The following is a 56,030-nucleotide window of genomic DNA, read 5'->3' on the forward strand; positions in this document are numbered from 1 at the left end:
GCGGCAACCCCTCACCCCAGCCCTCTCCCGAGGGAGAGGGAGCCGATTTGGGCGCTGTTCAAATCCTGAGTTCGGCTCGGTTGCAAAGGGTCGGCGTGTCCCGGTTATTTATTGTGGTTCGGCTTGAATGAAGTGCTGTGCTTGACGCGGCAGCCCCTCACCCCAGCCCTCTCCCGAGGGAGAGGGAGCCGATTTGGGTGCTGTTCAAATCCTGCGTTCGGCTCGGTTGCAAAGGGTCGGCGTGTCCCGGTTATTTATTGTGGTTCGGCTTGAAGGAAGTGCTGAGATTGACGCCCAAGCCCCTCACCCCAGCCCTCTCCCAAGGGAGAGGGAGCCGATTTGGGTGCTGTTCAAAGCCTGAGTTCGGCTCGGTATTTCAGGTCGGCGTACCGCTACTGAACACCTCGGTCAGTCCCCTCTCCCTCCGGGAGAGGGTTAGGGTGAGGGGCTTTTGGCCTTTGACTCGGTTCATGCCACCGTGAGCCCCGTCCATTGCTCCGAAACCGCCCAGAGTCGCTCCGCCAACCCGGCATCCGCCGCCCATTTCGCAACACCCTTGCGACCTGTTTCAGGGTCATTGATCGGCGCAACATTGCAGTCTTCGCAATACACACCACCCAAATCCGCAAGCACTGCACTGGTCGCACACCACAACCCGGTAGCGGCGCCCTGCTCGACAGTTTTCAAACCGTTGTGCGGATCCAGCCGTGGCCGACCCTGTTCATCCAGCGCATCGAAGGCGGCGAGTTCCGTCGTGCTCAAGTGCCGTGCCAGATCCGTGAGAATCTGCCCCGGATGCAATGAAAACGCGCGAACGCCATGGCTACGTCCACGCTGATCGAGGGCGATGGCAAACAAGGCATTGGCGGTTTTCGACTGGCCATAGGCGAGCCATTTGTCATAAGGCCGCCGCAAAAAATCGATGTCATCAAACTCCACCCCGGCAATCTGATGCCCGCGTGACGACACCGATAGCACCCGCGCCTGCCCAGACTTGACCAGCACCGGCCAGAGCCCGCAGGTCAGGCGGTAGTGGCCCAGATGATTGGTGGCAAACTGGCTCTCGTGGCCATCGGCATCGCGCAGCAACGGCGCGGCCATGACTCCGGCGCAGTTGATCAGCCACGACACTGGCTGACCCGCGCTGACCAGACTTCGGCTGAACCCCGCCACCGACTCGGCCTGCATCAGATCCATGGGCATTACCCTGACGCCGTCAATCCCGGTCAACGCCGCCTCGGCCCGCGCGGTATCTCTGGCCGGCACAATGACCTGCGCCCCGGCCGCAGCGAGGCTTTTCACTGTCAGCAGACCCAGGCCGGAATAACCGCCCGTGACCACGGCGAGGTGCCCGCGCAGGTCGATGCCAGCCATGACTTCGGCCGCTGTGCTGGCGGCGTTGAACGGTGACTGCACAGGTAGTTGAAGGGTGGCCATGGGCGTAATCCTGAGTGAGCTATCGAAGGCCTTCATTCTTGGCTAAGCTCTGCGGACGAACCAGTCTGATAAATCCAGGTTTCTGTCGTGATCATCCAAAATCCTGCTGGCGATCCACTCTCTGCCGTATTGGCGCTCTCTGAACTGCGCGCAGCCTGTTCGGTTCGTTTGCAGGCGGGAGGCATCTGGGCGCTGCGCTTTCAACCCATCGAACTGAAATTCAACGTCGTGCAACGAGGCGAATGCTGGCTGCGCATGCAGGGCATGCCGGCGCAGTTGCTGCAGGCCGGCGACTGTTTTGTGGTATCGCGCACGCCGTTCATTCTCGCCAGCGGCGTCGATGTCGAAGCGGTGAATGCAGCGGATGTTTTCGCCCATGACGGTGCCTCGGCGACGTTCGGCATCGGCGAGGGAGTCGAGTTGCTGGGAGGCAGCGTGTCGTTGTCGGGTCCAGGCGCGACGGAGCTGCTTGAGGTGCTGCCAACCTCGCTGATCATTCGCGCCGAGACCGCGGGTGCTTCGTCGTTCGGCTGGCTGCTCGATGAACTAGGCCGCGAATGGCCTTCGCAGCAGGCCGGCTCGCAGGCAATGTGCAACGATCTGCTGCGGCTGATCTTCATCCATGCGCTGCGTCATCACATCAACAGCGCCGATGCCGAACAACTGGCCTGGCTGGGCGGGCTGCGGGAGCCAGCGATTGCCGGCGTGTTGCGCGCCATTCACGCGGCTCCGGAACAACCCTGGCGACTGACTCAAATGGCCGAAATAGCCTGCATGTCGCGATCGGGTTTCGCTGCGCTGTTCAAGACACGCATGGGCCTGGCACCGGTCGAATACGCCACACGCTGGCGGATGCGCGTGGCCGCGTTTCGCTTGCGCAATGGTCGGGACAATGTGGCGACTGTCGCCGCTTCGCTGGGCTATCTGTCCGACGCAGCCTTTGGCGCGGCCTTCCGCCGGGTGCATGGAATATCGCCGGGGCAATACCGCCGCGATCCGTCGCTATAGAACAAGCGCCGGTTGATCGAGGTTATGATCGCGACAACCGCCGCCAAGGACATGCCTGCCATGAAAACCCGCCCTACCCCCGCACCATTGCTCAAGCCCGGCGAAACCGTGGTGCTGTTCGACGGCGTGTGCAAGCTCTGCAACGGCTGGGCGCGCTTTCTGATACGCCATGATCAACAGCGCCGCGTGCGTCTCGCGGCGGTGCAATCGCCCGGGGGCCAGGCCTTGCTCGCGTGGGCAGGTTTGCCGCTGGATGAGTTCGACACCATGGCGGTGATTCGCGACCGGCATTACTGGGAGCGTTCCGATGCGTTTCTCGAAGTGGTCGGGCAATTGCCGGGGCGCTGGCAGCCACTGAAACTGCTGCGGATACTCCCACGCGGGCTGCGCGACTGGGCTTATGATCGCATCGCCCTGAATCGCTATCGGCTGTTCGGCAAGTACGACACCTGCCTGCTACCAACAGCGGATCATGAAAGCCGTTTTCTAAAGGCCCACGGCTGATCCGATCAGTTGCAGCGGCGTCATCTTCGTCACCATCATCAGCACGATGACAAACATTCCGGCGAACCCGGCGATGCCCATCCAGAACCACCAGCGGTACGTGCTCGCGTAGCGATCATCCAGAAGCTGGCCACCCTCGCCCGCGCTCAACGCCATGCTCTGCAAACGCTTTTGCAAGACCAGCACCGGCAGCCACAACGCGCCCACACAGAAGAAAATGATCAGCGAAGTCAGCAGCCATTCAGTGCTCATCGACAGCCCCGAAAGGCGCATCAGCAGATACCCGGTGATGACCTGCACAACCCCTGCCGGCGTGGTGATCCACGTATCGAAACGCACCACCATCCGTGCGACATGGGCGATCACTTGCGGGTTGCCGCTGCGGCTGGCGGCGATCAGGTAGAGGTAGGAACCCATGCCGAAACCAAAGAGGAAAATCGCCGCGATTACATGCAGGTATTTCAGACAGAGATAGAGCATCTCAACGCTGCCCTTCGGCGAACTGCACCGACAGACTCAGATTGGCGGGATCGTTGATCGCCGCCAGATACTCCTCAACGCTGATTTCGCCCACACACGGCCGTGCGCCAGATTCCGGCACGTAACCCCGGGCCATTTTGCTGGCGAGGGCGACGGCGGCGCAGCTGGGGATTTCCGGGCCTTTGTCATTCAGCGCGGTGAGTTGCGCGGTCATGCTCAGCGGCTGGCCGTCGACACCAGTGCCGCGAACATCGATGTACATCGCGCTTTTGCCATCACCGAAACGCTCGAACCACGTGCCCAGTCGATGCAGGCGCGCCGCCCAGCGCCGATGATCGCGCACCAGACCGAAGCGCAAGGCCTGCGCCAGCCAGGCGTTGGCGACCCCGCCGAGTTTCAGGCCGGCGCCGGCCTTGAAGCGCAGCGTCTGTGCTCCATAGCGGCGGGCGAAAATATCCATGTCCGGCACATCGACATTGGCCAGCACCCGCGTGCCCAGTTGCGGCATGCTGCGCAGGGTCAGATCGAGCCAGCCCAATACTTCGTGAGTCTGGCCATTCTTCAACTGCCTGATCGGTTTGCCGGCATAAGCGAGCACGCCTTCGACCGTGGACAGCCCAGGCATCTTCGCCGAGGAAGAAATGCCATGCTCGATCGAATCGACCCGCGCAAAACGCGAGCGCTGCTGATCGATGATCGCCGAAGACAAGGTCGGCACCGAGCTGCAGCCGCTGAGCAGCGCCACCCCAGCCTCCTTGGCGCGGGCGTCAAGCACATCGATGCCGTTGACGAAGGTGCGGCAGTCAGCCAGATCGCAATAATTCACACCGGCGCTGATGCAGTTTTCAGCAACCGCGTAGGACTGCCCTTGAAACGGCCCGCCGGTGTGCACCACCAATTGAATATTCAGCTCGCGCAACGCCGATTGAAACCCCGCGCCCAGCGCATCGCCGCACCAGCCTTGGCTGGTACGGCCCGATTGCGCTTGCAGCTCTTCGACCTTGCGCTGCAACTTGCGCGCATCGCGGCCCGACAACACCAACTCAATCTCTGGCATCTGCGCCAGATGCCGACAAACGATACTGCCGAAATTGCCGTAACCACCGACGACCATCACCCTGAATCCCATTGCCCTGTCCCTGTTCCAGCCTAAACATGTGGCGCAGAGGATATAGGCCGCAGCGGCACTCAGAAATTTATTTTGAAACCCAGCATTGCGTCATAGCCATGGCTGTCGCCATCAAAGCCCTGCCGATAACCGGCGGACGCGGTCAATGTCGTGCGTTGGTTGGCCTGATAATCGACCCCGAGATTGACCTCGCCCCACGTGCCCTGAATGTCCGACTCGAACGGGATGTAACCCGACTCAGAGGAAAATTCAGTCTTCGGCTGGCCTTTGAATTCATGCCAGACGCTGGGCCGAATCCACGCGTTGGTGCGCCGTGCGGTTTTGTCGACGCCCTCGGTTTCCCAGTCCCTGGCGATGCGCACGCCGGCGCGGCCAACCAGCGAATCGACGTCCTTGAAACGCACCTTGGCGCCGGCGTCGTCGCTGCTGTCCAGGTCGACGTAGCTGTAGATCGCCTGCACTTGCGGCTCGATGTACCAGTTTTTATCGAATTCATAGGGATAGCCGTTTTCCAGCGAGGCGGTGTAGCCCCAGCCACGGGTTTTCAGTTTTTCCAGGTCATTGGGCTTGGCTTCGATACCGTCCATTGAAAACCTCCCTGTCTCACGCTTCACAACGGCTGAATGCCTGCCCAGCCTGTGGAATTGAGCAGGCTCACTCCCACAAACAGGTGCGCTGTCTGCGCTAACAACTCTAGTCGGTATTTTCAGGCGAGCGCCGCCGGGCAAAAACAATGAACCCAACGCCCCTCTCGTCGCCTAACGCACAGACCATCAGGAGTTAAGCCTATGCAAATCGAAACCGTGTGGATCGTGTTGGCGGTCATTCTCGTGCTGATCGAGCTTTGGGCCATCAACCGGGTGCGCAAAAGCCAGGGGAAATCCAGTAGTAAAGGCGTGTGGATCGTGCTGATCGTGTTCGTGCCGCTGTTCGGCCTGATCGCCTGGGCACTGGCGGGACCCAAGCGTGTCGGGCGGATTTCGCCTTCACAGGCCAACCGCTGAAGCACGAGCGCAGGCCTGTCTCAAGCATCATCCACAGCCCGGCATTTGCCGGGCTTGTTATATGCAATGTCCGCCGAGCGGATATCTTGCAGGCTGCATGAAGGCGTTCTGCCTGCTTCTGCGCCAGCCCTTGATTTACGCGGGTTGCGCTTGATCGCCGAGTTGGCATGAGTCCTGCGATAGCCTCTTCCTGAATACACAGCAGCGCAAAAAAAAGAACGCTGTGTTCAATCCGTGAAAAGCAGAGGCGACAAAAAATGAATGCCATCGACCTTCTCAAAGCCGACCATGAAAAAGTCAAAGCCATCCTCAGCCAACTGAGTGAATCCACCGACCGTGCGCTGAAAAAACGCGGCGAGTTGCTGGGCAAACTGGAAATGGAAATCACCATCCATACTCGCCTGGAAGAGGAAATCCTGTATCCCGCGTTCAAGGAAGCCGGCAGCAAGGAAGAAGACATCATGTACTACGAAGCCAAGGAAGAGCACCGCACCGTGGATTCGCTGGTGCTGCCTGATCTGAAAGAGACGGATCCAGGCACCCCGGAATTTGCCGGCCGGGTCAAAGTGGTCAAGGAACTGCTGGAACACCACATCAAAGAGGAAGAAGAAGAGATGTTCCCCAAAGCGCAGAAGCTGCTGGGCAAGGCCAAGCTCGAGGAACTGGGCGCACAAATGGAAGCCATGAAGGCGAGCCACAAAAAGCAAATGGCGGCCAACAACATCGCCGCGTAAAGCGCTGAAGTTACCGAGGCCCGGCAGCGATGCCGGGCTTTTTTTGTGCGCCGACACTGGATTTCCTATATAGGCGCAATCCCTGTAGGAGTGAGCCTGCTCGCGATAGCGTCAGGTCAGCCAGAGCATCTATGACTGACACTCCGCCTTCGCGAGCAGGCTCACTCCTACAGGGACGGGGGTGGCGCTGAAGGCTGGGGTGTTCAAACGGCCCAAGGTGGTGCCGGATCGAATTTCGCTTCGATCCATTCCTTGAACGCTACCACTGCCGCCGCTGGAAACCGCGATGAAGGTCTGACCAGATAGACCCCTCCCGCCGAATCCAGCTGCCAGTCGGGCAGAACCTGGATCAACCGCCCTGCCGCCAGATCGCGGCTCATCAGCCAGTCGCCGGCACCGAGTATGCCGGCGTCGGCGCGGGCGGCGGCGAGGAGGGATTCGCTGTCGCTGGCGGTCAGGTTGCCGCGTGGCGTGATGGTCTGCAGTTCATCGCCGCGATGCAGGCGCCACAACGGGAACGACGCCAGCCCGCTGAAGCGCAGGCAATTGTGCTGCAATAGATCCTGCGGTGTTTGCGGCATGCCGTGCGCCTCGATGTAGGCTGGCGATGCGCAGAGAATCCGGCGATGGTCACTGAGCTTTTTCGCGATCAGCCGATTGTCGTCCAGTTCGCCGATGCGGATGGCCGCGTCGAAGCCTTGCTCAATGATATCGACGAGGCCTTCGCTGTAATCGGCGACCACTGAGACGTGCGGATGGGCCTTGAGAAACTCCGGCAACATCGGCCCCAGCCACAGGCGCCCCATCGCCGCCGGCAAGGCCAGACGCAACGTGCCGCGCACTTCGATGGCGCCCTGCACCGCTTGTTGCTGCGCCTCGTTCATCAGCTCGACGGCTGCGCGCAGGCGCTGTTCGAGTTGCAGGCCGGCCTCGGTGATGCGCACGTGTCGCGTCGAGCGCTCGACCAGCCGCACACCCAAACGTTTTTCCATCGCAGCAAGGCGCTTGGAAACGATGGTCGGATGGCGCTGCAACAAACGCCCCGCCGCGACGAACGAGCCTTGTGCGGCGACGGCGAGAAAGGCAGCGATCTCATCGCTGTGCGGATTGCTCAGAACATCCAGATTCATGGTTTTAGAATGATCGCCCCTGATGACCGCCCCGACTCCAGATCGGCATGCGCTTGTGCCGCGTCGGCCAATGGATAACGCGCACGGATCTGCGGCGTGATGATACTGGCAGCAACAGCGGCCAACACATCTTGCGCACGTTCCTGGTATTCGGCTGTTGTAGCGGTATGCGCTGCCAGCGATGGACGGGTCAGGAACAGCGAGCCCTTGGCATTCAGGGTGGCGATTTCCACCGCTGCCGGCGCGCCGGTCTGCGCGCCAAACGAGACCATCAGCCCACGTGGACGCAAGCTGTCCAGCGACGCCTGAAAAGACACCCGGCCAATCGGGTCATACACCACGTCGACCTTGCGCCCCTCGGTGATACGCATCACATCGGCGGCGAGGGTCTCGGCATTGAACACCAGCACTTCGTCACAGCCCGACGCGCGAGCCTTGTCGACACTGGCCTGTTTCGACACCACACCGATCACCGTCGCGCCAAGGTGTTTGGCCCACGGCACCATGATTTCCCCCAGACCACCTGCGACACCATAAAGCAACATTGTCGTGCCCGGCCCGACCGGGTAAGTCGCTTTCAGCAGGTATTGCGCGGTGATGCCCTTGAACAGCACCGCTGCCGCGTCTTCGAACGACAGTTCATCGGGGATTTTCACCAGACGCTCTGCCGGAAACAGCCGCGCCGAGGCGTAACCGCCCAAAGGACCGGTAGCATAAGCGACCCGATCACCGACCCGCACATTGCTCACGCCGGCGCCGACAGCCGCGACCCGCCCCGCGCCCTCCAGACCCAGCCCCGACGGCAACGCCACCGGCACCGCGCCTTTGCGTTGGCTGACATCGAGGTAATTGACGCCCACCGCCTCCTGCTCCAGCCAGACTTCGCCAGGCCCGGGGGGTTGCTCGCTGACCGTTTGCAGTTGCAGGACGTCCGGAGCGCCGGTTTCGGTGAAGCGGATTGCGTTGACCATGTTCATCTCCGTGCAGTCATTAACCGTTGAGCTCACTGTGAAAGCTGAGGTTCAGATGAACAAGTCGGGTTGGATGCAGTTCATTGCTGCACATCATGCAGCTATTCGAACATAAAAAAGGAGCGGCACTGATGCCACTCCCCATGGAAACGCTAATCGAACGCGCCGTTGAGCACCTCGTAGATCAACCCGGTGGCCAGCGCAACGAGGATCAGGTCGGTGCCCACCTGTTGCCATTCGTAGCCGTCATAGTGAGGCAAATGGCCAAGCAGGCGCCCGTCCAGCTTCTTGGCAATACCCGGTGGCAGCGGCTTGCCACGCGCCAGATTCTTTTGAATGCCCGGCGGCAGCGGCGGCCCCGGATTCCAGTATTCGCCGCGATAGCCGCCGACGATGCCGAGAATATTGCCGCGATCAACGCTCGGCCCGCCGCCGCGATTGCCGGAGGATGGCTGGCCTTTGTTGCCATTGCCCTGAGCGCCCCCACCCGGTTTCCCGTGATCCTGCATGTTCTGCGGCTTACCCTTGCCATTGCCCTGGCCACCTTGACCACCCTGGCCCTTGCCATTGCCGGGGTCGGCCAGTGCAGTCGTGCTGCCCACCACCAGCGCGAGGCAGGACAATGCGGCGATCAATCTGCGAGCTTTTCTCATGGACGGTTCCTTCGGTTCGCGGGGCATCTGGTTCTGAAGCATTGTGCTCAGCTTAGTGGATTTCTCCTTGCTGACCACTCGGCCTTGCGTCAGGATTCCCGTCCTTTCCACCCGCGATCGAAAAATCATGAATCGTCAAAAGAAGCTGCAGCAGTTGTTCAAGGAAAAGGCCAAAAAGGCCAACGCCAAACTGGCGCCGAAAAAGCCCAAGTACATCTGCAAGGCTGATCGCCTGAAGCTGGAAGCCGAAGCCGAAGCCGCGCAGGCGCAGGTCGAGAACATCGAAAGCTGAGTCAGGCTTTCTGCCGCGACGTCAGCCACGTCATCAGCGCCGCCAGCACCAGCAATGCCGCGCTGGCGAAGAAGGTCAGCCGATAGCCGCTGCCGTCGAACAGCAGACCACCAACGGTCGATCCCGAAGCGATCGACAACTGCACCACCGCCACCATCAGCCCCCCGCCCGCTTCGGCATCGTCGGGCAGCGTGCGCGCCAGCCACGACCACCAGCCGACCGGCGCGGCGGTCGCGATCAATCCCCACAAGCCCAGCAACACGAAGGCCGCGACCAGCGAGCTGCCCAGCCCGATCAGCGCCACGGCGATCACCGCCATCAACAGTGGGATGGCGATCAGCACGCGATACAGGCCTTTGTTCAGCACCGAACCGATGACCACGGTGCCGACGAACCCGGCCACACCAATGACCAGCAAAATCATCGACAGCACTGAAACGTCGACCCGGGTCACGGTTTCGAGAAACGGCCGCAGGTAAGTGAACAGAACAAACTGGCCCATGAAGAACAGACCTGCGCCGAGCATGCCGAAGGCCACCCGGCGGCTTTTGAACAACGCGAAGACGTTGCCCGCGCTGGCTTTGCGTGGCGCGGCGGGGAGCGCAGGCAAGCTGATCCACTGCCAGAGCAGCGCAATGAGCGCCACCGGTATCAGGCAGAAAAACGCCCCGCGCCAGCCAATCACGCTACCGAGATAACTGCCCAACGGCGCCGCCACGACGGTCGCCAGGGCGTTGCCGCTGTTAAAAATCGCCAGTGCCTTGGGCACGCTGGCGGACGGCACCAGACGCATGGCCAGCGCCGCCGACATCGACCAGAAGCCGCCAATCACCACGCCGATCAATGCGCGACCGATCATGTACACCGTGTAGTTGGGCGCCAGTCCGACCACTAGCCCGGACGCGCACATCAGCGCCGTCAACAGCAGCAACAGATTTTTGCGATCCATTGAACCAGCCAGCCTGGCGATCGTCAGGCTGGTCAGCACCGCGAACGCGCCGGAGATGGCGATGCCGTAGCCGGCCAGGCCTTCGCTGATGTGCAGGTCCGTTGCCATCGGCGTGAGCAGACTGACCGGCATGAACTCGGAAGCGATCAGCGCGAAGACACACAACGTCATCGCGAAAACGCCGCTCCAGTAAGCCGGTTGCTCGCCAGCGGTGGAGGCGTCCATGGACTGGGCTGTCGGATTATCGATTACTTGGGCCGTCATGCAGAACCTGTTTTGGAAAAGACTTGATCGGAGCAATTTTTGCCCCGCTACTCAGGCTGCAAAGCTTGACGGATTGCGGTTAACTTGATTAGTAGCGGTAATCTTCATGTGCTTTTGAGATAAATTCAGCAATGAACAACGCCAAAATCAACGACCTGCAGGCCTTTCTGGCGGTGGCGCAGGAGCAGAGCTTCACCAAAGCCGCCGCCCGCCTCGGCGTCACGCCGTCTGCGTTGAGCCATACCGTCCGCGCGCTGGAGCAGCGCTTGGGTATTCGCCTGCTGGCCCGGACCACGCGCAATGTTTCGCCGACCGAAGCGGGTGAGCGCCTGATGCGATCGATTGCGCCGCTGTTCGAGCAGATCAGCGCCGAACTCGAGGCCTTGAGCGAATTGCGCGACAAGCCCAGCGGCACGCTGCGGATTTCCTGCACGGACGATCAGATTGAATTGTGCATTCGGCCGATGCTCGCCGGGTTCCTGAAGGACTACCCGGACATCACGTTGGAGTTCTACGTCGATTACGGATTCACCAATGTGGTCAAGGAGCGCTTCGACGCCGGCATTCGTCTCGGTGAATCGATCAGCAAAGACATGATCGCGGTGCGCATCGGCCCGGACTGGCGCCTGGCGGTGGTCGCCGCGCCCGATTACTTCGCCCGCCACCCGGCACCCGTCACGCCCCATCAGTTGATGGAGCACACCTGCATCAACATCCGCCATCAACCGGCCGGCGCGATTTACGCCTGGGAGTTTGCGCACAAGGGCCAGGATTTCAGCGTCAAGGTCGACGGGCAATTGGTGTTCAACAGCATCATGCATGTACTCAATGCCGCCGTGGATGGCATCGGCGTGGCGTACGTGCCCGAGCAATTGGTCGCGCCGTATCTGGCGGACGGCCGATTGGTGGAAGTCCTGGAAGAGTGGTGCCCGACGTTTCAGGGTTACCACCTGTATTACCCGAACCGGCGCCAGGGCTCGGCAGCGTTCGCAGCGTTTGTCGAAGCACTGAAGCTGAACACCGCTCCCCTGTAGGAGTGAGCCTGCTCGCGATTGCGTCCGGTCAGCCAACCCTGCATCGCCTGACACACCGCTATCGCGAGCAAGGATCGGGGCAGATCGACAATCTTTTTCGTCACTCACACCCCTGTAGGAGTGAGCCTGCTCGCGATTGCGTCCGGTCAGACAACCCTGCATCGCCTGACACGCTGCTATCGCGAGCAGGCTCGCTCCCACAAGGATCGGGGCAGATCGACCATCTTCTTCGCCACTCATCCCCCTGTAGGAGTGAGCCTGCTCGCGATTGCGTCTGGTCAGACAACCCTGCATCGCCTGACACGCTGCTATCGCGAGCAGGCTCACTCCCACAAGGATCGGGGCAGATCGACAATCTTCTTCGTCACTCATCCCCCTGTAGGAGTGAGCCTGCTCGCGATAGCGCCGTACCGAATTACCGCCGCCCAACAAAAAGGGAGGCCTTTTACAGGCCTCCCTTTGTCTTTCACCTTCAGGATGTACCCAGCCCCTGCGACAGATCCGAGGACGACGGCCGCGCCGGATCCGGTCTGGTTTCACCCTCGGTCTGCTCGGTGGTCCGGGTCACCGTGTCGCGCACCGCTTCATAACCTTCCTGCGCTTTCTGCTTGGCCTTGTCGACCATGCCGGCGCTGGTGCGGCCCATGTAGCGCTGCTCAGTGGAGGTGGTCGGCAACGCCGCGCCGAGCAACGCACCGAGCGCGACTCCAGCGGCAGCCACCATCAGCGGTTGCTCTTTGAGCAGGTGACTGAACTGTTGGCCGAGCACTTGCGAATTGCGCGACAAGCGGTCACTGGCGTCATGCATCGCATGGCTCAGATTTTCCTTGGCTGCACCGACATTTTCACCGAGGTGGCTGGCCTTGCCTTTCAGCGTCTGGTACCCGTCCTTCAGCGAGTCGGTGGTCGAGTGCAGATGCGCGCGCGCACTGTCGACGCCGTCGGCCAAACCATCGGCCCACTCGCCGGCCTTGTCCTGATCCGGTCCGCTGCGATAGGTCGGTTGCGGCACGGGCGGGCGATTCTGGCTGATCATCAGCCAGAGCAGGCCCACCGATGTCAGCACCGCCGGCACCGGGTTATTGCGCACGCTGGTGCCGAGGTTGGTGAAGAACGTCGAGCCATTGCTCTGCATCATCCCCCAGGCCTGATCAATCATCTGCCCGGGGGTGAATTTGCTCTCCAGTTGATCGACGATATTGCCGATGCTCGCGCGTTGCGCATCGATTTCGCGCTCGATCTGTTCCGGGCTTTTTTCCGCTTCGATATCCAGTTCGCTTTTCATGAGACTTTCCTCCGCAGCGCTTCCTGATCCTTGTTCAAGGCGTCGAGGGTGCGATCAGGTTTGAAGTGAGACGGCTCGAATTGCTTTTTCCCGGATTGCAGCATGGCGAAGCCGATGATCATTACCACCACGCCAACGATCAACGCGGCCAGCCACGGCGCCATGAACAGGCTCAAGCCATAGACCGCCGACATCAGCAGAATGATGAAGCCGGCGAGGAACACAATCGCACCGCCGGCCACCGCGCCGATGCCAGCCTTCAGCGTGCTGAGGCTGTTGTGCAATTCGGCTTTGGCCAGCGCCAATTCCTTGGTGAACAACGCCGGTACTTCGCGGGACAGCTGCCGCAACAAGCCGACCACCGAAGCATCATCCGTTTGGCCGAGGGGCCTTGCCCCGCTCAGATCAGATTCATCTCTGTTCATCACAGTTCTCCTTTGGCGTCGGGTGCATGCGGTACGGAAGCCCCTGCGAAATCAGAGGGGTGATCATGCTCATTAGGTGAGGTGGGAGTGATGCCAGTGGCCAGTCCCGGATTGGTTGGGGACGAGGACGGCACTGACGATTCATAGGGTCGCTGCGCACCGTAATCGCCTGATGGTGGCGTCGAAGTCGTGCCTGCCGCTGGATCGTGTTCGGCGCTGACAGTTGCCGCCGCAGCCGTGCCTGCCTTGAGAAACCGCGACAGGCCGAAACCGATGGCGATACTGCCGGCAATGAATAGCCCCGGATTGTTGCGCGCCAGATCCGCCGCATCGTGCAGCAACTGTTCGGCACTCTTGCCGCGCAGATTGCCCGCCAGCCCGGTCATGGATTCCGCCATGTCGTTGATGTAATCGGACATGCCTAACGTGTCTTTGTCCTGCAGTTCCGAAACGAAGCTTTTCGCGCCTTGCGCCAACGCTTCGATCTGCTCGGCCGCCGTGTCGCGATACTGACCGAATTGCGCATCGGTCTGTTCGCGCGCGCCGCCCAATGCTTCGCTGACGTTGTCTTTCAGATGATCGAAACCTTGCTCAGGCTTGCCGTTTGGATCACCTGATTCATACCCTGCCCTGCTGTCTGACGTATTCATGTCGCCCCTCGCCTTCTCACTGAAAACGCAAAAACGGGACTACACGGCAACAATGCCTCGAGCCCCCACATAGATGAGGACGGAGCGGCTTGCGCGAGAGTTCAAAGAGGTTGATGAGCGTGCAACGTATGGCCGGGATCACCGACGAAAGGTTGCGCCTTGAGAGATTGCGTTGAGCTTCTGCGCCTGTCTGCGGTCAAGACATGGCACGGGGGTTCATCCTGATCACGCCAGTGAAACCCGCAACGCCGCCGATAGATGGCAGAATCCCCCTACCCTGATCACTTCGGAGACCGCAATGCTTCGCCTGTTCGAACAAAGGCTCGACCCTTTCCCACCCGATGAGGCGCCGCCACCGCCAGTCGGCCTCATGCGATTCCTGTGGGCCTGCACCCGAGGCGCACGCGGTTACATCCTTGCCTTTGCGTTGCTCAGCGCCAGCGTGTCGATCTACGAGGCGTGGCTGTTTTCCTTCCTCGGGCAAGTGGTGGATCTGCTTTCGACCTGGCAATCCGGGGGCGCCGCCGGTGCCGAGGAAAGCCGCGTATTGTGGGGCATCGGCATTGTGCTGGTGGTCAGCATTGGCCTGGTGGCGCTGCGCACCATGGTCCAGCACCAGATCCTCGCGATCAATCTGCCGCTGCGCCTGCGCTGGGACTTCCATCGGCTGATGCTGCGGCAAAGCCTGTCGTTCTTCTCCGATGAATTCTCCGGCCGGGTCACCACCAAAGTCATGCAAACCGCGTTGTCGGTGCGTGAAGTGCTGTTCACCCTGATCGAAATCCTTCCCGGCATCGGCGTCTACTTCATCGCCATCATTGCGCTGGCCGGTGGCTTTGCGCTGAAGCTGATGCTGCCGTTTCTGGCGTGGATCGTTCTGTTCGGGCTGGCGATGGTGTATTTCGTCCCGCGTCTGGGCAAGGTCGGCCAGGAGCAGGCCGATGCACGCTCCTCGATGACCGGACGGATTGCCGATGCTTACACCAACATCACCACCGTCAAACTGTTCTCGCACTCCAAGCGTGAGGCGCATTTTGCTCGCGCGGCGATGGAAGATTTCAAGCTCACCGGCTTCCGCCAGATGCGTCTGGTCAGCCAGTTCGAAATCGTCAACCAGGCGCTGGTGGTCGCGCTGATTCTCGGTGCCGGTGGTTATGCGTTGTGGCTGTGGCATCAGGGCGAGGTCGGCACCGGCGCCGTCGCGGCGATCACCGCCATGGCGTTGCGCATCAATGGCATGTCGCACTGGATCATGTGGCAGATGACTTCGCTGTTCGAAAACATCGGTACTGTGCAGGACGGCATGGCCACCCTGACCAGCGGCCCGAAAGTCCAGGACGCGCCGGATGCCAAAGTGCTGGAGCCGGCCGGCGGCGAAGTGGTTTTCGACAATGTCAGCTTCAATTACAACGGCGAGCGCCAGGTGCTCGACGGCCTGACGCTGCACATTCGCCCCGGCGAAAAAATCGGCCTGGTTGGCCGCTCCGGTGCGGGCAAGTCGACGCTGATCAACCTGCTGCTGCGTTTCTATGACGTCGATCGCGGCGAGATTCGCATCGATGGGCAGAACATCGCCAAGGTCACGCAGGACAGCCTGCGCAGTGTGATCGGCATGGTCACTCAGGATACGTCGCTGCTGCACCGCTCGATTCGCGACAACATCGCCTACGGTCGACCGGACGCCACCGACGCGGACATCCACCGCGCCGCGGTGAACGCCCAGGCCGATGGTTTCATCAGCCAGTTGAGCGACAAGCAGGGCCACAGCGGCTACGACACGCTGGTCGGCGAACGCGGCATCAAACTCTCCGGCGGCCAGCGCCAACGCATCGCCATCGCCCGGGTGATGCTGAAGAACGCGCCGATCCTGCTGCTCGACGAAGCCACCAGCGCGCTGGATTCCGAAGTCGAAGTGGCGATCCAGGAAAGCCTCGACGAAATGATGCAGGGCAAAACCGTGATCGCCATCGCCCACCGCTTGTCGACCATCGCGGCAATGGACCGCCTGATCGTCATGGACGAAGGCCGCATCATCGAACAAGGCACCCACGCGCAATTGCTTGAGAAGAACGGCACCTACGCGCGGCTGTGGCAGCACCAGAGCGGCGGGTTCCTCGGTGAGGATCGCGGTTTGGTTGAGGTGATGGAGGAGTAATCAGGCTGGAGGGCCGGAGCCGGCCCTTCATCGATTTGCCTACAGGGTGAAGGGGCTTTCGGCATCCACCGGAAGCTTGACGCGAAATACGGTCCCGCCTGGCAGATCAGAGCTCACTTCAATCGAGCCGGCATGCGAGGCGACGATTTCCGAGGCGATAAACAGGCCGAGTCCAAGCCCAGCGACGGGCCCGTGATCCACCACGGAGCGCTGAGAGAAACGCCCCATTGGGTTGAAAATGAACGGCAGTACATCCTCCGGGATCGGCTCACCGCCGTTGTGTACCGTAAAGACCGCACCCTCCTCCAACGCCTGCAACTCGACCGTGACCGGAAACTGATTGTCGCCGTGGGTCACCGCATTGCTGATGATGTTGGAAAAGACCTGTTCCATCCTGGCGCCATCGAACGCACCCATCACCGGCTCCTTCGCGTCGAACACAACGTTGGCCTGCGGGTGAAAGGCGCGGATTTCCTCGATAACCCGCTCGCACAACGGGCTGAGATCGATCGGGGCTTTTTTCACTGGAATGCCCGGGCCCATCTGGCACCGCGTGAGATCGAGCAGGTCGCCAACGATCTGAGTGGCGCGCTGCACGCTGGCGTAGATCTGCCGGGCCACTTTGCCGGTATGCGGGTCGGTGGATTCCGTACGGCGCAACCTGTCGGCACCGAGCAGAATCGCCCCCAGCGGCGTGCGCAAGTCGTGGCCGAGAATTCCTAGAAAGACATTGCGCGAAGCCTCAACCGCGCGTGAATAGCTGGCAATCGACTCAGCCAGTGCCTGATCGATCGCTTCGTGGAAACGCGTCATGTCGTCGACATTCACCGATTTTCCATCCTTGACCTGACGCAGCCACTGGCTCAGTACACTGGTGCGCAGCGCGCGGTATTCCGAAACCATCTGGTCGATAGTGAAACCGGCCATCAGCCGCGTCACGGCGTGGGTTTCAGCAGCCGTTTCTTCATCATCGCGCGGCGCTTGGCCATGAGCCTTGGCCAGTTGCTCGCTAACCGTCTGCCGGGTGCGCAGATCGATAACGATGGCCCGCAACATCTGCTCGGCGTGATCACGCAGCGCAACGTTATCGAGCTCCGCACCGGGTGTCTCGATGGTGCGGGCGAAATCTTCCCAGGCCTGCAGGATCGGCTCTAGGTTTTCGAGAATGAAATCTGGCAGGCGCATGGCTGTAGTCCATAGAGGAAATCCATCTGCGCCGACAGGCGAGCCGGCGCAGACAGTGAAAGAACAAACTCAGGAGTACAGAAGGTACGGCTGACCTCTTGCAGCCTACCATCAATGCAGTGGTTCAACGCGGGAGGAAAATCGGCAACAGCCGCTTGTGACGAAAGCCATCAGAACACTTGACTACCTGTGCTTGCGCTGCTGCCCGGAACGCTCAAGTCGCCATCCGGAAAAGCACCACCCTCAATGTGGTAGACCTTCGGTTCTGCGGAAAAATAATCCTCCAGCCCCAGCATGAACCGCTGGTGGTCTTCACTCTCCTCAAACCCCGGAGAGTGATCCTCAAGCGAGCGCCAGCGCACGATCAAATTGAATTGCTCGGGCGTTTCGATACCTTGCGCCAGCAAGTGCCCGCCGTATCCCTTGGCACGGGTGAGCAACGGTTCGACTTCGGCAAATGCGCGTCGGAAGGCTTCAGTCTGTTGCGGGTGAACGGGCAGGACTGCGATTTCGTAAACCATGACGTTTCTCCAGAATGAGTTGAACGCGTTCAGACGATGAGCGAAGGCTCAACGGCGATGGCGATTTTTCCTATGAGTCCGTTGTTGGCACTCTCCAGTCTTGCGTGGGCGAGCGGGATGTCGGCAAGGGAATAGACCGCGCCAACATGCGGCCGCAACTGGCCGCGTTCGACCAGCGCGGTCAGTTCATCGAGCTTGCCGCGGTTCTGCCGGGTAAAGACGAAGTGATAGCTGGCGTTCTTGCCCCAGGCCTGGACGAGGTTTTGTGGCTGCGCGATGTCGACGATCGAGACAACGCGGCCAAGCTGGGCGAGCGCGTCGGCACTGCGAGACAGGGTATCGCCACCGATGGTGTCGAACACCACATCAACGCCATGCCCGGCGGTTTCGCGCATGATCGCTTCAACGTAATCCTCTTGGGTGTAATCGATCACCACATCGGCGCCCAGGCTGCGGGCGAACTCGGCGTTGTCTTCGCGCACGGTGGTGAACACCCTGGCGCCCATGGCTTTCGCCACCTGAATCGCCACATGGCCGACACCGCCCGCGCCGCCGTGGATCAGAATGCTTTCGCCGACTCGCAGCACAGCGCGCACGGTCAGCGCTTCCCACACCGTACCGCCGACCAGACTCAGACTCGCCGCCTCGAGGTGACTCAGCGAGGAAGGCTTTCGGGCGATGATGCTTTCGGCCGCCACGTGATACTCGGCATAACTGCCCTGCCCCTCGAATATCTGCGGGGTGTACCAGACTTCGTCGCCCGGCGCGAAGGCGCTGACGCCCGGCCCGACAGCTTCAACCACGCCCGATACGTCGTGACCGGTAATGGCTGGCAGCGGCACCAGATCGGGATAGTCACCGCGCCGAACCTGATAATCCAGCGGATTGATGGAAGTGGCGTGCACCCGGACCAGCACCTGGCCCGCTTGTGGAACAGGTTTGGCAACATCGCTCAGTTCGAACGAATCAGGACCGCCGAAAGATTTCAGAATCATCGCTTTCATGGAAACACCTCGTATCGATAAAGAGGGATATCGAGATTTCTCGATATCCTGCGGTAAAAAAATTTACAGCTCTTTCCCTATGATCTCTGCAAGCGCGCTGATAGCAGCCTCATTGCGTTTGTAGTAGGTCCATTGACCGATGCGTCGCACTTCAACCAGCCCCACCCGCTGCAAAGTGGCCAAATAACTCGACACCGTCGACTGCGACAAGCCGATACCTTCCTGGATGCTGCTGACGCAGACACCCTCGACGAGAACGTCACCCTCATCCTGCGGGGGGAAGTTCTTGACGGGATCCTTCAGGCCTTCAAGGATCTTGAGGCGCGTCGGGTTCGAGAGGGCTTTGAAGATTTCGATCAGTTCCATGCGCCGAGGATATCGAGATTCTTAGATATGTCAATGCGCGATATTGAGGCGATTCGCAGTCGGCGACGGGCGGCAGGACATCAGGATCTGCGACCCGTCCGTCCTACTCACCTCGTGCTTCCCGGACTCATTCGTCAGCCATGTTTCACGAGATTCAATGCCGGCAACGGTCCGCCCGGGAATTGCGCAAGCACGCCCTGCTGCACACCGCCCAGATCGATGCCGTAAAAACCCAATCGGTCTATCAGCTCTGCAACCCTGGCTTTGCTGGCCGCATCCTCACCGGAATAAAACAGCACACGCTTGCCGCCCTCGGTGGTGGGATCGGTCAGCAGAGCCGCGAGCAAATGATTGAAGGCCTTGACCACGTGCGCGCCGGGCAGCATCTGCGCCAACAATTGTGAAGACGGCTGGCCGCCCAGATCGACCGGTTTGAACAATGGCGCCTCAATCGGGTTGTTGGCGTCGATCACGATACGCCCCTCCCAAGGCCCGAGATCGCGCACGGCATCGGGAATTTTCGACCAGTTCACCGCCAGAAAGACGATGTCCGCCTGACTCGCCTGCTGAGCAGTTACGGCTTGCGCGAGTGGGCCCAATTCGCCGACCAGATCGGCAAGGCTCTGCGGCCCACGACCGTTGGCCAGGCTGACCGAAAGGCCAGCGTTGACGAGCAACCGAGCGATGGCGGTGCCGATGGAGCCTGTACCAATGATGCTGATGTTCATGTCTGTTTCCTCAAGTAGTTGATGAGGCCATGAGACGCTTTTTGATCTTCCACCAGTAGTGGAAGACCAATAGAATCACTTTCAATCATTCGTTGAAGGTGCGCAGATGGAGACGTTAGGCAATTTGCTGTCATTCGTGCGCAGCGCCGAGGCGGGCAGCTTCTCTGCCGCCGCGCGACGCCTGGGCCTTACGCCCGCGGCGGTCAGCCGCAATGTCGCGCAACTGGAGGCCAACCTCGGCGTGCGTTTGTTCCAGCGCAGCACACGCAAACTCACCCTCACCGAGGCTGGAGAGCGCTTTCTGGCCAACGTCGGTTCGGGACTGGAAACCGTTCAGGCGGCAATCGCCGATGTCGCGGGCAACGCTGGCGAGCCTTCAGGCGTTCTGCGTCTGAACGCAGCGCCAGGGTTCGCTAGGGATTTTCTGTTGCCGCTGATGCCCGAGTTTCTTAAGCGATACCCCGCCGTAATCCCCGAATGGCACCTCGATAATCGCCAGGTCGATCTCATCGCGGATGGATTTGATGCGGCCATCGGCGGCGGCATCGAGCTGGCGCAGGGCGTGGTCGCCAGAGCCATCGCACCGGCGCATCTGATTCTGGTGGCATCGAAGGAATATCTCTCGGGAAAGCGCATCCGGCGGATTGAAGAGCTGTCGACGCTGGATCACCTGGCCATGCGCTCGGTGCAGACCGGCAAGGTGCGCAGCTGGATGCTGCAAGGGCCCGATGGTCAACGAGCACCGTTGGAGTTGGCGCCGCGCCTGTTGGTCAACGATCCGCAAGCGTTGTGTCAGTGCGCACGGCTGGGATTGGGGGTTGCGCTGTTGGCAGTTCCGGATGTGCTGCCGTATCTGCAGGACGGCACGCTGGAGAGGGTATTGCCGGAGTGGTATGTCGATGCCGGGCAGATCTATTTGTATTTCTCCAGTCAGAGGCTGTTGCCGGCGAAAACCCGGGCTTTTGTGGATTTTCTGGTGGGTCAGGCTCGAGAGGATGGATGGGCGACTCGACTCGGCGCTCGGGCTTAGTAAACAAGTTATACGACCTCTTAAACTTAATCAGCATCATGCCTAAGCGCTTTTATCAAGCCTTTCAAGCTTGCCGCCCCTGCTCGATTACGGTACAAATCGGGAAGTTGTACGACAACATAATAAAAACCTGAGCCACCCTGAGTGGCTATCACTTTTGAGATCTGCCATGTCCCGCCCTGAATTTGCCCCAACCGTACCGCCGCCCTTCCCCCGCTATCTCGCCGTGATCATTCTGTTGTGCATGGGTTGTGCGTTCGCCGGCAACCACGTCGCGGCGCGGGTGGCTTTTGATGACGGCGCGGGTGTGCTGCTGGCGATCCTGATGCGTTCTGGCGGGACCTTGCTGGTGCTGGCCATTCTGGTGCTGTGGCAACGGCAGAGTTTGCGTCTGCCAGCAGGCGCCTGGCGCTGGCAATTGTTGTTGGGCCTGCTGATTACCGCGCAGAGCCTGTGTCTGTACTCCGCTGTCGCACGGGTGCCGGTCGCTTTGGCGCTGCTGGTAGCCAACGTATTTCCGATCCTGCTCGCGTTGCTGACCTGGGCGTTGGGCGGGCCACGGCCGAGCGCCCGAACCGCCATGTTGATGGGGTTGATCCTTGTCGGGCTGGTGTTCGTGCTGGACGTCCCCGGACGTCTGTCAGACAGCGCCAGCGTCGGCCCGGAATGGCTGCTGGGCGTCGCGCTCGCCTTCTGCGCCGCCAGCGTCTTCGCCTGCGCGCTGTGGATCACCGACCACAAACTGTCGCAAGTGCGCGGCTCGGTGCGCAGCCTGCTGACCATCTTCATCGTGTTCAGCAGCGTCAACCTGGCCGGAATGACCGGCGCCCTGCCCGGCGGACTCAACCTCCCCGCCACCTCAACCGGCTGGCTGGCCCTCGCCACGCTGGTCGTGCTGTACGGCACCGGTTTCATCGTCCTGTTCATCTCCGTGCCCCGACTGGACATGCCGCGCAACGCACCGGTGATGAATATTGAGCCGTTGGCGACATTGTTGATGGGCTGGATTGTGCTGGATCAGATGCTCAGCAGAGGGCAGATCCTAGGTGGCGTGATCGTGGTGAGCGGGATTGTTTTGCTGACGTATCGGAAAGCGGCGGTGAAGGTTGGGGTGAAGGCTGAGGTTTGAGGGTTGTGGTAGCGTGAGTTATAGGAGGACGCCCCGACTAGCGCTCCCCCTCGATGCCGGGCCAGCAGATCGAATTGGCTGCTTGAGTGGCAATTGCACTCCAAGGCACGCCACTTACCAACTACCGTACGGGATGCCGAACTTGTCGATATACCGTTTTGCCTTTTCACTCACCGGATAGGCATAGCGCCCGCCATGCATGCCCTGCTCCGGGCCGAGAGGTTCGAGTTCCCCTTGAGCATGGGAAACTTTTATCGGGCGGTGGCATGAGTCCCTGACCCACGCCTGGAGCACTCCCCCCGGCGCGAGACCCACGAGTAGCGTTGCCGAGTAACGTGCGGTTCTTTCGGGAGTTTTCGGGCACCGTTGGCGTGTGGACTGCACCATCAGTTGCCTCGCTTCTTCTGGAATCTCTATGAAGCCTTTATAGGTTTTCTGCTCCGATATCGACTGCCAACGGACAAAAATCATTCGTGGAAGCTCAGCACCAGTTACCAAGACTCCAGAACCACCGACGGTTCCCCAACCGCGGGCAGACTCCGTCCCATCTTCTGGTTCGCCTCCGGGAGCGGATTTTCCACCGACTCTGAAAAACATTCTGTTATTGATATCCAGCACCGAGCTGTCCTCAACCCAGATCTTCATGTAATTCGGCTCAACGAATCCTATTTGCCACCAAGGAGACCTGGGGTCATTTTCTCCACTTTCGAAACCTCCTTTCTGGCAGCCCATTAACAATAAAGCGCCAATCAGAGCGATTACAGACTTCATTACCAGAGCTTCCAATCAGCTACGTGAGGATGTTGTACACGGATCGCGTCTTCCGTCGGCGTTGATGTAAACCGCGTCGATACCGCTCCCGTCTCTTCTTCCAAGGGGATGATTCCAGTTTGCAGAGGTATGAATGTACTTCAGCCTGAGCAAAGCCTCTTCTTCTGCAGTTGTTCTGTGGTTTCCTGTGAGAAATCGATCAAAAAGAGATTGGAGTTCTGCCGGCACGGAGTATTCGTCATCTTGGGATATGTCGATGAATTGAATGCCCTTTTCTACCTTCGACATATATTGGACTTGAGACGTACTTAAGGAAGCCATCGCCTTCGGCTTTCTGAGTCTTTTTATATAGAGAATACAATTTCTTGATATTGGTAGGCCCGGCTCCATAACTACTGTCCGGATCACTCATGTAAGGCATACAGCTAGCTGGAATGTCCTCCGGCGCAATCGGATGCTGAGCACCACACAACAACCCCGCAGCAGAGTTATTGGCATTGTTGCCCGTGCCATCAAAGAACACCCCGATCCTCAACGCGATGCCAATCTTCTCTGGCTCGCGCGCAGGCTCCTTCCCATGCTTCTCATACTCGGCCCAGTGCTGGGCGTGTATGTCGACGGGTTTGGCTTGTTCGTAGCGGTAGTTTTTCGGCGGGTTTGGAACGTAGCCACTCAATCCTTGATTCCTTGTTCTGATCCTTGAAGAACGGCCCGAAGGGTGACAGTCGAGGCCGGGTGGTGCAAGCCGTGGCGGTGTGCCAGCCATGGCACGACCATGGGATGCGACGAGGCTTTGCTCTCGTCGCTTGGTTGGCGTCATTTGGCTATTTCGACTTTATCCAAAGCCTGGTTCACGGCGATTTCGCCGAGCATGACGACCTGGGCGATGCCCAGCAGGGTTTTGCGGCGCGGGTTGTCGAGCAGCGCGGCGAAGTCGTAGAGCATGGTGGTAGCCGAGCCGAGGGATTCACTGGCGTTGGCCAGCAGGGATTCGGTGTCGTATTTCGGATTGGCGAGAAACATCTGTTCCGGGATGTTGGTGCTGGCCAGTATGTCCGCCGGACCGAGGTAGTGATCGAGGGCGCGTTCGGCGGCTTCGTGGAGTTTTTTCGAGGCGCTGGATTCGTAGGGCGATGCGGGGTCGGTGGTTGGGGGATTGGGTGTGACTTTGAACATGGTGGAACTCCTAGTTAGGAAAAGGAGCCTTCACATTCGCTACCAAACGAAGGTGGCGGCCATACGCGGGTTGGTAGACCGGTAACTAGGAACCGGCACACCCGAAGGTGTCCTGCGCATGGCCACCATTGAGCAGAGACCTGAAGCAGGCCTGCGAACGGTGCGCGATGCGACTAGTTATGGCGGGCTACCAAACCCGATCGCTGTTTTTCAGCGACCGACAGACGATAGAACCCGCGACCTAGACGCACAAGCCGGCGGATTCTGGCGTAGTCGTAGGGAATGGCGCAAGGCGTTGTAGCCGTTTGCTTGTGTCTTGAATAACTGTTTAAACGGGCTGGGTGCTTTCTGTTTATGTGGTGGTGAATGGGCTGGGGTCATCGCGAGCAGGCTCACTCCTACAAGGATTGGGGGCTAGTCCAAGATCACTGGTGTTTGGGCCACCCAAGTCGCCTGGCAGCTCGCTGCCCTTGGGATATCAACCCTGCGTAACAAGCGTCAACCGCGGCCAAATCTCGAGCCATCTCTTCGACTGAACGCGTTCCACAAACACCGCGTATCTATCACTCTCAAATCGGGCGGTTGGTCGCACTTTCAGCGCAAACAAATCCTCCAGTCCCAATGGCGCCGAAACCTCTATAGCACCCTGCTGATCAAGCCTGACCCCAACCGCCGTAGCTGTCTCGGGCCAACGGGTCATGGCGTCGGCAGAAGATTGATAAGGTGCATCGGCGTTTCGCTTGTGCATGCGAGCCTGGTTCTTCACCGACCAGTTCAGGCCACTGCACCGTGTTGCAAGCTCGGCCTTTAAGGCGAAGTCCGTTTGCGCACTGTGACGTGTTTTGTCGAACCAGATGAGATCAATGTCCCCGGGCAATCGCGAGGGTTCGCGCTGGTGCAGATGATCCCAGACCAGGCTGCGCACAAAACCGGCGGCAACCCAGCTGTCCGGCAAGTTCAGATCCCTGACTGTGCGCAGGATGTGCATCCGGAGGGGATCTCGAGTAATAAGATCCCGCAGTTGCGCTTCAAGATTCAATTTGTTCAATCCATTGCCTTTGATTGCAAGAGCCTATCAGGCGTCTCGGTAAGAGCTCAGCGACGCCGGCGTTGCCCTGCTTCCTCACTCCGTCGCCCACAATTCGCTATCCGGACAAGTCCCTTGTGATGAATGACTCGCGCAGGCGAGCTTTGCAGGAAAGTGCCAACTGCCGCTCACTGCTCAAACCTTGAACTCTTCCTTGAGCAAATCGGCAAACTTGTCTTTTGCACGATGAGATTCAACGTGCTTGTTCCAGATAAAATAATTTTGCACGGGCGTTAGATCTTTGAAAAAGAATCCTTGAATACCGCCGATTTGCTGGAACTGTTCAAATATCCCTTTCGGCACCAACGATACCCCCGCGCCCGCACTGACGCACCCAAGGATGGTGCCATAACTGGCTATGCTTGTTATCGGGCTGGATAGGTTGTGCCGCTCCAGCCAGGCAACCAACGCCCTCCTGTAGGGGCATCCTTCAGGCCACATGAATAAATCCACGCCATGCAAATCTTCTGGATGGTTTAGCGGCCCTGCGGACGGCGAAGCAATCAGGACCAGATCCTCCTCATAGATCTCGATACTCTCAATATCCGGGTGTTCCGGCCTCACGGCAACGATTGCCCCATCCAGTTTATGACTGACTACCTCAGCGGATAATTGCGACCAGTCGCCAGTGCTGAATTGCATCTGCACTGCTGGGTAAAGTTGATGATACCTGGACAACAGCTTGGGTAATCTGCCCGTAGCAGACGATTCTATGGCACCAATCCTGAGATCTCCCGACGGCGCTGACGACGGATCAAGCGCTCGGTGCGACTCCTCGCACAAAGACAGGATTTTGTTGGTATAGCCGAGAAAAATCCGACCGGAGGGGCTGATGATCAATCCCCTGCCTTTCCTTATAAAAAGATCAACCCCGAGTTCTCGCTCCAATAGTCTGATTCGATTGGTGATATTGGACGGCACACAGTGCAGCTCTTCAGAAGCACGAATAATACTGCCTCGATCAGCGACCTTTTTGAACATGACGAGCTGCGACAATTCCATCCCAATACTCATTGAAAGTGAACAATCGAATCAATGTAAATCAGTTGTTGTATGCCCTCAATGAGGTTTATTTTCCTGACTGGTCGTCGCCTGCGCCCTATGAGCAACCATGCCTTCACCCCCAAAAAATCGAAGTTCTACGAGGATTCAATGCATGGATGTTGAACACGCTGTTCTTGCACTGGGTTTCTTCGCGTTTTGTGGTGGCCTGATAGACGCTGCGGTCGGGGGCGGAGGCCTGGTACAGGTGCCCGCACTTCTACATGCTCTACCCCAGTACAGCCTTGCCACCATTTTCGGCACCAATAAACTGGCTGTTCTGGCGGGCAATATTTCATCAATATCGGGTTACCTGAAGCGCATAAAAATCCGCTGGAATTTAATGCTTCCGACCATGCTCGCCGCTTTTTTATTTTCTTTTCTCGGAGCTCTCTCAGTATCCCTTGTCCCTAAAAGACTGATGGAGATCGTTGTCTTTTTCATATTGATAGTCATGGCTATCTACACGTTTATGGAAAAAAAACTTGGTTTGGCAGGCAAAGACCGCCACTTCGGAAAGAAAGACATTTGCCTAGGAGTTTTCTTTGGCAGCCTGATCGGTTTCTACGATGGTGTCTTCGGCCCGGGCAGTGGCAGCCTGCTGCTGTTTATCTTCGTCAAGGTCTTTGGCTTTGATTTCCTCAATGCATCAGCCTCTGCAAAACTGGTCAATCTGGGGACGTTCAGCGCTGCGCTCATATTTTTTATCCCCTCCGGTAATGTCTTGTGGGCGATTGGCGGCATAGTTGCTTTATGCAATATGGCCGGCGCACTGACCGGTGTCTTCTTTGCATTACGTTATGGAAGCAGTTTCATCAGAGTTTTTTTCCTGATACTGCTCGTATTCCTGATAGGCAGGATGGGGCTCAATATTTTTTCGTAGACACTGGTCACGTCATACCATCCGCCGCGAATCCCGCCGTACCGCCTGCGGCGGCACGCCAAAGCCGCGCATGAACACCTCGCGCATGTGCCGACGGTCACGAAACCCGGTTTCTCTGGCAACAATATCCAGACTGTGACTGCTCTGCTCGATCAGCAAACGCGCCGCTTCCAGGCGCAGGCTCTCTATCGCCTTGGCTGGTGACTGACCGGTTTCGGCGGTGAAAACCCGGGTGAATTGCCGCGGACTCAGATGCACCACTTCGGCCAGTTCTTCGACGCTCAGCGGGCGATTGAGGTGCTTGCGCGCGTAATCCAGCGCACTCTGAATGCGATCGGATTTGGGTGAAAGCGACAGCAGTTCCGAATGCTGCGACTGGCCTCCAGACCTACGCTGATGCATCACCAGTCGATGGGCGACCGAGCGGGCGATTTCGCTGCCCAGATCCTTCTCGACCATACCCAGCGCCATGTCGACACCAGCGGTCATGCCCGCCGATGTCCACACCGGGCCGTCGATGATGAAGATGCGGTCGTCCTCGACATTCACCGACGGATGCATCCTGCGCAGCGCCGGGGCGAACGCCCAGTGCGTGGTCACGTGGCGGTTATCCAGCACTCCGGCCTGCGCCAGTACGAACGAGCCGGTGCAGATGCCGGCCACGCGGCGTGCGCCGTCGGCGAGCCCGCGCACGCTGTGCAGCACGTCGGCATCCGGCGGCGTCAGCGGTGTCAGCGTGCCAGCCACCAGCCAACTGTCGGCCAGCCCCGCCTGCGTCAGTGGCAACGTATCGACGTGCAAGCCCAGCGACGAGCTGACAATCCCGCCGGTCTGGGAAAAGTTCTGCACCTTGTACACGGCTTTGCCGGTGACGATGTTCGCGAACTCGAACACCGACTGGGTCGCCAGCGCCATGACCTGAAAACCGTCCGTGAGCAGATAGCCGACTCGATGCATGGTCGCGCTCCGTTTGTTGAATGTCCTGAAACACTACCACATACGTCATTCAGGTCGGAGCAGGTTTTCTCCATCATGGTTCCCATACCAATCAATCCACTCGCGGGACGCAGCTCATGAAACTTGAAGCCAACACGATCTTCATCACCGGCGGCACTTCCGGCATCGGCCGCGCATTGGCCGAGGCCCTGCATCAGCGCGGCAACAAGGTCATCATCGCTGGTCGTCGCCAGGCCCTGCTGGCAGAGATTGCCCAAGCGAATCGGGGCATCGACACCGTGCAGCTGGACATCAACGATGCGCAGCAGATCAAGGAAGTCGCCGCCGAAGTCATCCGCCGCCATCCGTCGTTGAACGTGATCATCAACAACGCCGGGATCATGCCCTTCGACAACGCGGGTTCCGGCGACTACGACGATGCGCAGGCCGTCGGTCTGTTGCAGACCAACCTGCTCGGCCCAGTGCGCATCAGCGCGGCGTTCGTCGAACACCTCAAGCGTCAGCCCGAGGCCTACATCATCAACAACAGCTCGGTGCTGGCCTACCTGCCGCTGGCGACCACGGCGCTGTATTCGGCGACCAAAGCGGCTATCCATTCCTACTCGCTGTCGCAGCGTTTCATGCTGCGCGACACCAGCGTCAAGGTCCTGGAAATCGCGCCACCTTGGGTTGATACCGACCTGATTCACAAGAGCGGCGACGAGCGCGCCATGCCGCTGGGCGAGTTTATCGAGGAAACCCTGATCAAGCTGGAAACCGCCACCACCGAAGTGCTGGTTGACCGAGTCTTGCCGCTGCGAGCCAACCAGGGCGCGAACGAGCACGGGCTGATCGAGCAGTTCAACCTGTCGCTGTTGGAAAATCCTATTCCGGTGGCCTGAACTCACCGACAGAAACACCCGGGCTCAATGCCCGGGTAGCCTGGCTGTTGATCATGTTCATTCACAACGCGGCAAGCCAAACACCACCCGCGCCCCGCTCGGCTCATTGCGCTCGGCCCACAATTTGCCGCCGTGTCCTTCAATGATCGTGCGGCAAATCGACAGGCCCATGCCCAGCCCGGTGGATTTGGTCGTGTAGAACGCTGTGAACACTTGCTCCGCCCGCTCGCAGGCAAAGCCTGGCCCCGAATCGCTGACGCTGATGTGCACGTTATCGCCCAGCGCTTCACTGCGAATCAGCAGACGTCGCTGCCCCTCTGCCATGATCGTCATGGCTTCGAGGCTGTTGATGATCAGATTGAGCAACACCTGCTGCAGTTCGACCCTGTCCGCCACTACTAAAGGCAAATCTGCCGCCAGCTCAACGCTGACCTCGGCGCCGTGCTTGAGCGCTTCGCCACGGCTGAAACCGACCATTTCTTCGATCAGCAGATTGAGGCTGACAGGCTGGCGCTGCGGTGGGGTTTTGTGAATCAGCGCGCGGATGCGTCCGAGAACGTCTGCCGCCCGATTGCCATCGACAATGATATGCCGCAGGCCCTGCTCCACCTCATCGAGGTTCGGCGGCTGCGCACCGAGCCAGCGTAGCGCGGCGTTGGCATTGGTGACCGTGGCGGCGATCGGTTGATTGACTTCGTGAGCGATCGACGCCGCCAACTGGCCCATGGTTGCCACGCGATTGGCGTGGGCCAGTTCCGTTTGCACCTGGCGATAACGGCGCTCGCCTTCGCGCACTTGCTCTTCGGCGAGCTTGCGTTCGCTGATATCCAGCACGAAGGCCAGGCCCTGCTGCTGACTGGCTTCGAATGCGGCCAGACCGACAATCACCGGCAGCCGACTGCCGTCCTTGCGGATGTATTCCTTTTCGAATGGCTGCGCGCGGCCGGTGCGGATGGCGGTTGCCAGTGCGGCGTCGCTGTTGGCGCGCATCGACGACGGGGTCATGTCGCGCCAGTGTACGAGGCCCGATAGCAGCTCATCACGGGCGTAACCGACCATGCGCAGGAACGCGTCGTTGGCCTCGATGATTTTCCCCTCCGCGCTCCACACGATGATGCCGATGATGTTCGCATCGACCAGCCGACGGATCTTCGCTTCGCGCTCGGCGAGGTCGCGGTACAGGCGCGCGTTGTCCAGCGAGATCGCTGCCTGCGACGCCACCAGCCGCAGCACGGCCAGACGCGCGGGGCTGAACACCCCGGCGGACAGGTTGTTTTCCAGATACAACGCCCCGACCACCCGCGCCTGGTTCATCAGCGCCAGGCACAGGATCGAGCGCGCGCCACGCTGCTGGATGTACGGATCAGCGACGAACAGCGGATCGGCCGCGGCGTCGTCCAAACACAGGTGGACGCCGGTGCGCAGCGTCTGATACAGCACCGACTCGGCCAGCGCCACCGCGTGCAACGGCTCGTTGCACAGCTGCGTGGCATCGTCGCCAATGCGGGTTTGCGCGGCGATATACGGTGTGTCGGCATTGAGCAGGATGAGCAGGCCCTGTTCGGCTCCGGCCTGTTCGATCGCGGTGCGCATGACCGTTTCAATCAAGCGGTCGAGGACGATTTCGCCGGAGACTGCTTGAGAGACCTTGAGCACCGTCGTCAGATCCAGGTGTTCAACCGCCGTAACGAGGGTGGCGGTCGGCTCTGGCTGCGCGACTTCGGAGCGCAGAAAACGATGTTTGCGATCCAGCTCCCGCACCTTGCCATCGGCGCCCCAACGCACATAGGCATAACGCGCGTCACGCAGATAAACACGGGCGATCTTGGCAAGACCGCGAGCACGATAGAACTGCGCGGCCAGTTCGTTGGCCAGCGCCTCTATATGGACCAAATCGTTGTCCTGGGCCAATTGAATGGCCTGTTCGTACAGCGATTCGGCCTCAAGTAACTGGCCAGTGACGCGCGCCATTTCCGCCGTGACCAGCGCCACCTGACTGGCGAAGGTTTCCGCACACAAGCGCGCCCACGTCTGCAATTGCGCGTGGTGTTGGCCCAGGCGCTGCAACGCATCGACATCGGTTTCGCCGTGAGCGGCCAAGGTCAACGCCGCATAAAAATGGTATTCGGCCTCCTCGAAAAATGCCGAAATCACCCACAACAATCCCTGAACTTGGGTCGCGCATTCAGCGGCGCCCGCGTAATCCCCCGCCAGATAGCGCGCCTGCAACTTGCGCACCCAATACTTGCCGCGTGCCAGCGCCAGGTCCGGCGAGCTGGTCAAATGCGCCTCGACAGCTGTCTCGTCGAATCCGTCGTCGTTGAGACAGCCAAACTGCGGCGTCTGTCCACGCAGCATGCGGATCAGCGCCAACTGGCAGCGCATGAAATCGGCCACCAGACCGAAACCGACCTTCTCTGCATAGCCCAGGCCTGATTCGGTTTGCGCCTGCACCTCTGCCAACGGCTCGCCGATAAATAGCAGATCGGAAATCAGGCTGTTACCGGCAAACGCCGCATACGGCAGATCCCCGGTGCGATGGGCCGCGTTGAGCGCCCGACGCAGCAGTTCGCGGCACTCGCGTACGGGCCGCATCCAGCGCACCACGAAGATCGAAAAGCACAGATAGGTGCTCGCCTCGTAACGCGTGAGGCCGCGTCGATCAACCAGATCGCAGCCCAGGCGGCCAAACCGATAACCGGCGGCATAGTCGCCAAAACGTGGGCCCGACACGCGTCCGAAGTTGGCGTAGAGCAAGCAGGAAGCGTCGCAGTTGCCATATTGCAGGCTCAGGCTGATCGCTTTGCAGATGGTCAGGCTGGCGAGGTTCAAGTTCGATTGCACAGCCGGCGCGAAGAGTTTGCCCAGCGCATCGAGGGTCACCCGTGCGGCGGGGTCTTCCATTGGCGGCAAGTCGATCATCTGCTCAATGGTGCGCCCGCGCAGGTTGGTCCAGACCTGCTGATATTCGTCGCGCACCTGGGCATCGTTCGGATGCGCTGGCCAATCGATGCCGACCCGACGCAGATAGGCCAGACATACTGCCACCGCACGGTCACTGCGATCGAGCAGCAGATAGACATCCATTTGCAGGCACGCCACCGCCGCGCGCTCGACGGTGGTCACGGCGCGCTCGGCCAATGCGGCCAGGCGCGTGTCGGCCTGCGCCAGTTGGCCAGTGAGAAACTCGCATTCGGCGCGGTTCAGCTCCAGCGCAAAACCCAGTTCATGCCGACTGTCATAGCCCTGCTCGCCCAACAACTCCGCCCCGGCCCCCAGGTAGGTCAGCGCCGAGGTGTAGGCGGTCGAGGCCTTGGCGCGCTGACCAGCGAGCAGGTTGAATTCGGCAAGTTGCTCACGTTCGGCGCGCAAGCTGATCAGGTGCGCGCCGCGATTGAGCTGGCCGACAATTTCGAAGATCGCTTCCTCGCGCCGCTCACCCTGGGTTTGCAGCGCGAGCAGCCGGCCGATGCGCAGATGCATTTGCGCCCGTTCGGTCTCAGCGATCAGCGAATACGCCGCTTCATGGATGCGGTCATGCACAAACCGGTAGGCACCGTCCTGACGCTCGACCAGTTCCAACCGCACTGCCGGCCATACCGCCGCGTGGACGTGAGGCACCGGCACACCGAGGACAGTCGCCAGCGTGTCGAAACGTGCAACGTTACCCAAACAGGCGAGTTGTTGCAGCGCCTGGCGCGTTTGCAGTGGCAGCCGCGCCAGTTTGCCAACCATCAAATCGACGACATTGTCGGTATAGCCCTTGCCGTTGATCAGGTGCACATCCCAACGCCAGCGATTGCGCTCAGGCTCGTAGATCAGCAGCTTTTCCTCGGCGAGAGCGTAGAGAAACTGAATGACGAAAAATGGATTGCCGGCAGTCTTGTCCAGCACTAGCCGCGCCAGCGCGACGATGCTCGCCGGGGGGCAGCGCAGCGACTCGCTGATCAGTTGTTCGATGTGCGCGCCGGCCAGGGGTGCGAGGCGAATCTCGTCAATCTGCACGCCAGCTTGACGCAGCGCGGTGAGGGTGCGGCTGAGTGGATGATCGCGATCCACCTCGTTGTCGCGATAGGCGCCGACCAGCAGCAGATGAGGAATCTCGGCACGGCTGAGCAAATCTTCAAGCAGATCCAGGGTGGCCGCGTCGAGCCACTGCAGGTCGTCGAGGAATAATGCCAGCGGGTGCTCGGCCTGGGCGAACACACCGATGAACCGCTGCAAGACCAACAGGAAGCGCTGCTGCGCCTGCTGCGGTTCCAGTTCTGGCACGGCTGGCGGCTCGCCGATGATCAGCTTCAGTTCGGGGATCAGGTCGGTGATCAGCCGCGCATTCGGTTCCAGCGCCCGCAATAGCGCTTCGCGCCATTGCGCCAGCACTTCGGCACGCTTGCCCAAAAGCGTGCGCACCAGCCCCTGAAAGGCCTGGACCAGCGTCGAATAAGGCACGTCGCGCTGGTACTGGTCGAACTTGCCGGCGGCGAACAAGCCACGGGTCGGCACCAGCACTTTGTGCAATTCACTGACCACCGACGATTTGCCGATGCCGGAGTACCCTGAAACCAGCACCAGCGCCGGAGCGCCTGTTTGCACCACGCCGGTGAAGGCATCGATCAACGTTTGCACTTCGTGTTCGCGGCCGTAGAGTTTTTCCGGGATCAGCAAGCGCTCGAAGGCGCCCTGCTCGTTCAGCGTAAACGACTCGATCAGCCCTGCCCGGCGCCAGTCGTCGAGGCACCGGCGCAAGTCATGCTCGACGCCGGCCGCCGTCTGATAGCGTTCCTCGGCGGTCTTGGCCAGCAACTTCATGACCACTCGCGACAGCATCGGCGGCACCGTCGCCACCCGTTCACACGCCGGCATCGGCAGCCGTGCGATGTGGCAATGCACCCACTCCATCGGTTCATTGGCGCTGAACGGCAGCGAGCCGGTGAGCATCTGGTAAAGGGTCACGCCAAAGGCATACAGGTCGCTGCGCGAATCGATCGAACGGTTCATCCGCCCGGTCTGCTCCGGGGCCATGTAGGCCAGCGTGCCGGCGATGGTCTCCGGCGGCGTGGGTGCCTGCCGTTCTCGGGGCAAGCGCGAAGCCAGGCCGAAGCCGGTCAAGCGCGCCGCGCCATCTCGGCAATGGACGAAGATGTGCTGCGGTTTCAGGTCTTTGTGCACCAGACCACGCTGATGCAGATGGCCCAGCGCTTCGGCAATGTTCGTGGCCATTTCCAGACAGGTTTCGATATCCAGTGGTGCGACCAGCAGTCGCGACATCGGCTCGCCGCCCGGATCGTCGAACAGCAGACGGACCCGCCTGCCCGCGCGCTCGAGAGCTGTCGGCTGCAAGGCCCAGGCAGGATCGAGGTCTTCCATGAGGCTATATTCGTGCGCCAGTCGGTCGAGGGTCGCCGGTAATGGCTGACCCAGCGCCGGACGCATCGCCAATACGCTCCCCTTTCCCGACCCGCGCTCACGGGAAAGTACCCGCTCGCCGTCGTCCCACAAAATCTGTTTTTTGCTGGTCATCTGCGTCGACACTGCTCATGGTTTTTTTCTGCCGCAGTGGCAAGACCTGCGGTTACTCAACGATGCCTGTGACGCTCAGGGGCTGCGCTGCACAGGCTCGATGCCCAGCGCTTCAGCGGTACGCACCAGATCGGCCACCGAACGCGCAGCCAGTTTGCGCATGACCTGGCCGCGATGGACCTTGACCGTGACCTCGCTGAGGTTGAGTTGCCCGGCAATCTGCTTGTTCATCAGCCCGGCAATGACGAAGCCGAGCACTTCGCGCTCACGGGTGGTCAGGGTTTCGTAAGCGCGACGCAGGACGGCGCCGGAGTGTTCGGCGGCCAGCCGCGCGCGGTCGCGGGCCAACGCACTGGCCACCGCATCGAGCATGTCCTGATCGCGAAACGGCTTGGCCAGAAAATCCACCGCACCGGCCTTCATCGCCTTGACGCTCATGGCGATGTCACCGTGGCCGGTCATGAACACCACGGGGATGCGCAAACCGTTTTTTTCCATCTGCTCCTGAAAGGTCAGGCCGCTTTCGCCGCGCAGGCGCACGTCGAGCACCAGACAACCGGGTACCTCACGTTGCGCTTGCGCGAGGAAATCCGCGGCACTGTCGAAGGTCTGCACTCGCAGGCCGATCGAACGCAGCAAGCTGTCGAGGGCCTGGCGCATCGAGGCATCGTCATCGACCACATACACCACCGGTTCGCTGGGCACACCGGAACTTTGCGCAGGACTGGAATGCGACCACAGGGTCATGGTGTCTCCTCGGCGAGATCGCAGCACGCATTGGGCTGGTCAATAAATCTAGTTCAGGATGGCGACCGCAGCCAGACACCGGCCGGACGGTCAGCGATCAGGCTAACAGTCGTCGCCATTGCCGGCCGGCCAGAAACCCCTGAAAATCGGCCAGGCTGAGGCAGTCCTGCCGTCGGCGCAGCAAACAGGCAGGCCTGCGATGTCCACACGACCTTCTTTTACATCGGCGCCGCGCGACGTGGTGTTCATTGCCTATCCGCGCCTGAGCCTGCTCGATCTCAGCGGTGCGCAGACCGTATTCTGGGCGGCGAGCAAGGCTTTGGCCGAGCGCGGGCAGCCCGGTTATCAACTGCACACCTCTAGCCTCACCGGCGGCTTGACCCAAACTGTCGAAGGCCTGCCCATCGATACCCGGGCGTTGAGCACACTGAACACCGCCGCACTGGACACGCTGGTCGTGCCTGGCGCGCCGGACATCTGCCAGAGCCTCGACGAGCACCGCGAACTGAGCGACTGGCTACGGGATCATGCCCACCTCGCCCGCCGCGTGGTTTCGGTGTGCAGCGGTGCGTTTCTGCTGGCCCAAGCCGGTTTGCTCGATGGCCGTCGCGCCGCCACCCACTGGGCGATGTGCGATGCCTTGCGTGATCGATTCCCAGCGATCGAGGTGGATGCCGATGCGATTTTCATTCAGCAAGGCCAGGTCTGGACCTCCGCCGGAGTCACCGCCGGGATCGATCTCGCCCTGGCGCTGGTCGAGGCCGATTGTGGCCGCGAAGTGACCTTGCAAGTAGCGCGCGAGTTAGTGGTTTACATCAAACGCCCCGGCGGTCAGGCGCAATACAGCACGCTGCTGCAATCGCAGGCGCAGGACGGTTCGCTGTTCGATGATCTGCATCTGTGGCTGATGGACCGCCTCGGCGATCCCAACCTGACCGTGCAACGTCTGGCCGAGCAAGCCGCGATGAGCCTGCGCAACTTCACGCGGGTCTACAAAGCACGCACCGGGCGCACACCGTCGAAAGCGCTTGAACTGTTCCGCCTCGAAGCCGCCAAACGCCTGCTGGAAAACTCCCCGCACAAAATCGATCGAATCGCCCGCCTCTGCGGCTTCAGCGACGAAGAACGTCTGCGCGCCTGCTTCCAGCGCCATCTGTCGATTTCCCCCCGCGACTACCGCAGCCGATTCAGCCGCGAAGGCTGAACCGCTATACCTAGGTATAGTTTTGCCCGCTGGCCATTGGCGTATGGTGCAAGAACGACAGGAGTCACCCAGCTCGGCCGCCCGGCCCGGGAGCGTTATGCACAAGACGTATGTCATCGCGGTGGTGGACGACGACGAGGCCATGCGCACGTCGCTGAGCAGTTTGCTGCGAGCGTCGGGTTATCGAGTGCTCGGCTATGCGGCGCCGGCGGATTACCTTGAATCGGATGGGCCGGAGCAGACTGATTGTTTGATTTCCGATATTCAGATGCCGGGCATGACGGGTTTGCAGATGCATGCTGCGCTGCAGGCTCGAGGCTGGGGGATGCCGGTGATTTTTGTGTCGGCGCATCAGAGCGATTTGCTTTGCGCCAAGGCTCGAGAAGCCAATGTCGTTGTCTGCCTGCGTAAACCCTTTGCGGCGGACGAGTTACTTGCCTGGGTTGAGGTTGCACTGCGTAAATCTGAAAACACTTGATAAGGCCGTCAGCGCATTGAATTGCCTGTCGCCTGGATTTATCGACCCATAATCGACTTGGTCGATCATGTCGATGTATGACAGAAGACAACACGGTCGGCTCCCTCTCGTTGGGGAGAGGGGAAGCTCAGAGATGACCGAAGTAGTTGAGCTAACCCGTTTCCCTCCAGCGCTGACTTGATCACACGGAAATGAGAGGCACCTCAAAATCTAGAATCAAAGCGCCACTAATTGCCACTGCAAACTCCGCCTGTCACCCTTCTCCCCGTTCAAAAGGACCAGAACAAGGAACCAAGGATTGAGCGGCTACGTCCCCAACCCACCCAAGGGTTACCGCAACACCGGCGTCGAACCCGTTGACCTGAACGCCCAGCACTGGGCGCAATACAAAGAACTCCCGCCAGCGCCAGACGCGAAACCCGACCTCAAGGGCTGCGTCTTCGCCAAAAGCTGCAACCTGCCCGACGGCGAAATCAACCACAGCAACCCGACCGGGTTCGTCCCAGTTGAAAAACTCGCCGATTACGGGCTATGGGCCGTTTTGGCCACTGGCGCAGCGATTACCGCCGAAGGCATGTCCCTCCAGTTTGTCGGCGGCTCCGCAACTGGCAGTGCCGTTGCCCAACGGCTGGGCGGCTCACTCGCGCTAGGCCTACTCGACGGTGCAGGCGCCGTGGCAGCAGGCGCTGCCGTGGGCACCGTCGCGCTATTGATGCCCAACACCAGTATCGCCCCGGACAGTGCCTTCTATAAGGACGAGCAATACGCCACGCTTGAAACCGGCCGAACGCGTGTTCGTGTCAACGTAAAAACGTTGCCGGACGGCTCCGTGAACGCCTACGGCTTTTACACCGGCGGCAAGAAGGACTGGGAAAATGTACCGGTCATCAAAGCGCAGAAAGACGGCGAAAAATTCATCGCCGACATCGGCAACGGCATCGGTCTGACCTGAACACCGGGTGCGAGTCCCGACGGAGTGCTGGGGATCCCAGCGCTGGAAGGTGCCCCTCAGCTACCTCCCGTCTGGGTCTACCCGCCGACACCACAATCGGACACGCTGCTGGCCAACCCCGCGCACCCACCTGAGTTTCAGGATGCGATCATCTGGTTCCCGGAGGATGCGGGGCTTGAGCCCATCTACATCGTGCTCAGCACGCAGCTAGAGAAGAATAAGCTAAAGGGCAAGGCGTTCGAAGAAGCGTCCTTTGACGAGTTCAGCAAGATCAAACCTGAAGCCGCCCGTGAGGTCACCGTCAAAACCGACAGCGGTGTACGCACGCGCATTGATATGATGGGCCGCGATGCGGACGGCAACATCTCCTGCGTCGAATGCAAATCTTCGGAAACAGCGCCACTGACGCGCAATCAGAAATTGGGCTTTCCAGAAATAGAAAAGACCGGCGCAACCGTCGTCGGCAAAGGTAAACCCGGCTTCACCGGAGGCACCCGAATCCCACCCACCAGAGTCGACATCATTCGACCTGACCCGACCCTCTGAGGGAGCAGACATGTCCATCACCGAAACAAAAGTCGTCGACATCATCGCAGTGCCCGAGTGGGAACCCGACAATGTCGTACTCGTCATCACTGATCACTTGGAATGGGGCGACAAAGCTCAACAGGGTGAACACCTGTTGCTGCTACAAGAAAAGATCAACACCTACATCGCCTTCATCGAGAGCGGCGAACTGCTGGAAAGCTATCCGCCAGCCAAGGGCAAGAATCCGAAAATTCGCATCAATGGTTTATATGAGCTGCCTGAGCAAGGTGCAACCTTTATCGACCGCGTGACCGAGGTACTTAAAGGCGTAGGCATCGGAATGGAATTTGTGCTTAAGGACGATTTTGCCGTTCGACACTAGGCGTGTGAGCTAGTAGAGCTAAAGCAAAGCAAAGGGCGGCAAGCCACAGAGCTGTAGCTCGGTTCCCTCAGAGGGATTGAACAAATCGGCTGGAGGCCAAGGATCCGCAGTGTCCTTAACAGACCCGAACATTATCGATATGTGGGGAATCCCCAAATCGGACAGTGGCACCATCATCCTGGGCATCGCTGACCACCTAGAATGGGGCAATAAGACCCTACAAGCCGAGCACCTGCTCGCGCTACAACGGAAGATAAACGGCTACATCGCTTTCATCGAAAGCGGTGAGATCGATAACAAGATTCCCGCTGCACTCGGCAAGTCACTTGTCATCCGTGTTTACGGCAAACACGAGGCTTCGGAGCAGGGGAAATTGTTCTTCGAGCGCGTGGCTGAGCTCCTGAGAAAAGTGGGAATCGGTTTTGAGTTCGTTTTCAAAGCAGACTAAGCGCTATGTCATTTGTGATCCCAGTGCTGGCAGGTAATTTTTTCACCTGCCAGCCGAGGCGTTTTTCTGCTGCTCTACGGCCAACAGTGGAAGAGCCGAAAAGCTCGTCTACGACGCGACTTGCTTCAAAGTCTCCGGCTCATGGCGCAACGGCCTTGAGATCGGCCTAAACAGATTCGGGCCTCCTCCATCCAGAAAGGTGATATGAGTCAGGCGCGTCAAGCGCATAAACACGACTTGGCAATCACGTTTAAATTACACCGACTGTTACTCCAAAAAGCCTACAACGCCTTGCGCCGCTGCCTACGGGTACTTCAGAATCCGCCGGCTTGTGCGTCTAGGCTGCGGGTCCTATCGTTTGTCGGTCACTGAAATAGGTGATCGGGTTTGGTAGCCCGCAGTGTTAGATATACAGGTCTGCCGTCGAGATTTCTGTCTCGGATTTGCGGTGGCCATGTATAGGGCGTCCTAGGGCGCGCCGGATCCTAACACCCGGTCTACCAACCTGTGCATGGCCGCCACCCTTCGTTTGGTAGCGAAAGGGTGAAGCCTCCCTTAAATGTGTTAGGAGCTTCATCAATGTTCAAAGTAACGCCAAACCCGCCAGAAGCCGATTCAATCCCGTACGACCCCGCTCTGGAACCCCAGCGAATAAAAGATGCGGCCGCTCGTGCCATCAACTTTTACCTCGACCCTCAGACGCTCAAAACCACCATTCCCAAGCGCCAGCCGGGCAAGATCTTTCTCATCGATCCCACGGTGGACGAGGAAACGCTGCTCGTCGAAGCCTGTGAATCGCTGGCCGCCGCCAACGACATGGCCCGCGAAATCAGTGGGGTGATCGACCACCCACAGCGTCGATCGCTGCTGATGTTGCAGCAGGTGATCATGTTGAGTGAGCTGATCGTCAATCGCGTGCTCGACAGCCGACGCGTGTCGAACTAGCCGGCAACCCAGGCAGAAGGGGGCACGCTCCCTCTGCCAGCGGACGCGCCACAGCCGTGGCGCGGCATTCTCATACTCAGACGCTCAAGCGGCGCTCATCGGAGTTTCAGCTGATGTCACAGACACCGTCCCATCCGCCGGTCACCGACCCGGTTTCGCCTTACGAATCCTTTAATTCAAAAAAACTGCACGACGCCGCAGAGCGCGCGCTCGATCATTACCTCGCGCCGGCCAAGGTTAATGCCGCGCCCTACAGTCCAAACACCCTGTTTATGGTCAACCCGGAATCCGACACCGAATCCCTGCTGGTCAATGCCTGCGAATCCCTGGCCTCGGCCACGGTGATGCTCGGGGATTTCTCCGGAATGCTGGAGGGCTCACGGCGCAATACCCTGTTGGGCATCGCGCAGGTGGTCATGCTGGGGGAATTGGCCGTGAATAAAGCGTTGGATAACGTAGTGCCTACCGACTGAACAACCCATCGGCCGTGCAGGCGTGCTGGCACCCTGCGCGGCGATGTTCGTTTCGAACAACACCTGGCCCGATATTCCTCACCACCCATACCTTCGTATACCCCCCTTCCACCCATGCATACCCCCCGCACACCGATGGACAACTGCGCCCGCAGCCTGCGCGCCCTAGCATGACTCTGGACAGCGAACGATTGAGCGCCAGGCAGTACGGCAAGCAGTTGCGGCGGCCAGTGATCGTCACGCGCGAGTCCGGATCGGGCTCGGGTTTCATCCATCCATCAGCGTCAGGGAGCACATTATGAAACAGCAATTATTGGTGATCGGTGCGGGGTTCGGCGGGCTGTGGAGTGCGTTGAGCGCCGCGCGTTTGCTGGACATGCATGACCGTCAGGACGTGGAGATCACACTGCTCGCCCCGCAAGCTGAACTGCGCATTCGTCCGCGCTTTTATGAGCCGGACGTGCACAGCATGTACGCGCCGCTGGACGCGTTGTTCGATGCGGTGGGCGTGCGTTTCGTCAAAGGCACTGCTGAAAGCATCGATGCTGCGGCGCGCCGCGTCGGTTATCGCGACGAGGCCGGGCGTCCGGGTGAACTGGCTTACGATCGGCTGATTCTCGCCAGCGGCAGCCAGCTTGCCCGGCCTCCGGTCCCCGGCCTCAAGGAGCATGCGTTCGACGTCGATCAGATCGAATCCTCGGCGCGCCTGGAACGCCATCTCATGGCTTTGGCCAACCAACCGGCCAGCGTTGCCCGCAACACCGTGGTGGTCGCCGGTGGCGGTTTCACCGGGATTGAAACTGCGACGGAAATGCCGGCGCGCCTGCGCGCGATTCTCGGTGAGGATCAAGACCTGCGCGTGATCATCGTCGATCGCAGCAAGGATATTGCCGCAACCATGGGCGATGGCATCCGCCCATCGATCATCGAAGCATCCAACGAACTGGGCATCGAATGGATCGTCGATGCCAGCGTTGCCGCTGTGGATGCCAACGGCGTCACGCTCGCCGATGGCCGCCACATCGAAAGCCACACCGTCATCTGGACCGTGGGTTTCCGCGCCAGCCCGCTCACTGAACAGCTCGACGCCGAACGCGATGGCCAGGGTCGCCTGCATGTCGACGGAAGTCTCAAGGTGCAAGGCATCGATCATGTATTTGCCGCCGGTGATGTCGCGCATGCTGCCACCGACGATCTCGGTAACTATGCGGCGATGTCCTGCCAGCACGCGATCAGCCTCGGTCGCTACGCCGGCAACAACGCCGCCGCCGATCTGCTCGGCGTCGCTCCGACAATGTATCGCCAGCCGAAGTATGTGACTTGCCTGGATCTCGGTGCCTGGGGCGCGGTGTACACCGAGGGTTGGGATCGTCAGCTGAAGCTGGTCAAGGCCGAAGCCAAAGAGCTGAAGACGCAGATCAACACCGTGTGGATCTACCCGCCGGCCGCCGATCGTCGCACCGCCCTCGCGGCCGCCGACCCGTTGATCCCGGTAGCCTGATTTCGCCCTCCGCTTTTGCCCTGAGAACAAGGAGAACACCATGACCCTGCATCTGGATTCCTTCACCGCCAATCGCGCCGTGACCCTGCAAACCCCCAGCGAAGAACTGGTGCCGTCGCGCTATGCTCTGCGCCTGGGCGACATCGATGTGATGGTGATCAGCGATGGCGTGCTGCCGTTGCCGACCCAGACCATGTCGACCAACGCCGATCCCGCCGACCGTGCCGCCTGGTTCAAGGACATGTACCTGGGGCCCGATGCCTTCGACTGGGCGCTCAACGTGCTGGTGGTGCGCAGCGGCGAGCAAGTCATCCTCGTCGACGCCGGACTCGGTGGCCAATTCCCCGGTTTCCCGCGGGCCGGGCAGTTCCCCAAGCGCCTGGCCGCTGCCGGTGTCGACCTCGCCGACATCACCGACATCGTCATCACCCACATGCACATGGACCACATCGGCGGCCTGCTGGTCGACTCGGTGAAAAGCCGTCTGCGCGACGACGTGCGCATCCACGTCACCGCCGCCGAAGTGAATTTCTGGACCACGCCGGATTTCACTTACACCGACATGCCCGCGCCAGTGCCGGACGTCCTGCGCAGCACCGCCAACGCGTTCATTGATCACTATGAAAGCAAGCTGCAGATTTTCGAAGACGAATGTCAGGTGGCACCCGGCGTGGTCGCCAGACTCACCGGCGGGCATACGCCAGGACACTGCGTGGTCTACGTCGACTCTGGCGGCGAGCGCCTGACCTTTGCCGGCGATGCGCTGTTCCCGGTCGCGTTCGATCATCCTGATTGGCACAACGGTTTCGAACACGACCCGGCCAAATCGGTGGAGGTGCGCGTACGCCTGCTCAAGGAAGCCGCCGCCAGCGGCGAGCTGTTCGTCGCCACCCATCTGGCCTTCCCTTCGGTGGGTCGGGTCGCCGTCAACGGCGAGGCTTTCCGCTGGATTCCGGCGATCTGGGACTACTGATTGCGCGCTTGAAAAGCCTTCGCCCGGCAATTGCCGGGCGAAGCTGTTGGGGTGATCTGGGTCGTCCGCGTCGGCGCTAATACGCTGATGTTCCGCAGGTTCGCCTGTACCTGATGAACCTCGAAGAACCGCGTTCCAGAGCGCTGCGTGTCGCTGATCATCTGGCCAGAAAATCCTTTGAATTTTTTTTGTCGGACAAAATCATTTACGTATGAGCGTAAGGAGGAACTCATGCGTAACACCGATATTTTCGTCATCGAATACAAACTGCACGACCAGCCAAAATCATTCGTCATCCGCGCCAAGAGTATGCGCAACGCCGACGCTTGGCATTGGGCGAGCTGTGACGCCGGTATTGCGCCGATTCCAAAACCGGGCAAACCACCGTTGAAGGTCGTCTCCAAACCCCAGGCCGAGCGCTATGGGATTACTGAGGTGAAGTGGCGCGAGACGGCAGCGCTGGACTGGACGGAGGCTTAGACAAACCGAATTGTTCAACTGATTTTGTCGAATTGGCCGGAAAGCAAAAAGGTTCTGACCGCGTGAAACTGCTCGCTCCAACGGCCTGCTTTCGCTGTGACGCAGAGCCTCACGGGAGCGTGGGAACGATCAAGTCAACCCAGGTTTACGACCAGAACCCTTTATGCGGCTCAGCCGCCTCCGCCTCCAGCATCGGCCCGAAAACACTGACCGTGCGTTGCCCTCTGGCAAAGACTTCACGACACGGCAGCGAGAACGTCGGGTTCTCCGGATGATCGCCGGTCAATCCGAGCAAAGCATGCTCCGACAACGCATACACCACCCGCCCTACCCCGGTCCAATACACCGCGCCGGCACACATGCAGCAAGGCTCGGCGCTGGTGTACAGCGTGCAGGCCTCCAGCTCCGTGGGTGACAACAGCTTCGCCGCCGCAGCCACCGCGACCAGTTCGGCGTGCTGGGTGGGATCACCTTCCGGCGGCATCGAATTGTTGCCCGCCTCGGCGATGACCTTGCCGTCTCGGTCCGCCACCAGCGCTGCAAACGGATGCCGGCCACGCTGCTTCGACGCTTGCGACAGAGCGATGGTCTGGCGCAGCAATGCAAGGTCCAGATCGCTGACGCCGGCCGGAACAGGCTGAGTGAATTGATTCATGGGTAACTCCTGGGCAGTGTGAAAAGACAAAGGTCAGTCGGCCAGTTCGGCCGCCGATGCGCCGACGGCGTCGGTCGATGTTTTTTGTTTGTTGAGCAGTACATTGAGCAGGATGGCGGTGATCGCGCCGAGGAAAATCCCGCTGTCGAGCACCAGTTTCAGCGTTGGGCCGACGTGTTCGAACAGAGCCGGAAAGGACATCGGCAGGACGCCGACGCTGACCGACACCGCAACAATAATGGCGTTGCGTGTGCCTTCGAATTGCACCCGTGACAGCACCTGAATGCCCGCCACCGTGGTCATGCCGAACATGACGACCGCGCAGCCCCCCAGCACCGGCGTCGGCGCTGCTGCAATCAGCGCGCCGAGCTTGGGAAACAAGCCCATCAACACCATGATCGCGCCAGCAGCGGCGACGACGAAGCGGCTCTTGATGCTGGAAAGCGCAATCAGGCCGGTGTTTTGCGTGAAGGCGTTGTACGGAAAACTGTTGAACAGGCCGCCGAGCATAGTCGACAGCCCGTCGGCGCGGAAAGCATTGCCGAGGGTCTGCTGGGTAGTCGGTTTGCCAACCAGTTTGCCAATGGCCAGGCAGTTGCCGGTGGTCTCGGCCATGATCACCAGCATCGCCAGGGTCATGATCAGAATTGGCATCAGAGAGAATTCCGGCGCACCGAACGCCATCGGTGCGCTGAACTCGAACCACGCTGCTTCGCTGACCCGACTGAAGTGCGTCATGCCGCAGGCGGCAGCGATCAGGCTGCCGACCAACAAGCCGATGAGCACACTGAGATTGCCGATGAAACCGCTGAATCTGGCGTAGATCACCAGCGTCACACTGACCGTGGCCAGGCCCAGCACCAGGTTGGCCGGACGGCCGAAGTCGGGCGAATCGGGATTGCCACCACCGAGCCAGATCGCCGCCGCCGGCATCAGTGAAATGCCGATGATGGTGATCAGGCTGCCAATCACCACGGGCGGAAAGAATCGCAGCAAGCGGCTGAATACCGGCGCCAGCGCAATGGTGAGAAAACCGGCAGCAATCACCGCACCAAAGATCTGGCTGAGACCGAACTCCTTGCCGATCATGATCATGGGCGCCAAGGCAATGAACGAGCAGCCCTGAATCAATGGCAAACGCGCGCCAAATTTCCAGAAGCCAAGGGTCTGAATCAGCGTCGCCACACCCGATGTCAACAGGTTGGCATTGATCAGTAAAACCACCTGGGCCGATGTCAGCCCCATCGCACTGCCGAGAATCAGCGGCACCGCCACCGCTCCGGCGTACATCACCAGAACATGCTGCAGGCCGAAGGTGAACAGCTGCCGCAGCTGCAGCACTTCGTCCACCGGGTGAACGCGTTGTGTAGTCATGGCACAAGCTCCTGAGGGGGCAGCGTGGGTGGTAACCGTTGGCGCTCAGGGGCAGATGGACAGAAAGGATCAGCCCCGGCGTTTGAAGACGCGAGGTCATCCTTGAATGTTTTTAACGATGAAACAAATTGGCAACCATCGCTTTTTTCGATGGCTAACGCGGGGCACAATCGCCCTTACCTTCAACCCGGGAGTACACCGCGTGCGCTTCTCACTCGATCAATTACTGATGTTCGTCCAAGTGGTGAAAAGCGGCTCGTTCTCCGCCGCCGGGCGCAAGCTGGGCAAGACGCAGTCGACCATCAGCGCGGCGATTGCCAACCTGGAAACCGATCTCGGCGTCGAGCTGTTCGACCGCAGCAATCGCAGCCCCGCCCTCACCGCCAACGGCCATAAATTGCTGGTGCAGGCAGAGGCGGTACTGGAGCGCTGCATGACCTTCGAGGCCCACGCCGATTGCCTCTCGGACAACGTCGAACCGAGCCTGACCCTGGCGATTGAAACGCCGTACGGCCCGATCATGCCGGTGCTGCAAGCGTTTGAGCAGGCCTTTCCGTTTGTCGATCTGATCATTCGTCACCCGGTGCACGGCGATGTCAGCGAACTGGTCAGCAGTGGCGAAGCGGTGCTGGGCGTGGCGTTTTCGCAGCCTGGGTATCCCAAGGAACTGGCGTTCCAGCAACTGGGCAAGCTGATCATGCTGCACGTCTGCCACCCCGAGCATCCGCTGGCACAGCTGGACAATGTCACGTTCGACGATTTGCACGTGCACCGGCGCCTGGCGTTCAGTGCGCACGCCAGCAAACTGCCAAGCAGCGAGTACCTGCGGGCGACGCAGCTGTGGCAAGCGGAAAGTTATCTGGCCCTGCTGGAAATGGTCCGCGCCGGGCTCGGCTGGGCGACCCTGCCGCGCCAACTGATACAGCGCGAATTGGGCAACGGCGAACTGGTCGAACTGCAGCTGTCGGCATATCCCCACACCGACTGGCAGATCGGCGTCGATCTGGTGTGGGCACGCCAACGGCCGCTGGGCACGGCCGAGCGCTGGCTGAAAGAAAAGCTGCAGGCCAACAAAGTGTATGAGCGTGATCGCAATGGGCAGATCACCACGCTGTGATGATCTGGCGAACAGCTGTCTTTCGATCAGCAAGTGCGGGCGAATGACTTCAACCGCCATGCCGGTTGATCAGCGCCCCACGCTGGCTCGGGTATGTTCAAGCAGGCTATGCGGGATCGGTCGTCAGCTTTCCCGCGTGACCACCCGGCGATGGCAATCGGCGGGGGTCAGTACCTTGCCCGCTCGGGAGCGCACGACGATGGTCTCGACAGGTGCCGACTCTTCGTTATCCAGCAACACCGAATAACTCTCGCCCTTGCGGAACAGGTAGCGCTCGCCCCACTGGCGCATGCTGATAACGATAGGAAACACGGCGCGTCCCATCTCGGTCAGGACGTATTCCTTGTAAGCGCTGCCGTCGGACGCGGGCTGTATTTCGAATACGCCCAGTTCGACCAGCATCTTGAGTTTGACCGTCAGGATGTTCTTGGCCAGGCCAAGGCGCTTCTGAAACTCACTGAAGCGACGAACATCATCAAACGCGTCACGAATGATCATCAGAACCCAGCGATCGCCGATTGCCTCGAGTGTACGGGCCACGGGGCATTCGCTCTGTGCCAGTAGTTGCTGTCTGGCCATGTCTCTCCAGGGCTGCAAGTCTGATGAATAGAATGATCTAACGTCAGACGAAAATGTTTTTGAAATGTGGTTGTATTTAACAACCTGATTTGCTAAAAATCAACGCATCGGTTTCTATTCGAAACCACAATCCAAGGATGGAATGATGCCGTACAAGCCTCATGCCCCGGTAAAAATGGACGTCGAGGGCGACAAAGCGGCCGGTGGCTACACCCGGACGTCTCCAGGTACAGCGCCTTCGACTTTAAGCCGCTACCAGACTTTTCTCTTTGCAATTACCTGCGCCATGGCGGTAGCAAACGTCTACTTCGCCCAGCCTTTGCTGGAGTCCATGGCGGCCAGCCTTTCTGTATCACCCGGCACGATCGGCATTGTCGTCACCGCCACTCAGGCCGGTTATGCGGTCGGTTTGCTGTTCATCGTGCCCCTCGGCGACCTGCTGAATCGCAAGAAACTTATCCTTACACAAATGTTGCTTTCAGCCGTGGCGCTGTGCGCCGTTGGCCTTGCTCAGGATTGGGGCATGCTGCTCGGCGCGATGGTCCTGGTCGGATTGATGGCCGTCGTCGTGCAAGTGGTGGTCGCCTACGCTGCTACTTTGGCCAGCCCTGAACAACGCGGCGAAGCCGTCGGCACCGTCACCAGTGGTGTCGTGCTGGGTATCCTGCTGGCTCGCTTCGTTTCAGGAGCCGTTGCCGATCTGGCGGGCTGGCGCGGCGTTTACTTCGTCTCGGCAGCATTGATGGTGGCGATGGCCCTGGTGCTGTTTCGAACCATGCCCGCCTCGGCCAAGCCGCCCGCACAAGGCAGTTACTGGAAACTGCTGGGGTCGGTGTTCGAGCTGTATCTGACTGAGCGCACACTGCGTGTCAGAGGCACTTTCGCGCTGCTGATCTTCGCCGCTTTCAGCGTGTTGTGGACGTCGATGGTCTTGCCGCTGAGCGCTCCGCCCCTGTCGCTTTCGCACACGCAGATCGGGCTGTTCGGCCTGGCCGGGGTAGCGGGAGCACTGGCGGCGGCCCGGGCAGGACGCCTGGCGGATCAAGGACTGGGTAATCGCACCACGGGCGTGGCGCTGGCGCTGTTGACGCTGTCCTGGTTACCCACCGCGTTCGTCGAAAGCTCGCTGCTGGCGATGGTCGTGGGGGTCGTCCTGCTGGATTTCGCCGTGCAAGCGGTGCATGTGACCAACCAGAGTCTGATCTTTGCCGCACGACCCGACGCCCAGAGCCGCCTCGTCGGTGCCTACATGTGTTTCTACTCGGTGGGCAGCGGCCTGGGTGCGATCGCGGCTACTTATACCTACGCGCACTTCGGCTGGGTTGCCGTGTGCCTATTGGGCGCAGGCATCAGCGTCGTCGCCCTGCTCTATTGGTTATATCTTCAACTGACCAGCAGATAACTTACCGCCAGACAAACTAACTGCTCGAGTGCGTAGTGATACGCAGCGTGCAACTGTGTGCCTGCCACACAAACTTTAATAGGGAATCGAGGTAAGTATGGCGTTGCACACACTCACCATTACTTCGCAAAAGTCTGACTCTGCGCATGAGTTCCAACTACCGAGCAACTCTGCGATTACCGATATCGAATGGGAAGCCGGCGGCAAGAATCTGATCCCGCTGGGCTGCCGTGTAGGTGCCTGCGGCGCTTGCCTGATCAAGGTTGAATCAGGTCTCGAGGCCTTGAATCCTCGGGATGACGATGAACAAGCGTTTATTGAAGTACTGGGTTACACCGGCGAAGAATATCGCCTGGCCTGCCAGTGTTTGATAAGAGGTGAATTGGCCATTGAAGTTATTGGCTGATAGTTGCAATTGAATCCACTAATAAACAACGCGTTAAAACAAACCCAAAAAAGAGGCTTGATATGCTGAACCGTGTAAAGAATGTTGGCTATGGTGACCGCACTCCTTTTCTCAACGCTGCCGCTTCGCTGAATCTGCGTGGAGAAATCGATCGGATAATCGACGCTCAAGTAGAGCAGTGGTACGAAACCGTACCTCAGGCCGCGCACCTGGAAGGCAAAGACGTCAACAGTGCCTATTACAAGCGTCACCTGATCGAAACCGCATGGCGCATCCGCCTGCTGCGCGTAGCGGAAGCCAAAGCACTGGTCGAAGTGGCTAAGGTCAGCCCGGAAGCGGCACAGATCTGGGCGCATTACGAGCAGGAAGAAATGCTCCACGACGATCTGTTCATTCAGGACCTGGAGCGTGTCGGCGTCAGCCGCGAAGAGTTCCTCGCCACCGAACCGTACCTGTCCACCAAACTGCTGACCGGCTTCTTCTCCTACCTGCTCGACCACGAAGGCCCGCTGGGCGTCATCGCCTACTCCTATCTGGTCGAGTACGTGAACGTGAAGCTTGAGCCGCGCAAACTCGAAGCGCTGAAGACTTCGGTTGGCGAGACCAAAATTGTCGGGCAGATCTCCCACTCTCACACTGACATCAACGATGACCATCCGGGTGAAGTCTGGGCGGCCCTGCGTTTCCTGATCAAGGGTGAGCAGGACATCAGCGCGCTGAAACGCTACCTGGCCGAGCATCAGAAAATTCTCGCCATGTATTTCAGCGAGCTGTACATCGACACCCTGGCCAAGCCGCAAGACAAGGCTGCTTAAGCCATGGAGCAGGCAATGAAGTCAAACCGACCCGGTGTTCTGATCCTGAGCCACTGCGGCTTTTCTTTCCTGGAAGACCTGAAGGAGGAGCTGCAGCGACGCCAGCTTCGCTGTTTCGTGCTGTCTTCATTGCCGCTTCCAGAACATGTGCCGGCCCGCCTGGAGCAGATCCAGACCTGGGCGGACCGGTTGTACATTTCCGACTCGCACCAGTTGAAGCAGGAGGATGTGAGCAATGCGCTGCAGACCCTGCGCAAGTCCGGTGAGCAGGTCACCTGCTGCATCAGCGTCTGGGAAGGTTACCGGCACTTGATGGCGGCAGCCAACGCATCACTCGGCACCTATGACATTGATGCCCGGCAGGCGCTGGCACTGCGCAACAAGCTCAATGTGCGCAACCAGCTTGCCGAGGCGGGCCTGTCCAGCGCCCAGGCCCATGCGCTGACCGCCCCTGTCCTCGAAACACTGAAGGCCAGCAGCCAACGCTACTTCATCAAACCGATCCACGGCATCGCTTCCTATGCTGCATTTCCGATGCGCCAGGACACGGACTGGCAGGCGCTGGAGGCATTGCGTCTGGCCTCGACCGAAGACACCGTCTATGCCTCGGCATTCCACGACGGCCTGCAGTTCATGGCTGAAGATTACATCCCGGGCCAGGAATTCAGTTTCGAAACGTTGTTGGTGGATGGCGAAATGCATGTCGTGGCCATTCACGAGAAATATGAAGTCACCGAGACCGCCGACACGGTGCTGGAAGACAGCTGCACCACCCCGCCAGCCAGCCTTGATCAGGCACAGATCGCGGCGGGCCTGCAATGGCTGGAGAAAGTGCTGGGGCGCATGGCGCTCAAATGGGGCTGCTACCACGTCGAATCGCGGTTCACTGGCCAGTACTGGGACCTGATCGAGATCAACCCGCGGGTCGGTGGCAGCCTGATTTCCCACAGCGTCGAGGCCGTCACTGGCGGGCACAGCATGCTGTCGCTGTGGATCGATCTGCTGTTGGCCAGTCAGGACGATACCTCGACCCGTGCGTCACTGGTGCAGCGACTGGTTGATTACGGCTGGCGCTCGGACGGCACGAGCACGCAGTCGGCGGCGACTTTTTTTCGCGTGTATTTCGCCAGACCGGGAACGCTGAGTTCCGTCACCTTGAACGCGTTACCGCTCGCACCGGTGGTTCAGCACATTCTGCTCAAGGCCGGCGATGTAGTGCCCGCGCATGCGCGTGAGGTGTTCCTCGGCCAGTTGCTGTGGACCTTCGAGCGCGCCGATCAGGCGGCGCAATTGCACCAACTGGCCCAACTCAGCGCCACGGCGCTGGACATTCAGTATCAGCCGGAAAGCCCTTGAGCGGCCGCCGAACCACTGCCTGAAACAGCCTTGCCTCTCTGAACAACTGCAAGTATTCGAGGATGTCCGACATGCCGCAGCGTGCGCCTGTATTGTTGATAGTGGATTACAACCTGAGCCGGATCGGTGACGTTCTGCACATGCGCAATTACGCTCGCGCGCGTTGGGGTGCCGAGACGTGGCTGGTACGCAGCGATCCTCAGGATCATGACTTGGCGATCAGCGACCGGGTGATCGATGCCGATCCTCTGGCAGATGATTTCATACGCCAGGCGTTGGCACAGCTGGGTGACGACGCCGCCAGAATCAGTGCCGGGATGGTTTTTTCCGATAACGCGGTAGCCAGCGGCGCCGCGTTGCTCGAACGTCTGGGGCTGCCCGTGGATGATGCCGAACTGGCACTGGGCGCTTTTGACAAACTGGCATACCGCATCGCCGAGTACGAACAGCGCGCCCTTCTCAATCAGTCGGGCGTCATGCTTCCAGACTTCCAGGCCATCGAATGCCTCAACGATGTGCGCAACTTTGCCGTGCGTCAGGAGCGTGGTTTCGTCATCAAACCCGCGTGTGAAGGTAACAATCGCGGTGTGGTCATGGTCACGCCCGGAGGCGACTGCGAGCAGGCATTCAACGAAGTGGCGCCCTACCTGGACGGGGGTGTGCTGGCAGAGGCATTCATTACCTTCACTCGCGAATATTCCTATGACGGGCTGGGCGAACTGTGGTTCATCACTGAGAAAGTCAGCGCCACCGGGCGTTATCCGGTGGAGGTGGCGCAGATCCTGCCCGCTCGCCTCGACGAGCACGAACGTCAGGCCATTCGCCTGGCTGGCGAGCAGGTCAATCGCCTCGTCGGCCAGCGCATCGGGCCGTTTCATAACGAGATAAAACTCAGTGACAGCGACTGCCGCACCGCCGTGATCGAACCCAATCGCCGCCCCGGCGGCATGAAAATCTGGACCCTGGCGCAGGCCGTTCATGGTCTGGACCTGTATGCCGCGTGGGTTGATTCGGTGTTTGCCGCAACAATTCCGGCCGATTTGCCGCCCGCGACCTGCAGTGCCGCGACCGTCATGTTCGGCGTGCCCCATGACATGACTCTGGATGTGGCTGACCTCGGCAAGATCAACAGCATGGTCGACGAGACGCTGGCTCGAACGGCCCAAGCGCTCGACCTCGCCAGGAAAGACCTCGTGCTGCTGGAGTGTGCATGGATCGCCGGACACTCGCGCCTCATCCACGCGATTCCCAGAGACAACAGCGACTTTGTTGCGCACGCCTGCGTTGCCTTGCATGACGCCAGCGTGGACATCCGCGATCTGGTGACGGTCCTGCGCGAACAATGGCTTGAGATTCTGCAGGGTCATCTGGCCGCCGCGCAGCCACTCAAGGTCGCCTCCTGACCCCTCTCTTATTCCCTTCGAGACTCTGGCATGAAAATTCTCATCCTTCACCGTGTGCCCTATCCACGCATCGAATATCACCGCGGCATCGATCACGATCTGCATGAGGTCACGTATCTGGGCAAACAATCGGCCATCGATACGCTGCCTGCAGACTTGCGTTGCACAGCCGTAACAAGGGCCGGTCTGGGCAGCGCATTCGAGGAGACGCTGGCCTGGCTGGCGCAATATCCGCAAAAGTTCGATCGGATCATTTCCATGTCCGAATACGAACTGCTCGACGCGGCGCGCCTGCGTGAAGCGCTGAATGTCGAAGGGGCCTCGCTGCAAGCGGTCACCCTGGCGCGCAACAAGCTGGCGATGAAAGCGGCCGTTCAAGCCAGTGGGTTGCGCGTGCCGCGCTTCATGTCGCTTGAGCGTTATCTGGCATTTCAGGGCCGGGTTCCCTGGAACGGTGCGACCGTGCTCAAACCCCACAGCGGCGCGTCCAGCATGGATGTCAGCATCCACCCAGCAGCGGGCGCCTTTGATGCGATCCGGCAAACGATCAGCGACCTTTCATTGCCCATAGCGGACTTTCAGGTTGAGGAATACATCAGCGGCTCTATTCGTCATTTCGACGGACTGGTGCTGAACGGGCAAATCGTCACCCTGCTGGCCAGCGAGTACGTCGGCACCTGCCTGGATTACATGGAGCGCGGACATCCACTCGGTTCCTGGCACCTGCAGGTCAGCGCCGGGATGCAGGCCTGGGTCAGCACGGCGTTGCAGGCCGTGCAGATTCACAACGGCGCATTCCATCTGGAAGCGATCATGGATGCTGACGAACCGGTGTTCCTGGAGGTGGGTAATCGCGTCGGCGGCGCTGACGTGGTGGCGACCTATGAACTGGCCACCGGCATTCATCTGCCATCGCTGGAACTGCGTATTCATGTGGACGGCGAATTGAACACCGCGCATCTGCCCGACCACCAGCCGGATCTGGGCTACGGCTGGTTCGTTTTCCCCGGTCACACGCATTCACAGCGGTTGTATCAAGGGCTGGCCGGTGCCGAGGAATTACGCGCGAGTCCGTTCATCGTGCAATGGAACGAACTGCCGCCAGGTGCCTTGCTGCCCGAGCATGTGACCTACTCCGCGTTCGAGGCGCCACTGGCCGGTATCGTCAAGACAAGCGAACCGCAACAGACCCGAGACTGGATGCGCACGTTGTTCGACCGCGTGAGCCTCGCCCGCAACCTGACTTCCGTAGCGTGAGCCGACCTACTTCTCCACAAGGCAAATAACCATGAAACCACTGCACGTAGTGTTGGCTGTATTGATAACGGCGATCTGGGGTGTGAATTTCTCGGTGATAAAACTGGGGCTGGCGACGGTAGATCCGTTCATTCTGGCGGGTATCCGCTTCAGCCTGTGCGCCTTGCCGGCGATCTTTTTCATTCGCAAACCCGATGTCCCGTGGCGCTACATCATCGGCTACGGCCTGGTGTTCGGCATCGGACTGTGGGGCGTGGTCAACCTGGGCATCAAGGCGGGGCTGTCTGCGGGGATCGCTTCGCTGGTGCTGCAGTTCAGCGCGTTCTTCACCATCCTCCTCGGTGGCTGGGTGTTCAAGGAAGCCCTGACGCGCTTTCAGGTTCTGGGAATGTTGATCGCGCTGGCCGGCCTGCTGTGCATCATCAGCATCAGCGACGGATCGGTAAGCCTTTCCGGGGTATTGCTGGTCCTGGTAGGTGCGGCGTCGTGGAGCGTTGCCAACATCATCAACAAGAAAGCCAGCACCCGTGATGTCTTCGGTTTTCTGGTCTGGTCGAGCGCTTTCGCACCGATCCCGCTGTTTGCGCTGGATTACGCCGTCAACGGTAGCGTCGGTTACACCACACTGGTCAATCAGATCGATACCACGGCGGTCTTGTCGATCCTGTTCCAGGTCTACCCCAATACCTTGTTCGCGTACTGGATCTGGAACTCGTTGCTCAAGACCTATCCGGTTTCGACAGTGGCGCCGCTGTCGTTGCTGGTGCCGATTTTCGGCATGCTTGGCTCGGTCGTGGTATTCAACGAAAGCGTGCCACTGAACAAAGTGCTGGCGGTGGTACTGATCGTGGTCGGTCTGGCGGTCGGCCTCTATGGTCAGCGGATTTTCAATGCTATGTTCGCGCGCCCTGCGCGCACTTCACTATGAATCGACAGGGAATCGGTATGGGTCTGGGAAGACGTGATTTCATGGGCGCCACTGTAGGAGCGACCCTGATTGGAGGCAGCATGATTGCAGGGATGGCCAGTGCACAGGCGGGGCAAGCGCCCGCGCAGGATGAAACCGCGGCGACATTCGATCCGGGCGACTGGGCATCGGTGCGTGCGCAGTTCAATCTGTCGCCGCAGTTCGTGCACATTTCCAACTTTTTTCTGGCATCCAATCCCAGACCCGTGCGCGAGGCGATGGCCCGTCACCGTCAGGCATTCGATGAAAATCCCTACACTTATCTCGAAGACAACATGTTTGCCAGGCCCGAGGACATGGTCTGGCGTAAAGTCTGCGCCGCTGCGGCGGACTATACCGGTGGCCGAGCCGAAGACATCGCCCTGACCACCAGCACCACGCAGGGTCTGGCGATGGTCTACAACGGCCTCAAACTGACACCGGACCAGGAAATCCTCACCACCCATCACGAATGGTATACCCACGACGAGGCCATGCGCCTGGCGGTGCTCAAGTGGGGCGGCAGCATCCGCCGCATCGACCTCTACCAGGGTCCCGAGGATGTCAGTACCGATGCCATTGTCTCGCGCATCGAAGCCGCCATCCGGCCATCGACCCGCATCCTCGCCATGACCTGGGTGCATTCCGGCACAGGCGTGCGCTTGCCGGTCAAGGACATCGGCGCTTTGGTCACGCGCCTCAACCGGGACCGCTCAGAGGCTGACCGGATCATCTATGTGATCGATGGTGTGCACGGCTTCGGCTGTTCCGAGGCGCAAGTCGCCAGCCTGGGTTGCGACTTTTTCAGCGCCGGAACACACAAATGGATTCTTGGCCCTCATGGCACCGGGCTGGTCTGGGCTCGCGAGGGTCAGTGGCCACAGGTGATTCCGACCATACCGACCATCATGGCTGCCGAGCCCGCCAACGCCTGGCGGCAGGAGCGCGACCCGCAAGGACAGACGCAAGCGGCCTGGGTCAGTCCCGGCGGCTTCCTCGCATTTGAAAACCAGTGGGGTGTGATCGAAGCCTTCGACTTCATCAAGAAAATCGGCCGCAAGCGCATTGCCGATCGTGTCGCCGAACTCAACGGACAATTGAAAGAAGGCCTGGCGAAGCTGCCCAACGTGCACCTGCACACGCCCCGCTCCGCCGAGTTCTCCGCCGGCATCGTCTGTTGCGATGTCCAGGGCTGGACGCCGAAGGATGTGGTGGCGAAGTTGAAA

At 60.0% G+C, this 56,030-nt stretch carries 56 protein-coding genes and 1 pseudogene (1 of these 57 running past the window's edge); 30 read left to right on the top strand and 27 right to left on the bottom strand.

What is annotated here, in order from left to right:
- Positions 1–468 precede the first annotated feature (468 nt).
- A complete protein-coding gene (locus DCO47_RS03135) occupies positions 469–1,437 on the bottom strand; it encodes an oxidoreductase (protein ID WP_083353025.1) in 969 nt (322 codons plus the stop codon).
- A gap of 87 nt (positions 1,438–1,524) precedes the next feature.
- Here DCO47_RS03135 and DCO47_RS03140 point away from each other — a divergent pair, with 87 nt between their 5' ends.
- Both DCO47_RS03140 and DCO47_RS03145 read left to right on the top strand, forming a co-directional pair.
- Positions 1,525–2,445 carry an AraC family transcriptional regulator gene (locus DCO47_RS03140; RefSeq protein ID WP_256590075.1) on the top strand — a complete coding sequence of 307 codons (921 nt, stop codon included), beginning with the start codon at positions 1,525–1,527 and terminating at the stop codon, positions 2,443–2,445.
- Positions 2,446–2,496: 51 nt separating this feature from the next.
- Entirely contained in the window at positions 2,497–2,949 is a 453-nt protein-coding gene (locus tag DCO47_RS03145; RefSeq protein ID WP_116657466.1) for a thiol-disulfide oxidoreductase DCC family protein, read from the top strand.
- Here the strand turns inward: DCO47_RS03145 and DCO47_RS03150 are convergent.
- The 3 genes from DCO47_RS03150 to DCO47_RS03160 are packed head-to-tail and all read right to left on the bottom strand — an operon-like array spanning position 2,932 to position 5,145.
- Positions 2,932–3,429, bottom strand: a complete 498-nt coding sequence (locus DCO47_RS03150) for a DUF2269 domain-containing protein (protein ID WP_116657419.1) — start codon at positions 3,427–3,429, stop codon at positions 2,932–2,934. The two genes, DCO47_RS03145 and DCO47_RS03150, sit on opposite strands and share 18 nt — an antisense overlap.
- 1 nt (position 3,430) lies before the next feature.
- Complete coding sequence (locus tag DCO47_RS03155; RefSeq protein ID WP_116657420.1) at positions 3,431–4,558, bottom strand: saccharopine dehydrogenase family protein; 1,128 nt, start codon at positions 4,556–4,558, stop codon at positions 3,431–3,433.
- A gap of 59 nt (positions 4,559–4,617) precedes the next feature.
- Positions 4,618–5,145, bottom strand: a complete 528-nt coding sequence (locus tag DCO47_RS03160) for an autotransporter domain-containing protein (protein ID WP_256590076.1) — start codon at positions 5,143–5,145, stop codon at positions 4,618–4,620.
- 201 nt (positions 5,146–5,346) lie between these two features.
- On the opposite strand from DCO47_RS03160, the gene DCO47_RS03165 reads away from it, so the two are divergent.
- Together DCO47_RS03165 and DCO47_RS03170 are read left to right on the top strand one after the other, a co-directional pair.
- On the top strand, positions 5,347–5,562 hold the full coding sequence (locus DCO47_RS03165) for a PLDc N-terminal domain-containing protein (RefSeq protein ID WP_116657421.1): 216 nt from the start codon (positions 5,347–5,349) through the stop codon (positions 5,560–5,562).
- A 257-nt stretch (positions 5,563–5,819) separates the two neighbouring features.
- Entirely contained in the window at positions 5,820–6,296 is a 477-nt protein-coding gene (locus tag DCO47_RS03170) for a hemerythrin domain-containing protein (RefSeq protein ID WP_065617088.1), read from the top strand.
- A 203-nt stretch (positions 6,297–6,499) separates the two neighbouring features.
- On the opposite strand, the gene DCO47_RS03175 is transcribed toward DCO47_RS03170, so the two are convergent.
- The 3 genes from DCO47_RS03175 to DCO47_RS03185 all read right to left on the bottom strand — a co-directional run bounded on the left by DCO47_RS03175 (position 6,500) and on the right by DCO47_RS03185 (position 9,050).
- Positions 6,500–7,426: a LysR family transcriptional regulator gene (locus DCO47_RS03175; RefSeq protein ID WP_116657422.1), complete on the bottom strand. Its 927-nt coding sequence runs from the start codon at positions 7,424–7,426 to the stop codon at positions 6,500–6,502.
- The gene (locus DCO47_RS03180) at positions 7,423–8,397 is read right to left on the bottom strand and encodes a quinone oxidoreductase (RefSeq protein WP_064361912.1); all 975 of its coding nucleotides are present in this window, start codon (positions 8,395–8,397) and stop codon (positions 7,423–7,425) included. Before DCO47_RS03180 ends, DCO47_RS03175 begins: the two co-directional genes overlap by 4 nt.
- 152 nt (positions 8,398–8,549) lie before the next feature.
- The gene (locus DCO47_RS03185) at positions 8,550–9,050 is read right to left on the bottom strand and encodes an anti-virulence regulator CigR family protein (protein WP_064361913.1); all 501 of its coding nucleotides are present in this window, start codon (positions 9,048–9,050) and stop codon (positions 8,550–8,552) included.
- A gap of 127 nt (positions 9,051–9,177) precedes the next feature.
- Here DCO47_RS03185 and DCO47_RS03190 point away from each other — a divergent pair, with 127 nt between their 5' ends.
- Entirely contained in the window at positions 9,178–9,342 is a 165-nt protein-coding gene (locus DCO47_RS03190) for a DUF2986 domain-containing protein (RefSeq protein ID WP_080902516.1), read from the top strand.
- 1 nt (position 9,343) lies between these two features.
- Here DCO47_RS03190 and DCO47_RS03195 read toward each other — a convergent pair whose 3' ends face one another.
- Positions 9,344–10,555 (bottom strand): MFS transporter, encoded by a 1,212-nt coding sequence (locus tag DCO47_RS03195; protein WP_116657423.1) that lies wholly within the window; start codon positions 10,553–10,555, stop codon positions 9,344–9,346.
- Between the two features lie 131 nt (positions 10,556–10,686).
- Here DCO47_RS03195 and DCO47_RS03200 point away from each other — a divergent pair, with 131 nt between their 5' ends.
- Positions 10,687–11,589, top strand: a complete 903-nt coding sequence (locus DCO47_RS03200) for a LysR family transcriptional regulator (RefSeq protein WP_116657424.1) — start codon at positions 10,687–10,689, stop codon at positions 11,587–11,589.
- Between the two features lie 472 nt (positions 11,590–12,061).
- On the opposite strand, the gene DCO47_RS03205 is transcribed toward DCO47_RS03200, so the two are convergent.
- The 3 genes from DCO47_RS03205 to DCO47_RS03215 are packed head-to-tail and all read right to left on the bottom strand — an operon-like array spanning position 12,062 to position 13,949.
- Positions 12,062–12,874: a DUF3618 domain-containing protein gene (locus DCO47_RS03205; protein ID WP_064361916.1), complete on the bottom strand. Its 813-nt coding sequence runs from the start codon at positions 12,872–12,874 to the stop codon at positions 12,062–12,064.
- Entirely contained in the window at positions 12,871–13,299 is a 429-nt protein-coding gene (locus DCO47_RS03210) for a phage holin family protein (RefSeq protein WP_042609651.1), read from the bottom strand. Before DCO47_RS03210 ends, DCO47_RS03205 begins: the two co-directional genes overlap by 4 nt.
- Positions 13,299–13,949, bottom strand: coding sequence for a hypothetical protein (locus tag DCO47_RS03215; protein ID WP_116657425.1), 651 nt, complete (start codon positions 13,947–13,949; stop codon positions 13,299–13,301). Before DCO47_RS03215 ends, DCO47_RS03210 begins: the two co-directional genes overlap by 1 nt.
- Before the next feature lie 298 nt (positions 13,950–14,247).
- On the opposite strand from DCO47_RS03215, the gene DCO47_RS03220 reads away from it, so the two are divergent.
- The gene (locus DCO47_RS03220; RefSeq protein WP_042609649.1) at positions 14,248–16,104 is read left to right on the top strand and encodes an ABC transporter ATP-binding protein; all 1,857 of its coding nucleotides are present in this window, start codon (positions 14,248–14,250) and stop codon (positions 16,102–16,104) included.
- Positions 16,105–16,143: 39 nt separating this feature from the next.
- Here the strand turns inward: DCO47_RS03220 and DCO47_RS03225 are convergent, their stop codons facing one another.
- The 5 genes from DCO47_RS03225 to DCO47_RS03245 all read right to left on the bottom strand — a co-directional run bounded on the left by DCO47_RS03225 (position 16,144) and on the right by DCO47_RS03245 (position 19,908).
- The gene (locus DCO47_RS03225) at positions 16,144–17,289 is read right to left on the bottom strand and encodes a sensor histidine kinase (RefSeq protein WP_116657426.1); all 1,146 of its coding nucleotides are present in this window, start codon (positions 17,287–17,289) and stop codon (positions 16,144–16,146) included.
- Between the two features lie 170 nt (positions 17,290–17,459).
- Positions 17,460–17,810, bottom strand: a complete 351-nt coding sequence (locus DCO47_RS03230) for an antibiotic biosynthesis monooxygenase (protein ID WP_083353033.1) — start codon at positions 17,808–17,810, stop codon at positions 17,460–17,462.
- Between the two features lie 29 nt (positions 17,811–17,839).
- Positions 17,840–18,814: a zinc-dependent alcohol dehydrogenase family protein gene (locus DCO47_RS03235; RefSeq protein WP_116657427.1), complete on the bottom strand. Its 975-nt coding sequence runs from the start codon at positions 18,812–18,814 to the stop codon at positions 17,840–17,842.
- Between the two features lie 63 nt (positions 18,815–18,877).
- Positions 18,878–19,180, bottom strand: a complete 303-nt coding sequence (locus DCO47_RS03240; protein ID WP_024012559.1) for a helix-turn-helix transcriptional regulator — start codon at positions 19,178–19,180, stop codon at positions 18,878–18,880.
- 134 nt (positions 19,181–19,314) lie between these two features.
- Positions 19,315–19,908: an NADPH-dependent F420 reductase gene (locus DCO47_RS03245; protein ID WP_116657428.1), complete on the bottom strand. Its 594-nt coding sequence runs from the start codon at positions 19,906–19,908 to the stop codon at positions 19,315–19,317.
- A 106-nt stretch (positions 19,909–20,014) separates the two neighbouring features.
- Between DCO47_RS03245 and DCO47_RS03250 the strand changes: the two genes are divergently transcribed.
- Both DCO47_RS03250 and DCO47_RS03255 read left to right on the top strand, forming a co-directional pair.
- The gene (locus tag DCO47_RS03250) at positions 20,015–20,938 is read left to right on the top strand and encodes a LysR family transcriptional regulator (protein ID WP_116657429.1); all 924 of its coding nucleotides are present in this window, start codon (positions 20,015–20,017) and stop codon (positions 20,936–20,938) included.
- A gap of 169 nt (positions 20,939–21,107) precedes the next feature.
- Positions 21,108–22,067: a DMT family transporter gene (locus tag DCO47_RS03255; protein ID WP_116657430.1), complete on the top strand. Its 960-nt coding sequence runs from the start codon at positions 21,108–21,110 to the stop codon at positions 22,065–22,067.
- 114 nt (positions 22,068–22,181) lie between these two features.
- On the opposite strand, the gene DCO47_RS03260 is transcribed toward DCO47_RS03255, so the two are convergent.
- The 5 genes from DCO47_RS03260 to DCO47_RS03280 all read right to left on the bottom strand — a co-directional run bounded on the left by DCO47_RS03260 (position 22,182) and on the right by DCO47_RS03280 (position 26,103).
- Positions 22,182–22,838, bottom strand: a complete 657-nt coding sequence (locus DCO47_RS03260) for a DUF2931 family protein (protein ID WP_116657431.1) — start codon at positions 22,836–22,838, stop codon at positions 22,182–22,184.
- Positions 22,839–23,076: 238 nt separating this feature from the next.
- Positions 23,077–23,514 (bottom strand): hypothetical protein, encoded by a 438-nt coding sequence (locus DCO47_RS27205; protein WP_252874360.1) that lies wholly within the window; start codon positions 23,512–23,514, stop codon positions 23,077–23,079.
- Between the two features lie 140 nt (positions 23,515–23,654).
- The gene (locus DCO47_RS03270; RefSeq protein WP_042609640.1) at positions 23,655–24,014 is read right to left on the bottom strand and encodes a DUF6124 family protein; all 360 of its coding nucleotides are present in this window, start codon (positions 24,012–24,014) and stop codon (positions 23,655–23,657) included.
- A 478-nt stretch (positions 24,015–24,492) separates the two neighbouring features.
- Positions 24,493–25,053, bottom strand: coding sequence for a nucleotidyltransferase family protein (locus DCO47_RS03275; protein ID WP_116657432.1), 561 nt, complete (start codon positions 25,051–25,053; stop codon positions 24,493–24,495).
- A gap of 183 nt (positions 25,054–25,236) precedes the next feature.
- Positions 25,237–26,103 (bottom strand): LysR family transcriptional regulator, encoded by an 867-nt coding sequence (locus DCO47_RS03280; RefSeq protein WP_116657433.1) that lies wholly within the window; start codon positions 26,101–26,103, stop codon positions 25,237–25,239.
- Positions 26,104–26,257: 154 nt separating this feature from the next.
- Here DCO47_RS03280 and DCO47_RS03285 point away from each other — a divergent pair, with 154 nt between their 5' ends.
- Positions 26,258–27,025 carry a TSUP family transporter gene (locus DCO47_RS03285; RefSeq protein WP_116657434.1) on the top strand — a complete coding sequence of 256 codons (768 nt, stop codon included), beginning with the start codon at positions 26,258–26,260 and terminating at the stop codon, positions 27,023–27,025.
- Between the two features lie 12 nt (positions 27,026–27,037).
- Here DCO47_RS03285 and DCO47_RS03290 read toward each other — a convergent pair whose 3' ends face one another.
- Positions 27,038–27,982: a GlxA family transcriptional regulator gene (locus DCO47_RS03290; protein WP_116657435.1), complete on the bottom strand. Its 945-nt coding sequence runs from the start codon at positions 27,980–27,982 to the stop codon at positions 27,038–27,040.
- Positions 27,983–28,098: 116 nt separating this feature from the next.
- Here DCO47_RS03290 and DCO47_RS03295 point away from each other — a divergent pair, with 116 nt between their 5' ends.
- Positions 28,099–28,863, top strand: a complete 765-nt coding sequence (locus DCO47_RS03295) for an SDR family oxidoreductase (protein ID WP_065617072.1) — start codon at positions 28,099–28,101, stop codon at positions 28,861–28,863.
- Positions 28,864–28,920: 57 nt separating this feature from the next.
- Here DCO47_RS03295 and DCO47_RS03300 read toward each other — a convergent pair whose 3' ends face one another.
- Both DCO47_RS03300 and DCO47_RS03305 read right to left on the bottom strand, forming a co-directional pair.
- Complete coding sequence (locus DCO47_RS03300; RefSeq protein WP_116657436.1) at positions 28,921–34,383, bottom strand: ATP-binding sensor histidine kinase; 5,463 nt, start codon at positions 34,381–34,383, stop codon at positions 28,921–28,923.
- Positions 34,384–34,458: 75 nt separating this feature from the next.
- Complete coding sequence (locus DCO47_RS03305) at positions 34,459–35,130, bottom strand: response regulator transcription factor (RefSeq protein ID WP_116657437.1); 672 nt, start codon at positions 35,128–35,130, stop codon at positions 34,459–34,461.
- A 199-nt stretch (positions 35,131–35,329) separates the two neighbouring features.
- Between DCO47_RS03305 and DCO47_RS03310 the strand changes: the two genes are divergently transcribed.
- The 10 genes and pseudogenes from DCO47_RS03310 to DCO47_RS03355 all read left to right on the top strand — a co-directional run bounded on the left by DCO47_RS03310 (position 35,330) and on the right by DCO47_RS03355 (position 43,494).
- A complete protein-coding gene (locus tag DCO47_RS03310) occupies positions 35,330–36,334 on the top strand; it encodes a GlxA family transcriptional regulator (RefSeq protein WP_042609632.1) in 1,005 nt (334 codons plus the stop codon).
- A gap of 97 nt (positions 36,335–36,431) precedes the next feature.
- A complete protein-coding gene (locus tag DCO47_RS03315) occupies positions 36,432–36,812 on the top strand; it encodes a response regulator transcription factor (RefSeq protein WP_065617069.1) in 381 nt (126 codons plus the stop codon).
- A gap of 298 nt (positions 36,813–37,110) precedes the next feature.
- Positions 37,111–38,310, top strand: a pseudogene (locus DCO47_RS03320) (S-type pyocin domain-containing protein).
- A gap of 10 nt (positions 38,311–38,320) precedes the next feature.
- Positions 38,321–38,674, top strand: coding sequence for a DUF6572 domain-containing protein (locus tag DCO47_RS03325; protein WP_042609629.1), 354 nt, complete (start codon positions 38,321–38,323; stop codon positions 38,672–38,674).
- Positions 38,675–38,783: 109 nt separating this feature from the next.
- On the top strand, positions 38,784–39,122 hold the full coding sequence (locus DCO47_RS03330; RefSeq protein ID WP_065617068.1) for a DUF6572 domain-containing protein: 339 nt from the start codon (positions 38,784–38,786) through the stop codon (positions 39,120–39,122).
- 579 nt (positions 39,123–39,701) lie between these two features.
- Entirely contained in the window at positions 39,702–40,067 is a 366-nt protein-coding gene (locus tag DCO47_RS03335) for a DUF6124 family protein (protein WP_064361939.1), read from the top strand.
- A 113-nt stretch (positions 40,068–40,180) separates the two neighbouring features.
- Complete coding sequence (locus DCO47_RS03340; RefSeq protein ID WP_065617067.1) at positions 40,181–40,540, top strand: DUF6124 family protein; 360 nt, start codon at positions 40,181–40,183, stop codon at positions 40,538–40,540.
- A 298-nt stretch (positions 40,541–40,838) separates the two neighbouring features.
- Positions 40,839–42,041, top strand: a complete 1,203-nt coding sequence (locus tag DCO47_RS03345; RefSeq protein WP_116657438.1) for an NAD(P)/FAD-dependent oxidoreductase — start codon at positions 40,839–40,841, stop codon at positions 42,039–42,041.
- 40 nt (positions 42,042–42,081) lie between these two features.
- Positions 42,082–43,014, top strand: a complete 933-nt coding sequence (locus tag DCO47_RS03350) for an MBL fold metallo-hydrolase (RefSeq protein WP_042609625.1) — start codon at positions 42,082–42,084, stop codon at positions 43,012–43,014.
- A 231-nt stretch (positions 43,015–43,245) separates the two neighbouring features.
- Positions 43,246–43,494: a DUF6555 family protein gene (locus DCO47_RS03355; protein ID WP_042609623.1), complete on the top strand. Its 249-nt coding sequence runs from the start codon at positions 43,246–43,248 to the stop codon at positions 43,492–43,494.
- A 145-nt stretch (positions 43,495–43,639) separates the two neighbouring features.
- Here the strand turns inward: DCO47_RS03355 and DCO47_RS03360 are convergent, their stop codons facing one another.
- Both DCO47_RS03360 and DCO47_RS03365 read right to left on the bottom strand, forming a co-directional pair.
- Positions 43,640–44,149: a nucleoside deaminase gene (locus tag DCO47_RS03360; RefSeq protein WP_042609622.1), complete on the bottom strand. Its 510-nt coding sequence runs from the start codon at positions 44,147–44,149 to the stop codon at positions 43,640–43,642.
- A gap of 33 nt (positions 44,150–44,182) precedes the next feature.
- Positions 44,183–45,523 (bottom strand): nucleobase:cation symporter-2 family protein, encoded by a 1,341-nt coding sequence (locus tag DCO47_RS03365; RefSeq protein WP_116657439.1) that lies wholly within the window; start codon positions 45,521–45,523, stop codon positions 44,183–44,185.
- A 202-nt stretch (positions 45,524–45,725) separates the two neighbouring features.
- Here DCO47_RS03365 and DCO47_RS03370 point away from each other — a divergent pair, with 202 nt between their 5' ends.
- Complete coding sequence (locus DCO47_RS03370) at positions 45,726–46,640, top strand: LysR family transcriptional regulator (protein ID WP_116657440.1); 915 nt, start codon at positions 45,726–45,728, stop codon at positions 46,638–46,640.
- 123 nt (positions 46,641–46,763) lie between these two features.
- Here DCO47_RS03370 and DCO47_RS03375 read toward each other — a convergent pair whose 3' ends face one another.
- Complete coding sequence (locus tag DCO47_RS03375; protein ID WP_064361946.1) at positions 46,764–47,219, bottom strand: helix-turn-helix domain-containing protein; 456 nt, start codon at positions 47,217–47,219, stop codon at positions 46,764–46,766.
- Positions 47,220–47,364: 145 nt separating this feature from the next.
- Between DCO47_RS03375 and DCO47_RS03380 the strand changes: the two genes are divergently transcribed.
- The 8 genes from DCO47_RS03380 to DCO47_RS03415 all read left to right on the top strand — a co-directional run.
- A complete protein-coding gene (locus DCO47_RS03380; protein WP_042609618.1) occupies positions 47,365–48,621 on the top strand; it encodes an MFS transporter in 1,257 nt (418 codons plus the stop codon).
- Between the two features lie 97 nt (positions 48,622–48,718).
- Positions 48,719–49,027: a 2Fe-2S iron-sulfur cluster-binding protein gene (locus DCO47_RS03385; protein ID WP_042609617.1), complete on the top strand. Its 309-nt coding sequence runs from the start codon at positions 48,719–48,721 to the stop codon at positions 49,025–49,027.
- A gap of 62 nt (positions 49,028–49,089) precedes the next feature.
- Complete coding sequence (locus tag DCO47_RS03390) at positions 49,090–49,842, top strand: hypothetical protein (protein WP_042609616.1); 753 nt, start codon at positions 49,090–49,092, stop codon at positions 49,840–49,842.
- 15 nt (positions 49,843–49,857) lie between these two features.
- A complete protein-coding gene (locus tag DCO47_RS03395; RefSeq protein ID WP_116657441.1) occupies positions 49,858–51,198 on the top strand; it encodes an acetyl-CoA carboxylase biotin carboxylase subunit family protein in 1,341 nt (446 codons plus the stop codon).
- A gap of 71 nt (positions 51,199–51,269) precedes the next feature.
- Positions 51,270–52,601, top strand: coding sequence for an acetyl-CoA carboxylase biotin carboxylase subunit family protein (locus tag DCO47_RS03400; RefSeq protein ID WP_116657442.1), 1,332 nt, complete (start codon positions 51,270–51,272; stop codon positions 52,599–52,601).
- 30 nt (positions 52,602–52,631) lie between these two features.
- Entirely contained in the window at positions 52,632–53,858 is a 1,227-nt protein-coding gene (locus DCO47_RS03405; protein ID WP_116657443.1) for an acetyl-CoA carboxylase biotin carboxylase subunit family protein, read from the top strand.
- A 31-nt stretch (positions 53,859–53,889) separates the two neighbouring features.
- The gene (locus DCO47_RS03410) at positions 53,890–54,786 is read left to right on the top strand and encodes an EamA family transporter (protein WP_064361950.1); all 897 of its coding nucleotides are present in this window, start codon (positions 53,890–53,892) and stop codon (positions 54,784–54,786) included.
- Between the two features lie 17 nt (positions 54,787–54,803).
- Positions 54,804–56,030: the 5' portion of an aminotransferase class V-fold PLP-dependent enzyme gene (locus DCO47_RS03415; RefSeq protein ID WP_256590077.1), read on the top strand. The gene runs 123 nt beyond the window's last position; 1,227 of the gene's 1,350 nt are visible here — the first part of the coding sequence; it begins with the start codon at positions 54,804–54,806; the stop codon falls past the right edge of the window.

The sequence above is a fragment of the Pseudomonas sp. NDM genome (genome assembly GCF_003105095.1).
GTDB classification, from domain to species: Bacteria; Pseudomonadota; Gammaproteobacteria; order Pseudomonadales; family Pseudomonadaceae; genus Aquipseudomonas; species Aquipseudomonas moraviensis_A.

Excerpts from the sequence above, each read along its gene's own strand:
- DCO47_RS03315 (WP_065617069.1), top strand. The coding sequence starts at position 36,432 with ATGCACAAGACGTATGTCATCGCGGTGGTGGACGACGACGAGGCCATG.
- DCO47_RS03180 (WP_064361912.1), bottom strand. The coding sequence starts at position 8,397 with ATGGTCAACGCAATCCGCTTCACCGAAACCGGCGCTCCGGACGTCCTG.
- DCO47_RS03360 (WP_042609622.1), bottom strand. The coding sequence starts at position 44,149 with ATGAATCAATTCACTCAGCCTGTTCCGGCCGGCGTCAGCGATCTGGAC.
- DCO47_RS03305 (WP_116657437.1), bottom strand. The coding sequence starts at position 35,130 with ATGACCCTGTGGTCGCATTCCAGTCCTGCGCAAAGTTCCGGTGTGCCC.
- DCO47_RS03350 (WP_042609625.1), top strand. The coding sequence starts at position 42,082 with ATGACCCTGCATCTGGATTCCTTCACCGCCAATCGCGCCGTGACCCTG.
- DCO47_RS03230 (WP_083353033.1), bottom strand. The coding sequence starts at position 17,810 with ATGGTTTACGAAATCGCAGTCCTGCCCGTTCACCCGCAACAGACTGAA.
- DCO47_RS03270 (WP_042609640.1), bottom strand. The coding sequence starts at position 24,014 with ATGTTCAAAGTCACACCCAATCCCCCAACCACCGACCCCGCATCGCCC.
- DCO47_RS03310 (WP_042609632.1), top strand. The coding sequence starts at position 35,330 with ATGTCCACACGACCTTCTTTTACATCGGCGCCGCGCGACGTGGTGTTC.
- DCO47_RS03290 (WP_116657435.1), bottom strand. The coding sequence starts at position 27,982 with ATGCATCGAGTCGGCTATCTGCTCACGGACGGTTTTCAGGTCATGGCG.
- DCO47_RS03160 (WP_256590076.1), bottom strand. The coding sequence starts at position 5,145 with ATGGACGGTATCGAAGCCAAGCCCAATGACCTGGAAAAACTGAAAACC.
- DCO47_RS03135 (WP_083353025.1), bottom strand. The coding sequence starts at position 1,437 with ATGGCCACCCTTCAACTACCTGTGCAGTCACCGTTCAACGCCGCCAGC.
- DCO47_RS03220 (WP_042609649.1), top strand. The coding sequence starts at position 14,248 with ATGCTTCGCCTGTTCGAACAAAGGCTCGACCCTTTCCCACCCGATGAG.
- DCO47_RS03335 (WP_064361939.1), top strand. The coding sequence starts at position 39,702 with ATGTTCAAAGTAACGCCAAACCCGCCAGAAGCCGATTCAATCCCGTAC.
- DCO47_RS03185 (WP_064361913.1), bottom strand. The coding sequence starts at position 9,050 with ATGAGAAAAGCTCGCAGATTGATCGCCGCATTGTCCTGCCTCGCGCTG.
- DCO47_RS03325 (WP_042609629.1), top strand. The coding sequence starts at position 38,321 with ATGTCCATCACCGAAACAAAAGTCGTCGACATCATCGCAGTGCCCGAG.
- DCO47_RS03405 (WP_116657443.1), top strand. The coding sequence starts at position 52,632 with ATGAAAATTCTCATCCTTCACCGTGTGCCCTATCCACGCATCGAATAT.
- DCO47_RS03175 (WP_116657422.1), bottom strand. The coding sequence starts at position 7,426 with ATGAATCTGGATGTTCTGAGCAATCCGCACAGCGATGAGATCGCTGCC.
- DCO47_RS03280 (WP_116657433.1), bottom strand. The coding sequence starts at position 26,103 with ATGGAATTGTCGCAGCTCGTCATGTTCAAAAAGGTCGCTGATCGAGGC.
- DCO47_RS03300 (WP_116657436.1), bottom strand. The coding sequence starts at position 34,383 with ATGACCAGCAAAAAACAGATTTTGTGGGACGACGGCGAGCGGGTACTT.
- DCO47_RS03165 (WP_116657421.1), top strand. The coding sequence starts at position 5,347 with ATGCAAATCGAAACCGTGTGGATCGTGTTGGCGGTCATTCTCGTGCTG.
- DCO47_RS03285 (WP_116657434.1), top strand. The coding sequence starts at position 26,258 with ATGGATGTTGAACACGCTGTTCTTGCACTGGGTTTCTTCGCGTTTTGT.
- DCO47_RS03395 (WP_116657441.1), top strand. The coding sequence starts at position 49,858 with ATGAAGTCAAACCGACCCGGTGTTCTGATCCTGAGCCACTGCGGCTTT.
- DCO47_RS03260 (WP_116657431.1), bottom strand. The coding sequence starts at position 22,838 with ATGAAGTCTGTAATCGCTCTGATTGGCGCTTTATTGTTAATGGGCTGC.
- DCO47_RS03400 (WP_116657442.1), top strand. The coding sequence starts at position 51,270 with ATGCCGCAGCGTGCGCCTGTATTGTTGATAGTGGATTACAACCTGAGC.
- DCO47_RS03410 (WP_064361950.1), top strand. The coding sequence starts at position 53,890 with ATGAAACCACTGCACGTAGTGTTGGCTGTATTGATAACGGCGATCTGG.
- DCO47_RS03340 (WP_065617067.1), top strand. The coding sequence starts at position 40,181 with ATGTCACAGACACCGTCCCATCCGCCGGTCACCGACCCGGTTTCGCCT.
- DCO47_RS03380 (WP_042609618.1), top strand. The coding sequence starts at position 47,365 with ATGCCGTACAAGCCTCATGCCCCGGTAAAAATGGACGTCGAGGGCGAC.
- DCO47_RS03250 (WP_116657429.1), top strand. The coding sequence starts at position 20,015 with ATGGAGACGTTAGGCAATTTGCTGTCATTCGTGCGCAGCGCCGAGGCG.
- DCO47_RS03190 (WP_080902516.1), top strand. The coding sequence starts at position 9,178 with ATGAATCGTCAAAAGAAGCTGCAGCAGTTGTTCAAGGAAAAGGCCAAA.
- DCO47_RS03365 (WP_116657439.1), bottom strand. The coding sequence starts at position 45,523 with ATGACTACACAACGCGTTCACCCGGTGGACGAAGTGCTGCAGCTGCGG.
- DCO47_RS03200 (WP_116657424.1), top strand. The coding sequence starts at position 10,687 with ATGAACAACGCCAAAATCAACGACCTGCAGGCCTTTCTGGCGGTGGCG.
- DCO47_RS03145 (WP_116657466.1), top strand. The coding sequence starts at position 2,497 with ATGCCTGCCATGAAAACCCGCCCTACCCCCGCACCATTGCTCAAGCCC.
- DCO47_RS03240 (WP_024012559.1), bottom strand. The coding sequence starts at position 19,180 with ATGGAACTGATCGAAATCTTCAAAGCCCTCTCGAACCCGACGCGCCTC.
- DCO47_RS03385 (WP_042609617.1), top strand. The coding sequence starts at position 48,719 with ATGGCGTTGCACACACTCACCATTACTTCGCAAAAGTCTGACTCTGCG.
- DCO47_RS03215 (WP_116657425.1), bottom strand. The coding sequence starts at position 13,949 with ATGAATACGTCAGACAGCAGGGCAGGGTATGAATCAGGTGATCCAAAC.
- DCO47_RS03210 (WP_042609651.1), bottom strand. The coding sequence starts at position 13,299 with ATGAACAGAGATGAATCTGATCTGAGCGGGGCAAGGCCCCTCGGCCAA.
- DCO47_RS03375 (WP_064361946.1), bottom strand. The coding sequence starts at position 47,219 with ATGGCCAGACAGCAACTACTGGCACAGAGCGAATGCCCCGTGGCCCGT.
- DCO47_RS03295 (WP_065617072.1), top strand. The coding sequence starts at position 28,099 with ATGAAACTTGAAGCCAACACGATCTTCATCACCGGCGGCACTTCCGGC.
- DCO47_RS03345 (WP_116657438.1), top strand. The coding sequence starts at position 40,839 with ATGAAACAGCAATTATTGGTGATCGGTGCGGGGTTCGGCGGGCTGTGG.
- DCO47_RS03170 (WP_065617088.1), top strand. The coding sequence starts at position 5,820 with ATGAATGCCATCGACCTTCTCAAAGCCGACCATGAAAAAGTCAAAGCC.
- DCO47_RS03155 (WP_116657420.1), bottom strand. The coding sequence starts at position 4,558 with ATGGGATTCAGGGTGATGGTCGTCGGTGGTTACGGCAATTTCGGCAGT.
- DCO47_RS03355 (WP_042609623.1), top strand. The coding sequence starts at position 43,246 with ATGCGTAACACCGATATTTTCGTCATCGAATACAAACTGCACGACCAG.
- DCO47_RS03245 (WP_116657428.1), bottom strand. The coding sequence starts at position 19,908 with ATGAACATCAGCATCATTGGTACAGGCTCCATCGGCACCGCCATCGCT.
- DCO47_RS03205 (WP_064361916.1), bottom strand. The coding sequence starts at position 12,874 with ATGAAAAGCGAACTGGATATCGAAGCGGAAAAAAGCCCGGAACAGATC.
- DCO47_RS03195 (WP_116657423.1), bottom strand. The coding sequence starts at position 10,555 with ATGACGGCCCAAGTAATCGATAATCCGACAGCCCAGTCCATGGACGCC.
- DCO47_RS03150 (WP_116657419.1), bottom strand. The coding sequence starts at position 3,429 with ATGCTCTATCTCTGTCTGAAATACCTGCATGTAATCGCGGCGATTTTC.
- DCO47_RS03235 (WP_116657427.1), bottom strand. The coding sequence starts at position 18,814 with ATGAAAGCGATGATTCTGAAATCTTTCGGCGGTCCTGATTCGTTCGAA.
- DCO47_RS03225 (WP_116657426.1), bottom strand. The coding sequence starts at position 17,289 with ATGCGCCTGCCAGATTTCATTCTCGAAAACCTAGAGCCGATCCTGCAG.
- DCO47_RS03255 (WP_116657430.1), top strand. The coding sequence starts at position 21,108 with ATGTCCCGCCCTGAATTTGCCCCAACCGTACCGCCGCCCTTCCCCCGC.
- DCO47_RS03390 (WP_042609616.1), top strand. The coding sequence starts at position 49,090 with ATGCTGAACCGTGTAAAGAATGTTGGCTATGGTGACCGCACTCCTTTT.